Annotated in this window: 47 protein-coding genes and 1 pseudogene; 20 read left to right on the plus strand and 28 right to left on the minus strand. The window is 56.5% G+C overall.

Annotation, left to right across the window (positions count from 1 at the left end):
* Nucleotides 1-204: 204 nt before the first annotated feature.
* The 6 genes from ACB040_RS17320 to ACB040_RS17345 are packed head-to-tail and all read right to left on the minus strand — an operon-like array spanning nt 205 to nt 5,032.
* Nucleotides 205-1,383: a hypothetical protein gene (locus ACB040_RS17320; protein ID WP_259584450.1), complete on the minus strand. Its 1,179-nt coding sequence runs from the start codon at nt 1,381-1,383 to the stop codon at nt 205-207.
* A 2-nt stretch (nt 1,384-1,385) separates the two neighbouring features.
* Nucleotides 1,386-2,048 carry a TonB family protein gene (locus ACB040_RS17325; RefSeq protein ID WP_371155767.1) on the minus strand — a complete coding sequence of 221 codons (663 nt, stop codon included), beginning with the start codon at nt 2,046-2,048 and terminating at the stop codon, nt 1,386-1,388.
* Entirely contained in the window at nt 2,045-2,446 is a 402-nt protein-coding gene (locus ACB040_RS17330; RefSeq protein ID WP_338773176.1) for a biopolymer transporter ExbD, read from the minus strand. The genes ACB040_RS17325 and ACB040_RS17330 overlap by 4 nt, the downstream gene beginning before the upstream one ends.
* Nucleotides 2,443-2,973 carry a MotA/TolQ/ExbB proton channel family protein gene (locus tag ACB040_RS17335; RefSeq protein WP_005339367.1) on the minus strand — a complete coding sequence of 177 codons (531 nt, stop codon included), beginning with the start codon at nt 2,971-2,973 and terminating at the stop codon, nt 2,443-2,445. Before ACB040_RS17335 ends, ACB040_RS17330 begins: the two co-directional genes overlap by 4 nt.
* Nucleotides 2,970-4,274 carry a MotA/TolQ/ExbB proton channel family protein gene (locus ACB040_RS17340; RefSeq protein ID WP_338773177.1) on the minus strand — a complete coding sequence of 435 codons (1,305 nt, stop codon included), beginning with the start codon at nt 4,272-4,274 and terminating at the stop codon, nt 2,970-2,972. Before ACB040_RS17340 ends, ACB040_RS17335 begins: the two co-directional genes overlap by 4 nt.
* Nucleotides 4,271-5,032: a DUF3450 domain-containing protein gene (locus ACB040_RS17345; protein ID WP_338773179.1), complete on the minus strand. Its 762-nt coding sequence runs from the start codon at nt 5,030-5,032 to the stop codon at nt 4,271-4,273. The genes ACB040_RS17340 and ACB040_RS17345 overlap by 4 nt, the downstream gene beginning before the upstream one ends.
* A 210-nt stretch (nt 5,033-5,242) precedes the next feature.
* Here ACB040_RS17345 and ACB040_RS17350 point away from each other — a divergent pair, with 210 nt between their 5' ends.
* Nucleotides 5,243-6,019, plus strand: a complete 777-nt coding sequence (locus ACB040_RS17350; protein ID WP_005357256.1) for a LuxR family transcriptional regulator — start codon at nt 5,243-5,245, stop codon at nt 6,017-6,019.
* Nucleotides 6,020-6,078: 59 nt separating this feature from the next.
* Here the strand turns inward: ACB040_RS17350 and glmS are convergent, their stop codons facing one another.
* Entirely contained in the window at nt 6,079-7,911 is a 1,833-nt protein-coding gene (glmS, locus tag ACB040_RS17355; protein ID WP_338773180.1) for a glutamine--fructose-6-phosphate transaminase (isomerizing), read from the minus strand.
* 56 nt (nt 7,912-7,967) lie between these two features.
* Nucleotides 7,968-8,741: a DeoR/GlpR family DNA-binding transcription regulator gene (locus ACB040_RS17360; protein WP_005355851.1), complete on the minus strand. Its 774-nt coding sequence runs from the start codon at nt 8,739-8,741 to the stop codon at nt 7,968-7,970.
* Nucleotides 8,742-8,863: 122 nt separating this feature from the next.
* Between ACB040_RS17360 and blrA the strand changes: the two genes are divergently transcribed.
* The 5 genes from blrA (at nt 8,864) to creD (ending at nt 13,889) form a co-directional block, all read left to right on the plus strand.
* Nucleotides 8,864-9,538, plus strand: a complete 675-nt coding sequence (gene blrA / locus ACB040_RS17365) for a beta-lactam response regulator transcription factor BlrA (protein ID WP_013724228.1) — start codon at nt 8,864-8,866, stop codon at nt 9,536-9,538.
* The gene (gene blrB, locus ACB040_RS17370) at nt 9,535-10,956 is read left to right on the plus strand and encodes a beta-lactam sensor histidine kinase BlrB (protein WP_338773182.1); all 1,422 of its coding nucleotides are present in this window, start codon (nt 9,535-9,537) and stop codon (nt 10,954-10,956) included. Before blrA ends, blrB begins: the two co-directional genes overlap by 4 nt.
* 81 nt (nt 10,957-11,037) lie before the next feature.
* Entirely contained in the window at nt 11,038-11,832 is a 795-nt protein-coding gene (gene blaOXA, locus ACB040_RS17375; protein ID WP_005357248.1) for an OXA-12 family class D beta-lactamase, read from the plus strand.
* Between the two features lie 83 nt (nt 11,833-11,915).
* Nucleotides 11,916-12,395: a DUF1566 domain-containing protein gene (locus ACB040_RS17380; protein WP_338773185.1), complete on the plus strand. Its 480-nt coding sequence runs from the start codon at nt 11,916-11,918 to the stop codon at nt 12,393-12,395.
* Nucleotides 12,396-12,512: 117 nt separating this feature from the next.
* Nucleotides 12,513-13,889, plus strand: a complete 1,377-nt coding sequence (creD, locus tag ACB040_RS17385; protein ID WP_371155773.1) for a cell envelope integrity protein CreD — start codon at nt 12,513-12,515, stop codon at nt 13,887-13,889.
* A gap of 53 nt (nt 13,890-13,942) precedes the next feature.
* On the opposite strand, the gene glmU is transcribed toward creD, so the two are convergent.
* The 15 genes from glmU to mioC all read right to left on the minus strand — a co-directional run bounded on the left by glmU (nt 13,943) and on the right by mioC (nt 27,718).
* Nucleotides 13,943-15,304 carry a bifunctional UDP-N-acetylglucosamine diphosphorylase/glucosamine-1-phosphate N-acetyltransferase GlmU gene (gene glmU / locus ACB040_RS17390; RefSeq protein ID WP_371155775.1) on the minus strand — a complete coding sequence of 454 codons (1,362 nt, stop codon included), beginning with the start codon at nt 15,302-15,304 and terminating at the stop codon, nt 13,943-13,945.
* A gap of 95 nt (nt 15,305-15,399) precedes the next feature.
* Complete coding sequence (locus ACB040_RS17395) at nt 15,400-15,828, minus strand: F0F1 ATP synthase subunit epsilon (RefSeq protein WP_005339345.1); 429 nt, start codon at nt 15,826-15,828, stop codon at nt 15,400-15,402.
* An 18-nt stretch (nt 15,829-15,846) separates the two neighbouring features.
* Nucleotides 15,847-17,235 (minus strand): F0F1 ATP synthase subunit beta, encoded by a 1,389-nt coding sequence (atpD, locus tag ACB040_RS17400; RefSeq protein ID WP_005339344.1) that lies wholly within the window; start codon nt 17,233-17,235, stop codon nt 15,847-15,849.
* Nucleotides 17,236-17,268: 33 nt separating this feature from the next.
* Nucleotides 17,269-18,135 (minus strand): F0F1 ATP synthase subunit gamma, encoded by an 867-nt coding sequence (atpG, locus tag ACB040_RS17405; protein WP_005339343.1) that lies wholly within the window; start codon nt 18,133-18,135, stop codon nt 17,269-17,271.
* 43 nt (nt 18,136-18,178) lie between these two features.
* A complete protein-coding gene (gene atpA, locus ACB040_RS17410; protein ID WP_005339342.1) occupies nt 18,179-19,720 on the minus strand; it encodes a F0F1 ATP synthase subunit alpha in 1,542 nt (513 codons plus the stop codon).
* Nucleotides 19,721-19,735: 15 nt separating this feature from the next.
* Nucleotides 19,736-20,269 (minus strand): F0F1 ATP synthase subunit delta, encoded by a 534-nt coding sequence (gene atpH / locus ACB040_RS17415; RefSeq protein WP_005339341.1) that lies wholly within the window; start codon nt 20,267-20,269, stop codon nt 19,736-19,738.
* A 13-nt stretch (nt 20,270-20,282) separates the two neighbouring features.
* The gene (gene atpF, locus ACB040_RS17420; protein WP_005339336.1) at nt 20,283-20,753 is read right to left on the minus strand and encodes a F0F1 ATP synthase subunit B; all 471 of its coding nucleotides are present in this window, start codon (nt 20,751-20,753) and stop codon (nt 20,283-20,285) included.
* A gap of 54 nt (nt 20,754-20,807) precedes the next feature.
* Nucleotides 20,808-21,050 (minus strand): F0F1 ATP synthase subunit C, encoded by a 243-nt coding sequence (gene atpE, locus ACB040_RS17425; RefSeq protein ID WP_005307205.1) that lies wholly within the window; start codon nt 21,048-21,050, stop codon nt 20,808-20,810.
* A 58-nt stretch (nt 21,051-21,108) separates the two neighbouring features.
* On the minus strand, nt 21,109-21,891 hold the full coding sequence (atpB, locus tag ACB040_RS17430) for a F0F1 ATP synthase subunit A (protein WP_005339335.1): 783 nt from the start codon (nt 21,889-21,891) through the stop codon (nt 21,109-21,111).
* Nucleotides 21,892-21,899: 8 nt separating this feature from the next.
* Nucleotides 21,900-22,310 (minus strand): ATP synthase subunit I, encoded by a 411-nt coding sequence (locus ACB040_RS17435; RefSeq protein WP_047437761.1) that lies wholly within the window; start codon nt 22,308-22,310, stop codon nt 21,900-21,902.
* Between the two features lie 190 nt (nt 22,311-22,500).
* Nucleotides 22,501-23,409 (minus strand): ParB/RepB/Spo0J family partition protein, encoded by a 909-nt coding sequence (locus tag ACB040_RS17440; RefSeq protein WP_005342343.1) that lies wholly within the window; start codon nt 23,407-23,409, stop codon nt 22,501-22,503.
* Nucleotides 23,406-24,209, minus strand: coding sequence for a ParA family protein (locus tag ACB040_RS17445; RefSeq protein ID WP_005357226.1), 804 nt, complete (start codon nt 24,207-24,209; stop codon nt 23,406-23,408). The genes ACB040_RS17440 and ACB040_RS17445 overlap by 4 nt, the downstream gene beginning before the upstream one ends.
* A gap of 26 nt (nt 24,210-24,235) precedes the next feature.
* Nucleotides 24,236-24,862 (minus strand): 16S rRNA (guanine(527)-N(7))-methyltransferase RsmG, encoded by a 627-nt coding sequence (gene rsmG, locus ACB040_RS17450; protein ID WP_005339331.1) that lies wholly within the window; start codon nt 24,860-24,862, stop codon nt 24,236-24,238.
* Between the two features lie 8 nt (nt 24,863-24,870).
* Nucleotides 24,871-26,760: a tRNA uridine-5-carboxymethylaminomethyl(34) synthesis enzyme MnmG gene (gene mnmG / locus ACB040_RS17455; protein WP_005357220.1), complete on the minus strand. Its 1,890-nt coding sequence runs from the start codon at nt 26,758-26,760 to the stop codon at nt 24,871-24,873.
* A 508-nt stretch (nt 26,761-27,268) separates the two neighbouring features.
* Nucleotides 27,269-27,718: an FMN-binding protein MioC gene (mioC, locus tag ACB040_RS17460; protein WP_033138545.1), complete on the minus strand. Its 450-nt coding sequence runs from the start codon at nt 27,716-27,718 to the stop codon at nt 27,269-27,271.
* Between the two features lie 395 nt (nt 27,719-28,113).
* Here mioC and ACB040_RS17465 point away from each other — a divergent pair, with 395 nt between their 5' ends.
* The 5 genes from ACB040_RS17465 to fhuB all read left to right on the plus strand — a co-directional run bounded on the left by ACB040_RS17465 (nt 28,114) and on the right by fhuB (nt 35,672).
* Nucleotides 28,114-30,237 (plus strand): TonB-dependent siderophore receptor, encoded by a 2,124-nt coding sequence (locus ACB040_RS17465; RefSeq protein WP_263718282.1) that lies wholly within the window; start codon nt 28,114-28,116, stop codon nt 30,235-30,237.
* A gap of 79 nt (nt 30,238-30,316) precedes the next feature.
* Nucleotides 30,317-31,963: a multidrug ABC transporter permease/ATP-binding protein gene (locus ACB040_RS17470; protein WP_139741992.1), complete on the plus strand. Its 1,647-nt coding sequence runs from the start codon at nt 30,317-30,319 to the stop codon at nt 31,961-31,963.
* 46 nt (nt 31,964-32,009) lie between these two features.
* Nucleotides 32,010-32,774, plus strand: a complete 765-nt coding sequence (locus ACB040_RS17475; protein ID WP_113740549.1) for an ATP-binding cassette domain-containing protein — start codon at nt 32,010-32,012, stop codon at nt 32,772-32,774.
* 34 nt (nt 32,775-32,808) lie between these two features.
* On the plus strand, nt 32,809-33,693 hold the full coding sequence (locus ACB040_RS17480) for an ABC transporter substrate-binding protein (RefSeq protein ID WP_371155793.1): 885 nt from the start codon (nt 32,809-32,811) through the stop codon (nt 33,691-33,693).
* Entirely contained in the window at nt 33,690-35,672 is a 1,983-nt protein-coding gene (fhuB, locus tag ACB040_RS17485) for a Fe(3+)-hydroxamate ABC transporter permease FhuB (RefSeq protein ID WP_371155783.1), read from the plus strand. Before ACB040_RS17480 ends, fhuB begins: the two co-directional genes overlap by 4 nt.
* A gap of 418 nt (nt 35,673-36,090) precedes the next feature.
* Here the strand turns inward: fhuB and ACB040_RS17490 are convergent, their stop codons facing one another.
* Nucleotides 36,091-37,410: a type II toxin-antitoxin system HipA family toxin gene (locus ACB040_RS17490; RefSeq protein ID WP_371155785.1), complete on the minus strand. Its 1,320-nt coding sequence runs from the start codon at nt 37,408-37,410 to the stop codon at nt 36,091-36,093.
* Nucleotides 37,410-37,664 (minus strand): helix-turn-helix domain-containing protein, encoded by a 255-nt coding sequence (locus tag ACB040_RS17495; protein WP_042878568.1) that lies wholly within the window; start codon nt 37,662-37,664, stop codon nt 37,410-37,412. Before ACB040_RS17495 ends, ACB040_RS17490 begins: the two co-directional genes overlap by 1 nt.
* Before the next feature lie 319 nt (nt 37,665-37,983).
* On the opposite strand from ACB040_RS17495, the gene ACB040_RS17500 reads away from it, so the two are divergent.
* From ACB040_RS17500 to ACB040_RS17510, 3 genes are read left to right on the plus strand one after another with little or no spacing between them, the layout of a single operon-like run.
* Nucleotides 37,984-38,478, plus strand: a complete 495-nt coding sequence (locus tag ACB040_RS17500) for a permease (RefSeq protein WP_151286439.1) — start codon at nt 37,984-37,986, stop codon at nt 38,476-38,478.
* 39 nt (nt 38,479-38,517) lie between these two features.
* Complete coding sequence (locus ACB040_RS17505; RefSeq protein ID WP_151286438.1) at nt 38,518-39,642, plus strand: HlyD family secretion protein; 1,125 nt, start codon at nt 38,518-38,520, stop codon at nt 39,640-39,642.
* The gene (locus tag ACB040_RS17510) at nt 39,632-40,663 is read left to right on the plus strand and encodes a DUF2955 domain-containing protein (RefSeq protein WP_167565534.1); all 1,032 of its coding nucleotides are present in this window, start codon (nt 39,632-39,634) and stop codon (nt 40,661-40,663) included. Before ACB040_RS17505 ends, ACB040_RS17510 begins: the two co-directional genes overlap by 11 nt.
* Nucleotides 40,664-41,112: 449 nt before the next feature.
* On the opposite strand, the gene ACB040_RS17515 is transcribed toward ACB040_RS17510, so the two are convergent.
* Nucleotides 41,113-41,541, minus strand: coding sequence for a DUF86 domain-containing protein (locus ACB040_RS17515; protein WP_371155787.1), 429 nt, complete (start codon nt 41,539-41,541; stop codon nt 41,113-41,115).
* Between the two features lie 605 nt (nt 41,542-42,146).
* Here ACB040_RS17515 and ACB040_RS17520 point away from each other — a divergent pair.
* Nucleotides 42,147-42,764 carry a recombinase family protein gene (locus ACB040_RS17520; protein WP_058059818.1) on the plus strand — a complete coding sequence of 206 codons (618 nt, stop codon included), beginning with the start codon at nt 42,147-42,149 and terminating at the stop codon, nt 42,762-42,764.
* On the opposite strand, the gene ACB040_RS17525 is transcribed toward ACB040_RS17520, so the two are convergent.
* Entirely contained in the window at nt 42,761-43,084 is a 324-nt protein-coding gene (locus ACB040_RS17525) for a hypothetical protein (RefSeq protein ID WP_371155789.1), read from the minus strand. The genes ACB040_RS17520 and ACB040_RS17525 overlap by 4 nt on opposite strands.
* A 637-nt stretch (nt 43,085-43,721) precedes the next feature.
* Here ACB040_RS17525 and ACB040_RS17530 point away from each other — a divergent pair.
* From ACB040_RS17530 to ACB040_RS17550, 5 genes are read left to right on the plus strand one after another with little or no spacing between them, the layout of a single operon-like run.
* Nucleotides 43,722-45,626: a hypothetical protein gene (locus tag ACB040_RS17530; protein WP_106844457.1), complete on the plus strand. Its 1,905-nt coding sequence runs from the start codon at nt 43,722-43,724 to the stop codon at nt 45,624-45,626.
* Nucleotides 45,623-47,173: a hypothetical protein gene (locus tag ACB040_RS17535; protein WP_106844456.1), complete on the plus strand. Its 1,551-nt coding sequence runs from the start codon at nt 45,623-45,625 to the stop codon at nt 47,171-47,173. The genes ACB040_RS17530 and ACB040_RS17535 overlap by 4 nt, the downstream gene beginning before the upstream one ends.
* Nucleotides 47,167-52,584, plus strand: a complete 5,418-nt coding sequence (locus tag ACB040_RS17540) for an FtsK/SpoIIIE domain-containing protein (RefSeq protein WP_106844455.1) — start codon at nt 47,167-47,169, stop codon at nt 52,582-52,584. Before ACB040_RS17535 ends, ACB040_RS17540 begins: the two co-directional genes overlap by 7 nt.
* The gene (locus ACB040_RS17545; protein WP_106844454.1) at nt 52,574-53,266 is read left to right on the plus strand and encodes a hypothetical protein; all 693 of its coding nucleotides are present in this window, start codon (nt 52,574-52,576) and stop codon (nt 53,264-53,266) included. Before ACB040_RS17540 ends, ACB040_RS17545 begins: the two co-directional genes overlap by 11 nt.
* Complete coding sequence (locus ACB040_RS17550) at nt 53,250-53,639, plus strand: hypothetical protein (RefSeq protein WP_106844453.1); 390 nt, start codon at nt 53,250-53,252, stop codon at nt 53,637-53,639. The genes ACB040_RS17545 and ACB040_RS17550 overlap by 17 nt, the downstream gene beginning before the upstream one ends.
* 73 nt (nt 53,640-53,712) lie before the next feature.
* Here the strand turns inward: ACB040_RS17550 and ACB040_RS17555 are convergent.
* Nucleotides 53,713-54,615: pseudogene (locus ACB040_RS17555) on the minus strand (IS3 family transposase); the annotation flags it as partial.
* Between the last annotated feature and the right edge of the window lie 100 nt (nt 54,616-54,715).

A 54,715-nucleotide genomic window follows, 5' to 3' on the forward strand; every position in this document is an offset into this window, starting at 1 on the left:
CTTCGAAAGTCAAGCGATTGTTTTCGCTTTTCTTTCGGCGCCCACTTCGCTAGGAAGCTGGCTCATCAGTTCGGCGTGTTCCGCCGTGCTGGTAGGGGCGCATTATAGGGAACCGCGCCGGGATGACAAGGGCTTTTTGCAAAAATGAGTTCGTTTGCTGAAAAAGCGAACTGAACGCCCCAAAACAGCCCCTTGGCACCTCTTTTACGCCGCTTTTTTGCTCAACTCTTCGCTTTGTGCCCGGATATAGTTGACCCAGCTGGTTGCCTTCTGCTGCCAGTTATCCTGTTGCTGTAGCTCACGGGCCAGTTCCAGCGCCTGGGCATACTGCTCCTTATTAAGGTGTGCCTGCACCAGCAACGCTTTGGCACGATTGCCTTGCTCGCCTTTTACCGACTTGATGGCGGCGAGCTGGGTCATGGCAGCATCAGTCTTGCCCTGTTGCAGCAGCAGTTCGGCGGCGCGCATGGCGGCTTTGGGCTGACCGTGCTGGTTGGCGAGCTGCTGCCAGCTATCGACCGCTTGTGACCACTCCCGGGCACCTTCCCACAATTGGGCCAGCAGTTGGCGGTTTTCAGCACTTTGCTTCATCTGTCCCTTGGCCATGGCCGCTTCCAGCAGACGGGCACCACGATAAGGCAGCCCTTGCCAGGCATAGAGACGGATCAGCTGATTGCGGGCTGACGCATCATCCATCAGTTTTCTGTCGATAGCTGTTTGCAACAGAGCCAACGCCTGATCGCCACGTTTGGCGGAGAGGTTGAGCGACACCGACTGCTGCCACCATTTGCTCTCTGTCGGCTCGTGACGGATCAGCTCGGCCGCCTGATCGGCCGCTACGCCATAACGTTGCTGAGCGGTGAGGGCGGAGAGACGAATAATGGCGGCCTGCTTCTGCCAACCCTTCTTCAACAACTGTTCGCTCTGGCTGGCTGCGTCACCGTACTGCTTGTTGTGGTAATAGAGGCCGGCCAGACGCAGGCGCAGTGCATCGTCTTGCTTGAGTGCCAGTGCCGCCTTGTAGCTGGCGATGGCACCAGACCAGTTGGATTGCTGGGCCTGAATATCGCCGCGCAGTCGCAGCAGCTGGAGCTGTTGCTGCTCGGGCCACTCTTTATAGGCAAGGGCCTGTTCGACGTAGCGGCTCGCCTGGGCGGTCTGTTGCAGATTGGCCGCCAGCGAGGCTTGCAACTGCGCCAGCCAGGCACGCTCGGCATCGCTATTTGGCTTGAGGCCGGATGCCTTGCTCTGGGCTTGTTGCCACTGACCGGACTGATAGAGCTTCATCACGGGTTCAAGCTGACGGGAGAAGTGAGGGCTGACCTCCATCGCCAGACAGGCTTGGCCGACCAGGGCCAGCAGACAGATCCAGATCCGCAACATAGTTATGACTCCAGTTTGAATTTGAGCGTGATGACTTGCACCAGCTTGTCGGTAGCGCCCGGTCTCGGCTGATAGCGCCACTTGTTGATCGCCTGAATGGCCGCCCGCTCGAACTGACGCTTGGGCTTGGCCTCGACCACTTCCACATCCTGCACGCCACCTTCGGCATTCACGCTAAAGCGCAGGGTGACGAATCCTTCGATCCCTGACTGCTGGGCACGATAGGGGTAGACCGGCTCGATCCGTTGCAGCGGCATCAGCATGTCACCTGCGCCGATACCCGCTCCCTGCTGCTGGCCGTGGTAGTTGCCACTCAATACCGGTGCGGTACTGGTCGCCACGCCGGGGGCATAGACCTGCACCGCACTGAGGCTGGAGACCAGATCCAGACTCGGCTCAACGGCCGCCAAGGGGGCTGCAGCGGGCATCGGCAGCGGTGTCGAGGCCAATGCAGCGGGAGGCTCTGGCAGAGGCTCGGGCTCCTGCGGCACCGGACGCTCGCGCACCTGCACCTCGGTCACCTCGTTCTGCATATTGATGACGATGGGCTTCTGCTCTCTCGCCACCTTTTCGCCCCGGGGCGGTTCAACCAGCGTGGCCATGAACAGCAGGATACCCAGACTGAGGGCAATCCCCAGCCCCAGGCTCATCAGCTTGTATTTCATTTCGGCGCCACCGCCACGGCGATATTGGCGATACCCGCCGCCTTGGCCTCATCCATCACCCGCACCACCTTGCCGTGGGGCACACGCTCGTCGGCCTGGATCACCAGACTGGCATCTGGCTGCTCTGCCAGCAGACGGGCGATGGTGGCCTGTACCCGCTCCATATCGATCTGCTTGCGGTCGAGGAAGATCTGACCCTGAGCCCCGATCGCCAGCATGATGCTGGAAGATTTCTGCGCCTTGGCCTGACTGGCCTGGGGCCTATGCACCTCGAGCCCGGCTTCACGCACGAAGGAGGTGGTGACAATAAAGAAGATCAGCATGATGAACACGATATCCAGCATGGGGGTCATGTCGATCTGCACTTCGTCACGCTGGCGTTTGGATTGCCGTCTCATTGCATTACCTTCTCTTCTCGCAGGCCGTCCCGGGTCTTGGCCAGCGCACGCTTGGCCTGACTCTCGAGCCGACTGAGTAACAACACGCCGGAGAGCGCCACCACCATGCCTGCCATGGTGGGGATGGTGGCGCGGGAGATCCCGCCCGCCATGCTCTCCGGGTTAAAGCGGTTGGCCGCAGCCAACGCATCGAATACGCCGATCATGCCGGTCACTGTGCCCAGCAACCCCAGCATGGGGCAGAGCACCACCAGGGTGCGGATGAAGATCAGATGACGGTTAAGTTCCAGCTCCGCCTGCGCCAGCCAGCGGCTGCGGATTGCCCGGGCGTGCCAACTGTGGCGCTCGCTGCGGGCCTGCCAGCGGCCGAGCAGCTGTTGCTGCAAGGGGCCAAAACCCAGATTGAGGTAGAGCAGCCGCTCGATCATCAAAATCCACATCAGCACCAGCAGGGCCAGAATGACCCAGAGCACCGGGCCGCCACGGCCCATGAAGCTCTGCAGCTGTTGCCAGATGTCGAGCATCATGCTGCTCGCTCCATCCCGTTGTTATTGCTCTCGGCGCGCTCGGCCAGAATGCCGGCCACCTGCTGCTCCAGTACATTGGAAAGCTCGGTGAAGCGCGATTGCAGCAGGCTGTGGGCCAGGATCAGCGGAATGGCCGCCACCAGACCCTGTACCGTGGTAACCAGCGCCATGGAGATGCCGCCCGCCATGATCTTGGGATCGCCGGTACCAAACTGGGTGATGGCCTGGAAAGTGCCGATCATCCCGGTCACGGTACCGAGCAGACCCAGCATGGGGGCGATGGCCGCGATTACCTTGACCATGCCGATGCCGCGCTCCATGCGAGGAGTCTCCTGCAGGATCGCCTCATCAAGACGCAGCTCGAGGGTCTCCATGCTCAGCTCGGGGTGTTTGTCTGCCACCGTCAGCACCCGGCCGAGGGCGTTGTCGGCGTGATACTCGCCGCTCTTGAGCTGGCGACGAACCCGACCCAGCTCACGAGAGAGGCTCCACAGCCGTACCGCAGCAATTCCCAGACCGATGGCGGCCAGCAGCACGATAATGGCGCCAACCTGACCACCTTGCTGTACCTGCTGCCAGAAGGTGGGCGCCTGTGCCAGCATCGCCAGCAGAGTGCCATGCGAAGGATCCAGCGGCAGCGCTTCCCCTTCCTGACCCTGATAAGCCGCAACGGCAGAGAGCACGCTACCGGGCAGACCCAGTACCGGGCTCAAGCCTTCGGCGGTCGGTTGCAGGAAGCCTTCGCTCCCCAGCAGGGCAAAACTGCCAACCCGGGTCAGTGACTGCTCGCTGGCAGCCCCCTGGGCATCGAGCACCTTGCCGTTGAACCGGGCAATCCGGCCAGATTCACGGATCTCCTGCAGCAGCGTGGCGGGCAGCAAGGCGAGGGCGGCGCGATCCGGCACCTGTTTATCCTGTGCCATGGCTTTCAGCGGGGCGAGACGCTCCGGGTACTGGCCCTCGACGGCGGATTCGCTCAGCAGCTTGACTGCATCGCTGGCGCCCTGACGGGTGACCGCGAAGATCTCGTTCATATCGCCGGAGGCTTGCTCCCACTGGGCGTTAAGCTCGACCAGCTGCTTCTCGTTGCTGGCGAACTTGCCGGCCAGCTCCTTGCTCAAGCGCTGGGCCTCGGCCAGTCTGGCGCGGGCAGTGCCGAGCTCCTTGGCAACGGTCGCCAGATCTTGCTGAGCCTGCTGTTCACGAGCCTGTTCCTGCTGCTGCCACTCATCAGCGACAGCGGCGTTGGTACCGCAGGAGAGGGCAATAAGGAGGGGGAACCACTTCATGGTGACTCTCATGATTGGGCCTCCAGACTGCGGCTGACAGAGAGGGGGACATTGAGCAACTGGGGAACTTTCTTGTCGGCGGCCACATCCATCGCCTCGGCGATAGGGGAGAGCCACTGGCTATCGAGGGCTTGCCACTGCTTCGCCTCGGCAGACCAGCGCCATGCCTGACTGCGATCGGCCGTCATTGCCAGCAGGGAGACCCGACCCAGCGCCAGCACATCGACCCGACGCGGAGCACCATCCAGCTCCAGCTCGGCGGAATAGCTGTCCATCCGGCTGCCGTACTCGGCTTCGATCTGATAGGCCTGCAGCAGCTGACGGAATTTCTCTGCCTCGCTAACGTCTGCGCGGGCCAGGGTCGCTTTCAACTGTTCAACCCGCGCCAGCCGATCTTCCTTGCGCAGCGGGATGTCGTTTTGCACCAGCTGTTCCAGATCTGCCTGCATCTGCAACATCAGCGGGATCAAGCCCTGACGGGTCTCTTGCACCGCTTCCAGCTGCTGGCTCAATTTACCCAGCTCATTTTGCTGATCGGCCACCAGAGATTGCATGTAGCGGTTGTAGGCTTCGAGGTCACGCAGTTGCAGCTGGGCGTTTTGCAGCTCCAGTCGTGCGGCAACAGCGGCATCGGCGGCTTTTTCCACCCGCTGCTGGGAGGCTTTCCCGGCAGCTATGCTGTTCTTGAGGGCGGGAGCAACCAGCTCATCCCCGATGGCAGCAAAGTGGACTGACAGTGGCAGCAGGGCCACACCCCATAATTTGTTCATTGAAATACATCTTACTAATGATAACTATTATCATTATCTCAAATGCAGGGCGGACTGGCAACGAGAGGATTTTCTTGGCCTTTATGCACAAAAACAGGATAATTTTTAAGCACGCACGGAATAAGTGGCGCCAATAGCCACCGCACAAATATAAATAACGATAAAAAATCTTTTCGATCAGTGTGATAGAGATCGAAAAAGGAGAAAGTAATGCTCAACGATGCGATCTGGGAACATATCGACAAGTTCACCAAGGCAACAAAAACCAGCGATATCCAGCAACTGCTGGAGCGCTTCAGTCATCAAATGGGCTTTGATTACTTTCGGCTGCTGATTATTTTCCCCATCAGCATGCAAAAATCCCACGTGGCACTGTTCAACAACTGTCCGACCACCTGGTTTGACGCCTACAGTGAAAACCAGTATCTGACCCAGGATCCGGTGGTCTATCTGGGGCTGAAACAGACCCAGCCGATCTTCTGGAACAAGCTCGACTGCGACTCGCCCTGGCTGCCCAGCGCCAGCCGCGACGTGATGAACCTGGCCGCTGATTTCGGGGTACGCAATGGCGTCTCCTTTCCGCTGCACACCCCGCAGGGGGAGCACGGCATCCTCTCATTCATCACCAAGGAGAAATCCAACTCCGACCTGATGTTTGAAAATGTCCCGCTGCTGTCGTTCTGCGCCAGCTACATCTTCAACTCCGCACTGCAACTGATCAAAAGCAGACCGGATATGATGAAGTACCTGACCGAACTGTCGGATCGGGAGAAGGAGTGCCTGTTCTGGGCCAGCGAGGGCAAGACCTCCTGGGAGATCGCCACCATCCTCGGCATCAGTGAGCGGACGGTCAACTTTCACCTGACCCAGGTGACCAACAAGACCGACTCAAAGAACCGCAGTCAGGCCATCGCCAAAGGGATCACCAGCGGCATCATAGTGCCCTCCCTCGACGAGGTCACCATCACCAACCTGCGGCTGTCGTAACCCCTCAGCAGCAACAAAAAGAGCCGCAATTGCGGCTCTTTGTCATTTGAGAGAGTGACTTACTCGACGGTCACCGATTTTGCCAGGTTGCGCGGCTGGTCAACGTCAGTGCCCTTGATCAAGGCAACGTGGTAGGAGAGCAGCTGCAGCGGCACGGTATAGACGATGGGGGCGATCACCTCTTCCACATGGTTGAGGTTCATGACCCGCATGGTCTCGTCGCTCTTGAAGCCGGTATCGGCATCGGCGAACACGTAGAGGATACCGCCACGTGCGCGCACCTCTTCCACGTTGGACTTGAGCTTCTCCAGCAGATCGTTGTTCGGCGCCACCACAATGATGGGCATCTCGGCATCGATCAGCGCCAGCGGGCCGTGCTTCAGTTCGCCAGCGGCATAGGCTTCGGCGTGGATGTAGGAGATCTCTTTGAGCTTGAGCGCCCCCTCCATGGCGATGGGGTACTGGCTGCCACGGCCGAGGAACAGGCTGTGCTGCTTGTCGGCAAACTCTTCGGCCAGGGTTTCGATATCCTTGGCCAGCGCCAGGCTCTCTTTAATACGCAGCGGCAGGGCTTGCAGCGCCTTGACCAGTTCAGCCTCGGCGGCGGCGCTCAGGTGGCCACGGCAGTGACCGACCGAGGCCACCAGCATCAGCAGGCCAGCCAGCTGGGTGGTGAATGCCTTGGTGGAGGCCACACCAATTTCTGCCCCCGCGCGGGTCATAAAGGCCAGATCCGATTCACGCACCAGCGAGGAGCCCGGCACGTTGCAGATAGCCAGCGAGCTCATGTAGCCGGATTCCTTGGCCAGACGCAGCGCCGCCAGGGTATCGGCGGTCTCGCCGCTCTGGGAGAGGGTCACCAGCAGGCTGTTGGGGCGCACTACCGATTTGCGATAGCGGAACTCGGAGGCGATCTCCACATCGCAGGAGACGCCAGCGATCTCTTCGAACCAGTAGCGGGCCACCATGCCGGAGTGATAGGAGGTGCCGCAGGCAACGATCTGCACGTGCTCCACCTTGTCAAAGATGGCGCGTGCGCCGTTGCCGAACGATTCGACCACCACGTGATCGCTGCCCAGACGCCCTTCCAGGGTGTTGGTGATCGCTTTGGGTTGCTCGTGGATCTCCTTGAGCATGTAGTGACGGTATTCGCCCTTGTCACCGGCATCGTGGGAGAGTTCGGACTCCTGCTCTTCACGCACCACGGCGTTGCCGTTGGTATCGAAGATGTGCACGTCGCGGCGGGTCACTTCGGCCACATCACCCTCTTCCAGGAAGATGAAACGGCGGGTCACCGGCAGCAGCGCCATCTGGTCGGAGGCAATAAAGTTCTCGCCGATACCACGGCCGATCACCAGCGGTGAACCGGAGCGGGCCACCACCACGCGGCTGTCGTCGCGATTGTCCATCACCACGGTACCGTAGGCTCCGCGCAGCTGCTTCACCGCAGTCTGCATGGCGGCCAGCAGGCTACCGGCGCTCTTCAGCTCGTGATGGACCAGATGGGCAATCACTTCGGTATCGGTGTCGGAGCTGAACACATAGCCCAGCGCCTTCAACTCTTCCCGCAGCTCTTCGTGGTTCTCGATGATGCCGTTGTGCACCACCACGATATGCTCGGAGACGTGGGGGTGGGCGTTGCGTTCGGAGGGCTCGCCGTGAGTGGCCCAGCGGGTATGGGCGATGCCGGTACCGCCGTGGACGGACTGCTCGTCGAGCGCCTTGGCCAGCTCGGCCACCTTGCCCAGACGGCGAACCCGCTGCAACGGCTGGTTGGCGCTGAACACGGCCACACCGGCGGAGTCATAACCGCGGTACTCCAGACGGCGCAGGCCCTCTACCAGAATTTCAGCCACATCACGTTGGGCGACAGCCCCGACGATGCCACACATACACTTCTCCTTGAGATGCAAATCGTAAAGTCAGTTGGATGGTTCAGAGCTCGATGTCAGCAAGTGACCGGGGCGCAGATAAGCGTCACCCCCTGGGCTTGAATCTGTTCTCTGGCCTCGCTGGCCAGCCCCTCGTCGGTCACCAAGGTATGGATGCTCGACCAGGGAAGTTCGAGATTGGGGATCTTGCGGCCGATCTTTTCCGATTCGACCATCACAATGACCTCCCGCGATACCTCGGCCATGACCCGCGACAGGCCCACCAGCTCGTTGAAGGTGGTGGTGCCACGTTCCGGGTCGATACCGTCGGCACCGATAAAGAGCTGGTCGAAGTCGTAGGAGCGCAGCACCTGTTCCGCCACCTGCCCCTGGAAGGATTCGGAGTGAGGGTCCCAAGTGCCACCGGTCATTAACAGGGTAGGCTCATTTTCCAGCTCGCGCAGGGCTCCGGCCACATTGAGGGAGTTGGTCATCACGATGAGGCCGCGCTTGTTGCCCAGCATGGGGATCATGGCGCTGGTGGTGCTGCCGCTGTCGATGATGACGCGGTTGTGATCACGCAGCCGCTCGGCCGCCGCACGGGCAATGGCTAACTTTCGGTTCGAAACTTGTTCAGGGTTGACCTCGACCACCATCTCGCTCGGCAAAGGGACAGCACCACCGTAACGGCGCAGCAGCAGACCACCGGTCTCCAGTACCGCCAGATCTTTACGGATGGTCACTTCGGAGGTAGAAAAGTGTTTGGCGAGAGCGTCGACGCTCACTTCACCCTGCTCTTGTACCAGGGTCACTATGGTGTGACGGCGTTGTTGAGTATTACGTTTGGTCATTTTTAAGTTTCGATTCGAAAGAACATCGAAATATTAGCCCCTTTTTCGGAAAAATAAAACAGCAAATAGGATCCGATTTGGTTCGATGCCAGAATGGGGTGCCAATTTGCGACGAGGATGCCATGCAAAAGAGAGTCATCTGGCTGGTGGAGGATGAGGCCAGCATCGCCGACACCCTGATTTACGCCCTGCAGACCGACGGGTTCGAGGTGGAGTGGTTCATGCTGGGCCAACAGTTGCTGACACGACTGGAACAGACTCGACCCGACTTCCTGATCCTCGATGTGGGGCTGCCCGACATCAGCGGCTTCGAACTCTGCAAGCAGGTGAGGGCGCTGACCGATATCCCCCTGATGTTCCTCACCGCCCGCAGCGAGGAGATAGACCGGCTGATCGGGCTGGAGATCGGTGCCGACGACTATGTGGCCAAACCCTTCTCGCCACGGGAAGTGTGTGCCCGGGTGCGGGTCATCCTGCGCCGCAGCCAGCCCGTCGCCCCCCAGCCCAGCGCCCTGCTGGTACTGGATGAGGAGCGGGCCCGCATTCACTTTCGCGGCCAGCCGCTGGCCCTCACCCGCTACGAATATCTGCTGCTCAAGACCCTGATGCTGGCGCCGGGGCGGGTCTACTCCCGCCAGCAGCTGATGGATCTGGTGTGGCAGGATGCGGAGGAGAGCCTGGATCGCACCGTCGATACCCACATCAAGACCATCCGCGCCAAGCTGCGCGAACATGATCCAGAAGCCAACCTGATCCTCACCCATCGCGGGCTGGGCTACAGCCTGGAGCTGGCATGAGACTCGGGTTGCAACTGCTGTGCGGCCTGCTGCTGATCTTCGCCCTGGCCGCCTGGTTCGTGCTGGAGATCTTCGTCGAGGAGATAAAACCGGGGGTGCGCAGCGCCACCGAGGATACTCTGGTAGACATGACCCAGCTGCTGGCACCGCTGGCGCTCGATGATCTGAAAGAGGGCAATATGATGAACGGGCGGTTGGCCAGCGCCTTCGCCCGCCTCAACCAGAATCCCATCAATGCGATGATCGATGGCCACCTCAAGCAGCAGGCGGAGTACCGCATCTATGTCACTGACCAGAAGGGTATGGTGATTTACGACTCCGACGGCACGGATCTGGGCAAGGATTATTCCCGCTGGAACGATGTCTACCGCACTCTGCGCGGCCAGTATGGCGCCCGCAGCACCCGCACCGATCCCGACGATGCCGCCAGTTCGACCATGTATGTGGCGGCGCCGCTGCGGGAAGGGGCCGAGATCATCGGCTCCCTCACCGTCGCCAAACCCAATCGCACCCTGATGCCCGCCATCGAGCGGGGGGAACAGGAGCTGCTGCGGGCCGGCGGCCAGATGCTGCTCATCTCGCTGCTGATCGGCAGCCTGCTGGTGTGGTGGCTCAACCGCGCCATCGGCAAGCTGGTGCACTACGCCGACTCGGTCAGCAAGGGGGAGGCGGCACCGCTGCCAAAGCTGCACACCGTCGAGCTGGATCGGCTCGGCCGCTCGCTGGAAACCATGCGCCACCAGCTCGATGGCAAAAGCTACATCGAGGACTACGTCCACAGCCTGACCCACGAGCTGAAGAGCCCGCTGGCCGCCATTCGCGGGGCAGGGGAGATTTTGGCCGAAACGCCGCCCCCCGAAGTTGCCAAACGGTTTATCGGCAACATCAATCTGGAAACCGCACGCATGCAGCAGCTGATCGAGCGAATGCTGCAACTGGCACGGCTGGAGTCAGGGCAGGGGCTGGATCGCCAGTCGGTGGAACCGGCAAAACTGGGCAAGCGCACCCTCGATGCCCGCCAGATCATCGCCCAGCGCCGTCAGGTCGAGTTGGTGGCCGAGCTGGCCAGCGCGCCGAAACAGAAGTGGGATCCGCTGCTGGTGGAGCAGGCCATCGGCAACCTGCTGGACAACGCCATCGACTTCTCTCCCGCCAACGGGCAGGTCACCCTGAGCGGCAGCCAGCAGGAGGAGGGCTACTGTTTTCGGGTCACCGACAGCGGCCCCGGCATTCCCGACTACGCCCTGCCGCGCATCTTCGAGCGCTTCTACTCCTTGCCGCGCCCGGACAAGGGCAAAAGCAGCGGTCTGGGGCTCAGCTTCGCCCATGAGGTGGCCCACCAGCATGGCGGCTGTCTGACCCTGAGCAACCGGCCGGAAGGAGGCGCGCTGGCGGAACTCTGGCTGCCGTTCGCCTAGTCACCCCCGCAACTTCACATTCCCCACACAAAGCGGCATTAGACTGCCGCTTTCTCTCATCCATTTGCTCAAGGAAATGCTATGTCCCGCCTGCTTCTCTCCAGCCTACTGGCTGCCGGTCTGCTCGCAGCCCTGCCTGCCTCAGCCGCCAGCGGCTGCTTTCTCTATGCCGACGGCAACGGCCAGACCCTCTCCAGCGAAGGGGACTGCTCCAGCCAGCTACCGCCCGCGTCCACCTTCAAGATCCCGCTGGCGCTGATGGGTTACGACAGTGGCTATCTGGTGGATGAAGAGCATCCGGCACTGCCTTACAAACCGAGCTATGACGGCTGGCTGCCCGCCTGGCGTGAAACCACCACCCCGCGCCGCTGGGAAACCTACTCGGTGGTCTGGTTCTCCCAGCAGATCACCGAATGGCTGGGGATGGAGCGCTTCCAGCAATATGTCGACCGCTTCGACTACGGCAACCGGGATCTCTCCGGCAATCCGGGCAAACATGACGGCCTGACCCAGGCCTGGCTCAGCTCCAGCCTTGCCATCAGTCCGGAGGAGCAGGCCCGCTTCCTCGGCAAGATGGTGAGCGGCAAGCTGCCGGTCTCGGCGCAGACCCTGCAGTACACCGCCAATATCCTCAAGGTGAGCGAGATCGACGGCTGGCAGATCCACGGCAAGACCGGCATGGGCTACCCGAAAAAGCTGGATGGCAGCCTCAACCGCGATCAGCAGATCGGCTGGTTCGTCGGCTGGGCCAGCAAACCGGGCAAGCAACTGATCTTCGTCCATACCGTGGTGCAAAAGCCCGGCAAGCAGTTCGCCTCTATCAAGGCTAAAGAAGAGGTGCTGGCCGCCCTGCCTGCACAACTTAAAAAGCAGTGATCTCGCTTCCCCCCAGATAAACCCCGATAACCACGGTCAGCCCACCAGCGACGGGCTGACCGCCATTCGTAAACGAGACAAACATGAAATTATTTCTATTGCTGCTCTGGCTTCCGGCCAGCATGGCGCTGGCTGCCTGTGATCTCTCCGACCGCCTGACACGGCAGGGAGAAGTCATCCATGATCGGCTAAACCACCTCGAATGGCAGGCGTGCAGCCTGGGCAGCGAGTGGCAGAAAGGGAAAGGTTGCGTGGGCACACCTGCCCTGCTGACGCTGCTTGAAGCCAAGGATGAAGCTGCCCGCCTTGGCGATGGGTGGCGACTCCCCAGCATCGAGGAGCTCTTCACCCTGCTCGACGAAAATTGCCGGATGCCAATGACAGACCCGCGCTTCTTCTCCGATATCCATGACAACGGGGAAAATTCAGCCCCCTACTGGACCTCCAGCTCCATTGAGGAGATGCCGGAACTGGTCTATTACATCGATTTTATGCACGGACTCATCGACGGCCACACCGATCGTTTCGCACAAGCCGCTCGGTTGGTGCGCTCCCGCCCCTGAACAATCCCACGGCGTCTGATGGCGCCATTTTTCAACAGTTCACAGCCACTTCACACAAGCCCATCACCACTTCACGCCGGACTGACAGACTCACTCCATCCAACAAGGAGACGTGTCATGGTCAAACAGATATTCACCCACAAGATATTTCTGCTGCTGTTGCTCAGCCTGTTGTTGATGGTGCCGGTGCAATCCATCATGGAGCTCAACCGGGAGCGTCAGGCTTACCACAGTCAGGCCATTCACAGCATCATGGCCAGCAGCAGCGGCCCGCAACGGCTGATGGGGCCTATTATCGTGCAGCCCTATACCCGTTCGGTGACGGTCGAGCAGGAGGGCAAGCGCTTCGTCCGTCAGGAGCAGATCTACCGCTACCTGCTGCCGGAGCAACTGGATATCAGGGCCAACATGGAGGTGACCCCGCGCAAGCTGGGCATCTATCAGGCGCAGGTCTATCAGACCCGGCTCTCCCTCTCGGGCCGCCTGCCAACCCGGCAGAGTCTGCTGAATGACGCGACCTCACCGCTCGGTGAAACGGCCGAGCTGGTGGCGGGCAAACCCTACCTGAGCCTGGTGCTCTCCGATGCCCGCGGTATCAACAGCGTTCCCGAACTGCAACTCGACACACAGCGGATCCCGTTTGCCCCCGGCGCCCGCCTCGGTGACGCACTGGCGGGTATCCATGCCCCACTCGACAGCCTGCAGCAGCAGGATGGCACCTTCCATCTGGAGCTCAATCTACAGGGGATGAACGCCCTCGACATAGTCCCGCTGGGCAAGGAGAGCACCCTGCAGCTGGCGGGAAACTGGCCCCATCCCAACTTTATCGGTGACTTTCTGCCGGGTAGTCGCACCCTGAGCCCACAAGGGTTTGAGGCCAACTGGCAAACCAGTTGGTTCGCCAGCGACATGGAGACCCGCTTCAACCGGATGATGAACGGGGGCGATAGCCATCTCTCCACCTTCAGCGTCAGTCTGGTGCAGCCGGTGGATCACTATCAGCTCAACGAACGGGCGGCCAAATATGCCCTGCTCTTCATCGGCCTCACCTTTATCAGCTTCTTTATGTTCGAGCTGCTCAAGGGGCTGCGGGTTCACCCGATCCAGTACGCGCTGGTGGGCATGGGGCTGGCCATCTTCTATCTGGTGCTGCTGGCGCTGACCGAACACCTCGGTTTTGGCTGGGCCTATCTGGTGGCCGCGCCGGCCAGCGTGCTGCTCAACGGCTTCTATCTAAGCCATGTGCTGGGCGGCCCGAAGCAGGGGATCGGCTTCGCGGCGCTGCTAGGGCTGGTCTATGCCATCCTCTACAGCCTGCTGCAGGCCGAAGAGATCGCCCTGCTGCTCGGCGCCCTGCTCTTGTTCGCCACCCTGACGCTGATCATGATGCTGACCCGCAAGCTCGACTGGTATCAGGTGATGGACTACAGCGCACCCGCGACCACATGGGCGGCCCCCCAGTCATCGACCAGTGACACCAACCATCAGTCATAAGCCAAAAAAAAACCGGCGCCATCAGGCGCCGGTTCTATTTTATTGATCGGGCATCACTTCTTCTTGACCGGACGAGCCCAGTTTTTGATGTGACGCTGGGGCACCCGGGTGATCACCAACTCGTTCTCGGCCACATCCTTGGTGATGGTAGAACCCGCCCCCAGAGTCGCCCCCTTGCCGATGCGCACTGGCGCCACCAGCTGGGTATCGGAACCGACAAACACATCATCCTCGATGATGGTCTGGAATTTGTTCACCCCGTCGTAGTTGCAGGTGATGGTACCGGCACCAATATTCACCTTGGCACCCACCTCGGCATCACCCAGATAGGTCAGATGACCGCACTTGGAACCAACCCCCAGACGGGCCTTCTTCATCTCGACGAAGTTGCCAACGTGGGCATCCTGCTCCAGCACGGCACCCGGGCGCAGACGGGCAAACGGGCCGACCGAGCACTGATCCGCCACCTGAGCCCCTTCAACGATGGAGTAGGGCTTCACTTCGGTGTGATCGCCAATGACGCAATCCTTCAGCACGGCACCGGCACCGATACGGACGTGGTTGCCGAGGATTACCTTGCCTTCGATGATCACGTTGACGTCGATCACCACCTCTTCACCGATCTCGAGGGTTCCGCGCAGATCGAAGCGGGCCGGGTCGATCAGGGTGGCACCGGCGATCATCAGTTTCTCGGCCTGCATCTGCTGATAGCTGCGCTCAAGAGCAGCCAGCTGTACCCGATTGTTGGCCCCTTCCACTTCAGCGGCACGCTCCGGATGGACCGCAGCAATCGGGCAGCCATCGGCGTGCGCCATGGCGATCACGTCGGTCAGGTAGAACTCACCCTGGGCGTTCTTGTTGTCGAGACGAGACAACCATTGACGCAACTGGCCCCCATTGGCCACCAGCACGCCGGTATTCACCTCACGGATCGCCAGCTGTTCGGCATTGGCATCCTTCTGCTCGACGATGCCGACTACCTGACCGTTTTCACGGACGATACGGCCATAACCGGTGGGGTTGTCCAGTACCACAGTCAGCAGTGCCATCCCGTTTTCAGCCTTGGCAGCCAGCAGTCGCAGCAGGGTCTCGGGCTGGATCAGCGGGGTATCGCCGTATAGCACCAGCACGTCGTCTTCATCCTTCCAGAACGGGATGGCTTGGGCGACGGCGTGACCGGTCCCCAGCTGTTGCGCCTGCAGCACCCAGTTCACATCGGCCGCCACGATCCGCTCTTTCAGCAGCTCGGCACCGTGGCCATAAACCAGATGCAACTGCTCGGCACCGACCTGACGGGCGGTATCGATCACATGGGAGACCATGGGTTTGTTGGCTACCGGGTGCAGTACCTTGGGCAGGGAAGAGCGCATACGGGTACCTTTACCCGCAGCCAGGATCACGACGTTGAGAGACATGACTTCGACCTTGAACTTGTGTGGAAATACTCGGCGGAGTCTATCGAACGGGTAAAAAAAAAGCGACCCGAAGGTCGCTTTTTACATCACCGTTATTAGCGGTAATTCTTTTTGACGATATCGATGACTCGCAGTTGAGCCATCGCCTTGGCCAGCTCGGTGGCGGCCTGGGCGTAGTCGATATCACCATGGGAGCTGTGGATCCGCTCTTCGGCTGCACGCTTGGCTTCCTGGGCTTTCGCCTCATCCAAGTCGTCAGCACGAATCGCGGTGTCCGCCAGCACGGTCACGGATTCAGGTTGTACTTCCAGCATACCGCCGGAGATGTACAGCACCTCTTCAGTTCCGTTCTGCTTCACCAAGCGGACCAGGCCCGGCTTGATGGCAGTCAGCAACGGAGCATGACCGTGGCGGAGACCCAACTCACCTTCGGAGCCTGATACCTGAGCGGATTGCACGCGACCGGAAAACAGTTTTCCTTCGGCGCTCACCACGTCCAGGTGAAAGGAGATCATCTCTGCCATGGGCCCTCCTGTCGAGGCTTACAGTTTCTTGGATTTCTCGACGACTTCGTCGATACCGCCAACCATGTAGAACGCCTGCTCGGGCAGATCGTCATACTCGCCTTTCAGGATGCCCTGGAAACCACGGATGGTCTCTTTCAGCGGCACGTATTTACCCGGAGAACCGGTAAACACTTCTGCTACGAAGAACGGCTGGGACAAGAAACGCTCGATCTTACGGGCACGGGCTACGGTCAGTTTGTCTTCTTCTGACAGTTCATCCATACCCAGGATGGCGATGATGTCCTTCAGCTCTTTGTAGCGCTGCAGTACGGTCTGAACGCCACGAGCGGTCTCGTAGTGCTCTTTGCCAACCACCAGCGGATCCAGCTGACGAGAGGTAGAGTCCAGCGGGTCAACGGCCGGGTAGATACCCAGTGCCGCGATTTGACGGGACAGTACGACGGTCGCATCCAGGTGGGCGAAGGTGGTCGCCGGAGACGGGTCAGTCAAGTCATCCGCAGGAACGTAAACGGCCTGTACGGAGGTGATGGAACCGGTCTTGGTGGAGGTGATACGTTCTTGCAGAACACCCATCTCCTCGGCCAGAGTCGGCTGGTAACCTACTGCAGAAGGCATACGGCCCAGCAGTGCGGATACTTCGGTACCGGCCAGGGTGTAACGGTAGATGTTATCTACAAAGAACAGTACGTCACGACCCTCGTCACGGAACTTCTCGGCCATGGTCAGGCCGGTCAGCGCAACGCGCAGACGGTTTCCGGGCGGCTCGTTCATCTGACCGTAAACCAGAGATACTTTGTCCAGTACGTTGGACTCCATCATCTCGTGGTAGAAGTCGTTACCCTCACGGGTACGCTCACCAACACCGGCGAACACAGAGTAACCACTGTGCTCGATCGCGATGTTACGGATCAGCTCCATCATGTTTACGGTTTTGCCTACACCGGCACCACCGAACAGACCAACCTTACCACCCTTGGCGAACGGGCATACCAGGTCGATAACCTTGATGCCGGTCTCCAGCAGATCGTTGCTGTTGGACTGATCTTCGTAGCTGGGGGCAGCGCGGTGGATAGACCAGCACTCTTCTTCACCGATCGGACCTTTTTCGTCGATTGGCTCGCCCAGTACGTTCATGATCCGACCCAGAGTCGCAGTACCGACCGGAACCTGGATGGATTTACCGCTATTCACTACTTCCAACCCACGACGCAGACCGTCGGAGGAGCCCATGGTGATGCAACGAACGACGCCGCCACCGATCTGTTGCTGAACTTCCAGCACCAGACCCTGGCCTTGACCTTCGCTAACGACCTTCAGTGCATCGTACACCTGGGGCACGGCATTCTGCGGGAACTCGATGTCCACCACAGCGCCGATGATTTGGACGATGAAACCGTTACTCATGTCAAATCCTCTAAACCTTTGATAACCCTTGCCTTACACCGCAGCAGCACCGGATACGATCTCTGTCAGCTCCTGGGTAATACTGGCCTGACGGGCCTTGTTGTATACCAGTTGCAGATCGTTAATCAGGTTACCGGCGTTGTCAGTCGCGGCTTGCATGGCAACCATTCGGGCTGCCTGTTCACTTGCCAAGTTTTCCACTACCCCCTGGTAAACCTGAGATTCGACATAGCGAACCAGCAGGGTATCCAGCAGCTTCTTGGGATCCGGCTCATAGAGGTAATCCCAGTGGTGTTTCTTGGCGAGCTTGCTGTCTTCAGTTACGGGCAAAGGCAGCAGTTGATCGACCCGTGGTTGCTGCACCATGGTGTTGACGAACTTGTTGTACACCAGATACAGCTTGTCAATCTCACCGTTGTCGTAAGCCTTCAGCATGACCTTGACTGAACCAATCAGGTCATTGACGCTCGGACTATCGCCCAGTCCTGCGACATGAGCTTTAACCTTGGCGCCGTGCCGTTCAAAGAAGTTGGAGGCCTTGTTACCGATCAGTGCCAGGTCAACCTTGGCACCTTTCGCGCTCCATTGCTTCATATCATTGAGGGCAGCCTTGAACAGGTTGATGTTCAGACCACCACACAGGCCACGGTCGGTGGAGACGACGATGTAACCCACTCGCTTGACCTCACGTTCGATGAGGTAGGGGTGCTTGTATTCCAAGTTCCCCTGAGCGATATGGCCGATCACCTTGCGCATGGTTTCAGCGTACGGACGGCTGGCAGACATGCGTTCCTGCGCACGGCGCATTTTGCTTGCTGCCACCATTTCCATAGCGCCGGTGATCTTCTGAGTGTTTTTCACACTCCCGATCTTGTTACGTATCTCTTTTGCGCCGGCCATCTCTTACTCTCCATCAAGTGGCAGCTCACGCTGCCACACACGCTTACCAGGTCTGGGTTGCTTTGAAGCTATCCAGCAACGCAGTCAGCTTGCCAACGATCGCGTCGTTGTAGTCGGCTTTGGCATTGATTTCAGCCATCAGCTCGGCATGCTGGGTATTGGCGTAAGAGAGCAGAGCGGCTTCGAAGTCGACGATCTTGTTCAGCTCGACATCGGAGAGATAGCCTTTCTCGGCGGCGAACAACACCAGAGACTGGTGAGCCACGCTCAGCGGAGAGTACTGCTTCTGCTTCATCAGCTCGGTCACTTTCACACCGTGATCCAGCTGCTTGCGAGTCGCCTCGTCCAGATCGGAAGAGAACTGGGCGAATGCCGCCAGTTCGCGATACTGGGCCAGCGCGGTACGGATACCACCGGACAGCTTCTTGACGATCTTGGTCTGAGCAGCACCACCTACACGGGATACGGAGATACCCGGGTCAACCGCCGGACGAATACCGGAGTTGAACAGCTGTGAAGTCAGGAAGATCTGACCATCGGTGATGGAGATCACGTTGGTCGGAACGAACGCAGATACGTCACCCGCCTGGGTTTCGATGATTGGCAGCGCAGTCAAAGAACCGGTTTTGCCTTTCACTTCACCCTTGGTGAACTTCTCTACGTACTCGGCGTTAACGCGAGCAGCACGCTCCAGCAGACGGGAGTGCAGATAGAAAACGTCACCCGGGTAAGCTTCACGTCCTGGCGGACGGCGCAGCAGCAGGGAGATCTGGCGATAAGCTACGGCCTGCTTGGACAGGTCATCATAGATGATCAGCGCGTCTTCACCGCGGTCACGGAAGTACTCACCCATGGAGCAACCGGCATACGGAGCCAGGTACTGCAGAGCAGCCGCTTCGGAGGCAGAGGCAACCACCACGATGGTGTTGGCCAGGGCGCCGTGCTCTTCCAGCTTGCGCACCACGTTGGCGATGGTGGAGGCCTTCTGGCCAATCGCAACGTAGACACACTTAATGCCGGAATCTTTCTGGTTGATGATGGTGTCGATCGCGATGGCGGTCTTACCAACCTGACGGTCACCGATGATCAGCTCACGCTGGCCACGACCGATTGGGATCATGGCATCGATGGCTTTCAGACCGGTCTGGACCGGCTGGTCAACAGACTTACGCTCGATAACGCCCGGTGCGATCACTTCGATCGGCGAGAAGCCGTCGTTGTCGATCGGACCTTTACCGTCGATCGGCTGACCCAGGGTGTTCAACACCCGGCCCAACAGACCACGACCTACCGGCACTTCCAGAATGCGGCCAGTACCTTTTACTTTCATTCCTTCTGACAGACCGTCATAGGAACCCATAATCACCGCACCGACGGAGTCACGCTCCAGGTTCAATGCCAGAGCGTAGCGGTTGCCCGGCAGCTCGATCATCTCACCCTGCATGGCATCAGCCAGGCCGTGAATACGAATGATACCGTCGCTCACAGAGACGATAGTACCTTCGTTACGCGCTTCGCTCTTTACATCAAACTGCGCAATGCGCTGCTTGATCAGCTCGGCGATTTCAGTGGAATTCAGTTGCATGCTCTAATACCCCAATCAAGATTGCAGCGCGTCAGCCATGCGATCCAGCTTACCGCGGACTGTGCCGTCGATTACCAGATCACCGGCCTTGATGAGCACCCCGGCCATCAAGGACGCATCGATGCTGCAATTCAGCTTCACTTTGCGCGCGAGACGTTGTTCCAGAGAAGCCTGAATATTGGCTTTCTGCTGGTCGGTCAGTTCGATCGCCGAAATCACGTCAGCCTGAACTTCTTTATCCAGTTCAGCTTTGAACGCTACAAATTCAGCAACGACCGCCGGCAGCACACCCAAGCGACCATTCTCGGCCATCACCCGGATCAGGTTCTGGCCATGCACGTCGAGTTGCTCACCGCAGACACCGACAAACAGCGTTGCCAGCTCTTCGGCGGCCACAGAGCCGTTTACCAGGTTGTGCATGGTCTCGTTTTCCACTACTTGCGCAGCAAAACCGAGCATACCCAGCCACTGGTCAACCGCCTTGTGCTCAACGGCAAACTCGAAAGCAGCCTTGGCGTAGGGGCGAGCGATTGTAGTCAGTTCAGACATAGCCCCGTTCCCGTTACAGTTCTGCTACCAGTTTGTCGACGATGTCGCTGTTGGCAGCCTGGTCGATTTGACGCGCCAGGATCTTCTCTGCACCAGCAATGGCAAGAGCAGCAACCTGCTTACGCAGTTCTTCTTTGGCACGATGACGTTCAGCTTCGATCTCGGCACGGCCCTGAGCCAGGATTTTTTCCCGCTCAGACTGGGCACCAGCGGCAGCTTCATCAATGATCTGGGCTTTACGTTTGTTAGCCTGTTCAATGATTTCAGCAGCCTGCAGCTTGGCTTCTTTCAGCTGATCGGTGGCGTTGGCCTTGGCCAAATCCAGATCTTTCTTGGCACGCTCGGCAGAAGAGAGACCGTCAGCAATAGCTTTCTGACGGGCTTCGATGGCAGCAATCAGCGGCGGCCATACGTACTTCATGCAAAACACTACGAAGAAGAAAAAAGCAATTGCTTGGCCGAGGAGGGTGGCATTGATATTCACAGCCGATGTCCTCTTAAGTTAGTTAATGGGTTATGCCTGGAGAGTCGTAACGACTTAGCCAGCAACCGCAAACATCACGTACAGACCCAGACCAACGGCGATCATCGGGATCGCATCCACCAGACCCATTACGATGAAGAACTGGGTACGCAGAACAGGGATCAGATCCGGTTGACGAGCAGCACCTTCCAGGAACTTGCCACCCAGGATACCGATACCGATGGAAGCGCCGATAGCAGCCAGACCCATCATCATTGCAGCAGCGATGTACAGCAGGTCCATGTTCAAGTTTTCCATGAGGATCTCCAGTTATTTAGATGTAATTGATTGTATAAAAAGGATTATTTGAGTTGCATCAACCATGGTCTTCCTGCGCCATCGACAGATAGACGATGGTCAGAACCATGAAAATGAATGCCTGCAAAGTGATGATCAGGATGTGGAAAATTGCCCAAGGCACGGACAGGATCCACTGTGACCACCAGGGTAACAAACCAGCAATCAGGATAAAGATCAGTTCGCCAGCATACATGTTGCCGAACAGTCGAAGACCCAGAGAAACAGGTTTGGAAATCAGCGTAACAGTTTCCAGGATGAGGTTAACCGGGATGGCCGCCGGGTGGTTGAAAGGCTGAAGCGTCAGCTCCTTCACAAACCCGCCGATACCCTTGACCTTGATGCTGTAATACAGGATCAAGAAGAACACGCCCAAAGCCATGGACATGGTGATGTTAACGTCAGCAGAGGGAACCACACGCAGATAGGGAATACCCATCAATTGTGCAGCGTGAGGGATAAAGTCAACGGGGATCAGATCCATGAAGTTCATCAGGAAGATCCACACAAACACCGTCAGCCCCAAAGGTGCGATGACCTTGTTGCGACCGTGAAAGATGTCTTTGACGTTACCATTCACAAACTCGACCAGCATCTCCACAAAGCACTGCAGCTTACCCGGCACCCCGCTGGTAGCGTTAACGGCTACTTTGCGGAACAGCAGGATAAACAGGGCGCCTAGCACGACGGAAAATACCATTGAGTCGATATTGACCGTCCAGAACCCGGACCCGACTTGAAGGTGGGTCAGGTGGTGGGAGATATATCCCTGAGGAGTCAGGACTTCTCCGGTTGCAGACATGAGTTTTCCTAATAGTGGTTGTTAAGCGTGAATGAAACCATCCACTGTACAACGAGGGCGAGGATATAAGTGGCGAAAAACGAGACGGTAACGACCTCGACTCCCGCACCAAACATCAGGGCGAATAGACCTGTTGTAGAAATGAGCTTAATCCCTGCCCCACCATAAAAGTCCCGCAAAACCAGGCCCACACTCTCGGTTGTCACCTTGCGGCGCAGCACCCAGACAGTAAACAAGGCTTGAGGAACCCAGTACATCCCCCCTCCGTAGAGGGCGGAATAACCGGCGCTGGCACCAGTCAGGTAAAACCAGACGGCACTCATCGCCAGGATCAGGATGAGCTGACAAACGAGCATAACCCAGGCCAGTGTCAAACCTTCCAAGGCTATTTTCTGCTTCACCAACCTACCCCTGAACATTACAGAACTGTAAAAAATCGGGATCCGAAGACCCCATGTTAACAGCTCTTAAAGCCGGTCAAATTATACCCTTGAGGGCAGCTATTGCAATATGACAAAAATCCTTAATTTTTGAGGCTTTCCGCGGCAAATCAGGGTTATGGTCATATCAAAAGGAATGGATGTTTTATTACTACAAAAAGCGTAAAAATCACGATTCCGACACGCCAAAATAGCCCAATATACGGTCCAAATCGGACAAATTCTCGTAACTTATTACTAACTTCCCGCTATCCCGCTTGCCAGGCTGAAGTTGCACCTGATTGCCAATTTTTTCTGCCAGTTGGCGCTCCAGGTAGCCGATCTGCGGATCACGGGCCGGTTCGACCCTGGCTTTTGCCGGTTCGAGCGCTTTTTGCACCAGCTTCTCGGTATCGCGTACGGTCAGCCCTTTCTGGGCAACCAGCTTGGCCAGTTCAGACTGGGCCTGGCCGCTCAGTGCCAGCAGGGCACGGGCATGGCCCATGTCGAGGTCGCCATGCTCGACGAAACGCTTCACGTCGTCGTTGAGCTGGTTGAGACGCAGCAGGTTGGTCACCGTGGTGCGGGACTTGCCCACCGCCTCGGCCACCTGCTGGTGGGTGAGTTCGAATTCGGTCAGCAGTCTTTGTAAAGCGACCGCCTCTTCGATGGCATTAAGGTCTTCCCGCTGAATATTCTCAATCAGCGCGATGGCGACGGCAGCCTCGTCGGGTACATCCTTGACGATGCAGGGCACCACCTCGAGCCGCGCCAGCTGGGACGCGCGCCAACGCCGCTCACCGGCGATGATTTCGAAGGATTGTTCGCCGAGAGGGCGTACCACGATGGGCTGGATCACCCCCTGGGCGCGGATGGAGTTGGCAAGTTCTTCCAGTGCATCCTGGGACATATCCTTGCGGGGCTGGTACTTGCCGGACTGTAACCACTCCACCGGCAGCTTACGCAGCTCGCCCTGATTGGTGGGGGCCATGGCCTCTTCAGTACGTTGATCGCTCATCACCTGTTTCTGGCGGGCAGCCGTGCTGGTACTGAGCAGGGCATCCAGCCCCTTGCCCAGTCCACGTTTTTTCGGAGTCATATGCTCTCTCGGTCTGCGATGGTCGCCTGACGTTCCTGCTCCTGGCGGCGCAGGATCTCGCCAGCCAGTGCCAGGTAGGCCTTGGCGCCCACCGATGATTTGTCATAGTGCATGGCCGGGGCACCGAAACTCGGGGCCTCAGCCAGTCTAACGTTGCGGGGAATGATGGTGCGGTAGACTTTGTCGCCAAAGTGCTGTTTTAGCTGATCGGACACATCATTGGCCAGCCGGTTGCGGTGATCGAACATGGTGCGCAGCACCCCTTCGATCTTGAGCTCCGGATTGACCACAGCGGCCAGTTTGCTGATGGTGTCGACTAGGGCGGTGAGCCCCTCCAGCGCGTAATATTCGCACTGCATGGGCACCAGCACAGAGTCGGCGGCGGCCATGGCGTTCACGGTCAGCATGTTGAGAGAGGGCGGGCAGTCGATGAAGACGTAGTCGTATTTGTCCCGCACCGAAGCCAGCGCATTGCGCAGGCGGATTTCGCGGGCGAAAAATTCCATCAGACGGATTTCGGCCGCGGTCACGTCGGCGTTGGCGGCAATCAGGTGATAGCCCCCGGTGGTTTCGGGGATGATCACTTCGCTGATGGGGGCATCCTCGATCAGCAACTCATAGGCGGTGCGCTCGACATCATACTTGTCGACACCACTGCCCATGGTGGCATTGCCCTGCGGATCCAGATCGATCACCAGCACCTTGCGCCGGGTGGCAGCCATGGAGGCGGCCAGATTCACACAGGTGGTGGTTTTACCCACCCCACCCTTCTGGTTGGCTATGGCGATGACTTTTCCCACACGATCCCCTAAATGAAACTGCGACCCTATTCGGGCTGGATATGTTTGAATTCCAGCAGATGCCGTTCGCCTTCCAGCTCCGGCACCCGCAACTCATGACAGGCTACCAGACGGATATTGGCAGGCAACTGGGCCAGCTCCTGCTCGGGATATTGTCCCTTGAGCGCCAGGAAGCAACCCTGTTCTGACGGCAGGTGGTGACACCAGCTCAGCATGTCCTCCAGCGAGGCAAATGCCCGACTCAGTACACCATCAAACCCCACCTCGGGTTGATACTCTTCAACCCGGGATTTGACCGGCGTCACATTGGTCAGACCCAGCTCCTGGATCACCTGACGGATGAAGTTGATCCGCTTGCCCAGACTGTCGAGCAGGACGAACTGCTTGTCCGGATTGATGATCGCCAGCGGCAATCCCGGCAGGCCGGGACCTGTCCCCACGTCGATGAAGCGCTCACCGTGCAAGTGGGGGCTTACCACCAGGCTATCGAGGATATGCTTGACCAGCATTGCGTCCGGATCTCGCACCGAGGTGAGATTGTAAGCCTTGTTCCACTTGTGCAGCAACTCGACCAACTGCACCAGTTGGCTCTTTTGGGTATCGGTGATAACAATTTCGGCCTGCTTGAGCAGGCCGTTCAATCTTTCCAACATGGGATTCCTCAGGCGGTTTTACGCAGCAGGCCGTGTTTTTTCAGGTGAACCAGCAGGATGGAGATGGCCGCCGGGGTGATGCCGGAGATGCGGGAAGCCTGACCAATGGTCTGCGGCTTGGCATCGTTCAGCTTGGCTTTCACCTCGTTGGAGAGGCCGTTCACCTCGCGATAATCCAGATCCAGCGGCAACAAGGTGTTCTCGTTGCGCAGCTGCTTTTCCACTTCATCGTGCTGACGCTCGATGTAACCGGCGTACTTGATCTGGATCTCAACCTGTTCGGCCGCGGCAGGATCGGTCACGGAAGGACCGACACCTTCGATGGCCATCAGCGCATCATAGGTCACCTCGGGGCGACGCAGCAGCTCTTCCAGACTCTGCTCGCGGGTCAGCGGGGTATTGACCAGGGCGTTGACTGCCTCCAGTGACGGATGTTGCGGGTGGATCCAGGTTGAACGCATGCGCTGACGCTCCAGCTCGACCTGTTCCATCTTGGCGTTGAACTTGCTCCAGCGCTCGTCATCCACCAGACCCAGTTCGCGACCGATGGCAGTCAGGCGGATATCAGCGTTATCTTCCCGCAGCAGCAGGCGATATTCGGCGCGACTGGTGAACATGCGGTAAGGCTCGCGGGTCCCCAGGGTGGAGAGATCATCCATCATCACGCCCATGTAGGCCTGATCCCGACGCGGGTTCCAGGGATCCTTGTCCTGGGCACGCAAGGCCGCGTTCAGACCGGCCATCAGGCCTTGTGCCGCCGCCTCTTCGTAACCGGTCGTGCCGTTGATCTGGCCGGCGAAGAACAGGTTTGGAATGCACTTGCTCTCCATGTTGGCCTTGAGATCCCGCGGATCGAAGAAATCATATTCGATGGCATAGCCGGGGCGGGTGATGTGGGCGTTCTCGAAGCCGCGCACGGAACGGACGATCTGCACCTGCACGTCAAACGGCAGGCTGGTGGAGATCCCGTTCGGATAGAGTTCGTGGGTGGTCAGGCCTTCCGGTTCGACGAAGATCTGGTGCGCAGTCTTGTCGGCGAAACGGGTGATCTTGTCTTCGATCGACGGGCAGTAGCGCGGGCCGATCCCCTCGATCACCCCGGCGTACATGGGGCTGCGATCCAGGTTATTGCGGATCACTTCGTGGGTACGCTCGTTGGTGTGAGTGACGTAGCAGGGCACCTGACGGGGATGCTGGCTGGCATTGCCGATAAACGAGAAGACCGGACGCGGATCGTCGCCATGCTGTTCCTGCATGACGGAGAAATCGACACTGCGGGCATCGATGCGCGGAGGGGTGCCCGTCTTGAGACGATCGATGCGCAGCGGCAGTTCGCGCAGGCGCTGAGCCAATGCGATCGAGGGAGGATCCCCGGCACGGCCGCCCTTGTAGTTTTCCATTCCGATGTGGATCAAACCGTTCAGGAAGGTACCGACCGTCAGCACCACAGTCTTGCCACTGATGCGGATCCCGCTCTGGGTGACCACACCGGCAACACGATCCCCGTCCATGATCAGATCGTCACAGGCCTGCTGGAAGATCTTCAGGTTCGGGTAGTTCTCCAGCATCTGGCGAACGACGGCCTTGTAGAGCAGGCGATCCGCCTGGGCACGAGTGGCTCGCACCGCCGGGCCCTTGGAGGAGTTGAGGGTGCGGAACTGGATCCCGCCAAGATCGATGGCACGCGCCATGATCCCGCCGAGTGCGTCAACTTCCCTGACCAGGTGTCCCTTGCCGATCCCGCCGATCGCCGGATTACAGGACATGTGTCCCAGCGTATCGATATTGTGGGTCAGCAACAGGGTGTTCATGCCCATGCGGGCTGCCGCTGTTGCTGCTTCGGTTCCGGCATGACCGCCACCGACGACGATCACATCAAATTGTTCATGGTATTGCATTGGGATCACCTTGATCTGCACGCCTGAAGATCTTTATTTGCCTGGGCTAAAGGGCGGAACATTCTATCTGTTTCGCGTCCTGAGGGGAACGTCTACTTAACGTTCAGTATGAAGGGAGGATCCACTAATTAGATCTTAAGGATCTTTAGATCGATCTTTTACTGGATCTCTTATTAGGATCCGCCCTTTCTGTTGATAAGCACTTTTTGATCATAAAGATCATTAATTTAAGGACGATCCTAGCTTGTGGAAAAGCTTGGATCCTGGCCCGGTGAACGAGGGGATAACCAGGACTTTTATACACAGAGGTCTGTCAGTCTGGATCTAATACATGGATAACTATAGGTTTTGCAGAGCTTTACACCGTAGTTATGCACATTACCCCTGGGCCTTGTGGGTAACCGTGTAGAACAACTCCCCCGGATCAATCTGTTAATAACATGGTGGATAGTCGATCTGGGGATAAGTGGGGAGATCAAGCCTTTTTTCAGGATCTCCCGCACGCTGATCAGGCGATCATCGTCATCCAGTCGCGGATCCACACTTCTGCGGCATCTTCGGGGATCTCGTGTTGGGTCACATCGATGTCGAGCCGCTCGCCGATCCGGCTGGCACCGCACTCGGCCAGCAGCCGATCCAGCGTCTTGCCACCCTGGCAAAAGGTGTCATAACTGCTGTCACCAAGGGCGATCACGCCATATTTCAATGAATTAAGATCCGGATGCTGCTCGGCAAGATCCTTGGCGAAGGGTTGCAGGTTGTCGGGCACATCCCCGGCACCATGGGTGGAAGTGACCACCAGCAGGATGGATCCCGCATCATCCAGCACCTCTGCCAGCTTGGCCGGGTTGTGGATCCGGGTCTGGTGGCCAGCCTGTTCCAGCAGGTTGGCGACGTGGTCTGCGACATATTCGGCGGCGCCCAGCATGGAGCCGACGACGAGATTGAGTTTGGCCATGGAATGGATCCTGATTTCAGACAAAGAAACGGAAAGCCGGATTCTACCGCCAAAGGGTGTGGATAAATATGGATAAAGCTTGGGGATAATGGATCCAGTCAGATAATGTCACCGGATCCATCCTGCCGATCTTTTTTCTGCTTCTTTATATTCCTCTCCATTTTCTTCTCCGCTAATGGCTCTCCTGATGACGCCCATCCCCGCGAAATCCTGCCAACGATGCAGCTAGATAACAATGTAGATGCAAATGATTAGCAATTATTGAATCGATTCGATCACGGCTCCTGTAGTAGGATTGCGCTGCTTTATTCGCCCATGGAACAGGGTAATGTCGTGACAAACGACCACAAATAACAATTAAAACAACATAACTCATTGATAAACGAGACTTTAATATGATTGCGCAAAAATACACTACAGGACCCGGCAAGAAGGGCGCCTTCGGCGTGCTTTCGCTCTCCGGTTTGCTCGTCTCCCTGCCGCTTATGGCCGAACAAACCACCGCTGAGCTGCCCAAAGCCAGCGAAACCATGGTGGTGACCGGTACGGCCATGAAGGTGGAAGTGCCGATGGCCGAGACCCCTCGCGCCGTCTCAGTGGTTAATCGCGAGGAGCTGGATCAGCACGCCGTGTTGCAGCTGGATGAGGCGCTTCGCTATCGTTCCGGCGTATTGACCGGCCTCTATGGTTCCGACAACAACACCGACTGGTTCAAGGTGCGTGGCTTCGATGCTGCTTCCTATCTCGATGGAAGCATCCTGTTTGGCTCTGGTTACTATCTTTGGACGCCGGAACCGTTCGGCCTGGAGAGTCTGGAAGTGCTGAAGGGGCCCGCTTCAATGCTCTACGGCGTAGCGCCTCCGGGCGGGGTGATCAATGCCATCAGCAAGCGACCGACCACCACGCCGCAAGGGCTGGTGGATCTGCAGCTTGGCAGCCGGGATCATCGTCAGGTCGGGGTGGACGTCTCTGATGCGCTCTCCGACAACAGCCGCTACCGCATGGTTGCTCTCTATAAAGAGCGTGATGGGGTGCTTACCGGTACTTACAACGATCGGGTTTATCTGGCGCCGAGCGTCGCCTTCGATCTTTCGGATCGTACCAGCCTGACCCTGCTGGCCAGTTTCCTGCACGACGAAGGAGTCCCGACCAACGGCTTCTTCCCGGTCTATGGCACCCTGAATACGTCAGGTGGCCAGATTGATCCCTCCACCAACCTGAGCCAGCCGGATTACGATCGCAACCGCAATACCCAGCTCTCCACCGGTTATGAGTTGGCCCACCAGCTCAACCAGAGCTGGGAGTTCAAGCAGAAGGTTCGGTTCAACTATAACGATCTGCTGCTGCGCCAGACCTATATCTATCCTTGGGCTGCCTGGCCCGCGACTCCCGATGAAAATATGCCGGTTCGTGGCCGTGGCATGATCTATCGGGATGGCAATACCAAGAGTGCCACTATGGATAATCAGATGGTGGGCTACTGGAACACCGACAGCACCGAGCAGACCCTGCTGCTTGGGGTGGATCTGCAGCGTCATGTCAACAAGGGGATGGAAGCGGATTCATGGATGGGGACCATAGATACCCAGAATCCGGATTACAGCGGCTTCCCTGGATTTGATGAGTCAACGGCCACTTATCAGAAAACAACCATGGCCCAAGAGGGGATTTATGCCCAGCATCAGATCCGTTGGGACGATCGCTGGTTGCTGACAGGAGGTGGTCGCTTTGACTATGTCGAGACCCATAACATCAGCAAAACATATGATAGAGATGAAAAGCAGTACGATCATGCGCTATCCCTTTCCGGCAGCTTGATGTATCTGGCCGACAACGGCATCTCGCCATATCTTGCTTATTCTGAGTCGTTCTTGATGTTGCCCGGGATCGATCCGAATACCAAAACTTCATATAAATCCCGTGAGGGAAAATTGTATGAAGCAGGCGTCAAATATGCGCCTGCCTTCCTCGACGGTTACATCAATCTGGCGCTGTTCGATCTGGAGCAAAGTAACGCTCTGGTTTCCAGTGGCTCAGGCCAGCAGACCCAAGCTGGCGAGATGACCTCTCAGGGGGTTGAGCTGGAAGGGAGCGTGCAGGTGACAGATGCGCTGCGTCTGACCGCTGCTTATACCTACACCGATGCCAAAACCAACGACACCGGCAGTGGCGATCGCCGTGCCAGCCTGATCCCGCGCCACCAGGCCTCATTCTGGGGTAACTACAAGGTGCTGCAAGGGGTGGCTTCGGGTCTGGAGCTGGGGACCGGTGTGCGTTATATCGGTTCCAGCGTGGGTATTGGCGCCGTGAATGCGGACTACACCCCCATCTACGGCTCTGCCGAGGTGCCGGCCCATACCGTCTGGGATGCGATGATCGGGTATGACTTTGCCAAGAACTGGCGCGCCCAGCTCAACGTCAACAACCTGCTGGGTGAAACCTACGTGGCCAGTTGTGACTACTACTGCTACTACGGCGAGCCGCGCAGCGTAGTGGGCAGCATCAACTACCGCTGGTAATCGAAGTCGGGCGGGAACCGGATTCCCGCCCTTCTTTTCACCCGCAGTTGTTCAGATCTCTCTGGAATACCGGTCCGTTATGGAACTCTTGTCTCTGGTTTATCGCCAATATCGTTGGCCTTTTATCGCCATTACCCTGCTCAGTCTGCTCAGTGCCGTCAGCGGGATTGGCGTTATTGCCTTTATCAATCAGTCTCTTATCGAATCTATAGGTGATCCGCTGCCGATCCTCGGTCAGCTGGTCGGCCTCATTGTGTTGCTGCTGGTGATCACTCTCGGATCTCAGCTGGCCCTGACCACTCTCGGTCACCATTTTGTCTACCGGTTGCGCGGCCGTCTGCTCAAGCAACTGCTGGATACCGATGTCGCCCGCATCCGCCAGATTGGTCAGGGGCCGCTGCTGGCCTCCCTCTCCAGCGATATCGGCCAGATCACCATCGCCTTCGTGCGCCTGCCTGAGCTGGTGCAGGGGCTGGTGCTCACGCTGGGCTCTGCCCTCTATCTTGGCTGGCTCTCTCCTGCATTACTCGGGGTGACCGCGCTCTGGGTCACGATTACCATGGTGGTGGGCTGGTTGTTGGTGAACCGTGTTTATCGCCATCTCTCCCACATGCGTCAGGCCGAAGATCGGCTCTATCAGAACTATCAGGCCATCATCGCCGGCAGCAAGGAGCTGGCGCTCAACCGCGAGCGGGCTCACTTCGTTTACCACCAGCTCTATGAGCAGAATGCCCGTGACTACCGCCAGCAGATCATTCGCGCCGACACCTATCACCTGAGCGCGGTGAACTGGTCGAATATCATGATGCTGGGGGCCATCGGTCTGGTCTTTTTTCTGGCCAACGGCCTTGGCTGGGCCAACACCAATGTGGCCGCCACCTTCGCCCTGACCCTGCTGTTCCTGCGCACCCCGCTGTTGCAGGGGATTGGCGCCCTGCCGACCCTGCTTGCCGCTCAGGTGGCGTTCGACAAGATCGCCGCCCTCAATCTGGCCGAGCCGGATGCGGACTTCCCGCTGCCGCCCGCCATCCGCCCCTGGCAGCGTATCGAGCTGGAGCAGGTGAGCTTTCACTATCAGGGGGAGGGCGGCTTTGCCGTTGGCCCCATCGATCTGGTCATCGAAAAGGGGGAGCAGATCTTCATCATCGGCGGCAATGGCTCCGGCAAGTCGACCCTGGCCATGCTGCTGACCGGACTTTACCAGCCGGTATCGGGCCGGATCCTGCTGGATGGTGAGCCGGTCACAGATCGCAATGGCTATCTGGCGCTCTTCTCCGCCATCTTTACCGACTATCACCTGTTCCAGCACCTGCTGGGGCCGGAACCCAAGGATGAGTTGGTGGCCGAGTGGCTGGAGCGGTTGCAGATGGGCAGCAAGCTCACCATCGAGGATGGCTTTATCGCCGATATCGAACTCTCTCAGGGGCAGCGCAAGCGGGTCGCCCTGCTGCTGGCGCTGGCCGAGCAGCGCGAGGTGATGCTGTTTGACGAGTGGGCTGCGGATCAGGATCCCCAGTTCCGCCGCATCTTCTATCAGGTGCTGTTGCCGCGCCTCAAGGAGATGGGCAAGACGGTGATTGCCATCAGTCACGACGATCACTACTTCCCGCTGGCCGATCGCCTGCTGGAGATGCGCCAGGGCCAGCTCACTGAGCTGACCGGGGCGCGCCGCGCCGAAGTGAGCCGCGATGCGATCGCCCATCTGGATTGCGAGGTGCCGGCTTGATACCGGCACCGATGAGACTGGCGGCAAGCCAGCACAGGAATTGCTTATGTTCGAGATGAAATCAGCCAGCTTCACGGTCAATGACCGCACGCTGCTGCACCCCACAGACCTGCGTTTCGAGCAGGGACAGGTCTATGGCCTCATCGGCCACAATGGGTCGGGTAAATCGACCCTGCTCAAGCTGCTGGCACGCCAGCAACCTCTCAGCGACGGCGAGATCCTGTTCGATGGCAAGCCGCTGCCCGACTGGGGCAATCGGGAGTTTGCCCGTCAGGTGGCCTATCTGCCCCAGCATCTGCCGAGCGCCGAGAATCTGCTCGGGCGGGAGCTGGTGGAGATGGGCCGCTACCCCTGGCGCGGCCTGCTGGGCCGGATGGGGGCGGAGGATCACCGTCAGGTCGAGCGGGCCATCGCCCTTACCCATACCGAACGCTTTGCCGATCGGCTGGTGGATACCCTTTCCGGCGGCGAGCGGGGGCGGGTCTGGCTGGCGATGCTGCTGGCCCAGGAGAGCCGTTTTATCCTGCTGGACGAGCCGCTGGCCGCGCTGGATGTGGCCCATCAGGTGGAGGTGCTGACGCTGGTCAAGCAGTTGAGTCGTCAGCTTAACCTTGGGGTCATCATCGTCATTCACGACATCAATATGGCCTCCCGCTTCTGTGATCGGCTGGTGGCGCTCCACTCCGGCCGCCTGCTTACCCACGGCGAACCTGAGGGGCTCATGACCAGCGAGACCCTGCACGCCATCTATGGCATCCCGATGGAGGTCATTCGCCACCCGGCCCATGCTCATCCCATCGCCATCGTCTGACTGGGGGGCTCTCTTGAACCGTTTATTGAAGAAGATGGCACCCTGCCTTATTAGCCTGCTGCTGCCACTTGCGGTGCAGGCCGACACATCCCCGATCGCTTCTGCGCCGCAACCCCGTATCGCCACCGTCGACTGGACCATAGCCGAGACCCTGCTGGCACTCGGGGTGACACCGCTGGCGGTGGGGGATGTTGGCCCCTATCAGGCATGGGTCGGCGAGCCACGGCTACCCGCCGGAGTGGTGGATATCGGCCTGCGCACCCAGCCCAACCGCGAGCTGCTGGCGGAGCTCAAACCCGATCGCATCCTCATCTCGCCGCTGGCGGCCCCGCTGGCGCCAACTCTTTCCCGCATTGCACCGGTGAGCACCATCGCCCTCTATGATGAGCAAACCGATCTGTGGCAGAGACTGCACGAGGTGACCCTGACCCTCGCCCGTATGGTGGGCAAAACCGCCGAGGGCGAACGGCTGCTGGCCGGGCTGGATCGGGATCTTGCCAGTATGCAGGCCGGATTGCCTGCGGATCTGCCGCCCCTGCTGGTGGTGCAGTTTATCGATGAGCGCCATGTGCGGGTGTTTGGTCGCCACAGCCTGTTCGATGCGGTGATGACGCGGCTTGGGCTGCGTAATGGCTGGCAGGAGCAGACTAATGACTGGGGTTTCTCGGTGGTCAGCATCGAGCAGTTTATGACCTTGCCAACCGCGTGGCTGGTGGTGGTCGATCCCATCCCGGTAGGGGTGAGCGAACGGCTGCAGGAGCCTGGGCTGTGGCAGCATCTGCCGCTGGTACGTCAAGCCCCCGTGTTGCATCTGCCTGCGGTCTGGAGTTTTGGTGGCGTATTGGCAGCCCGCCGTTTCGCCGGTCTGCTCAGCGATGCATTGCTGCAAGATGCCGAGCGTATGGAGGCGAGCCGATGAAGCGACTGCTCACATCGCCGCTGCTGCGGCCGGTCTCGATCCTGCTGGGGTTGACCCTCTCGCTCGCGTATTGGGAGCTGGCTCGCCAGCTGCCCGGTGCGCTCTGGTGGCAGAGCCTCTTCGCCCCCAATCTGAATGACGTCAGCCAAGCAGTGGTGCATTTCAGCTGGCTGCCCCGCTTGGCTGTCACCCTGCTGGCCGGGGCGGCGCTCGGGCTGGCGGGCATCCTGATGCAGCAGGTGCTGCGCAACCCGCTTGCGTCACCGACCACCTTGGGGGTGGCCTCCGGTGCCCAACTGGCGTTGATGATGGTGACCCTGTTTGCCCCCTCCTGGTTGCTGTTGGGGCGGGAGTGGATCGCCATGGCCGGTGGCAGCCTCGCGATGGCACTGGTGTTTGCCCTGGCCTGGCGTCGTCAGCTCAATCCGGTGGTCATCGTCTTTGCCGGGCTGGTGATCAACCTCTATCTGGCGGCCATCAGCATGGGGCTCTTGCTGTTCTTTCAGGAGGAGCTGAAGGGCTTGCTGGTGTGGGGCAGTGGCTCGCTAGTGCAGAACAGCTGGAGCGGGGTGAGTTACCTGTTGCCCCGCCTGCTGGCAGCCGCTGCGCTGGCCGCGGTACTGGTGCGCCCGCTGGCGGTGCTGGAGTTGGATGATGCCAGCGCCCGCAGTCTGGGGGTCTCCCTGCAGCATCTGCGTTTTGCCGGACTGGGGCTGGCGGTGTTTGTCACCGCTTGCGTGGTGAGCGTGGTTGGGCTGATCGGCTTTATCGGGTTGGCAGCGCCCGCTATGGTGCGGCTGCTCGGGATCCGCCAGCTCGGCCAGCGGTTGTTGTGGGCTCCCATACTGGGAGCCTTGCTGCTGGCGGCGACCGATCTGCTGCTGCAGAGCCTGAGCCGCTTCTGGCCAGTTTTGATCCCTACCGGCGCAATGACCGCCCTGTTGGGGGCGCCGCTGCTGCTCTGGTTGATCCCGCGCCTTGGCATCAAGTCGGGTACGCCGAAGGCAAACGCCGGCCTGCTGGTGGCTCGCCATCCGGCTCCGGCTCGCCTTATTGGCCTGTTGCTGGTCGGGCTGCTGCTGGCCGTGGTCGCCTCCTTGCTGTTTGGGCAGGGAATTACGGGTTGGAGCTGGCCAAGCTGGCTCCGCTGGCAGGCCCAGCTGGAGTGGCGGCTGCCGCGCACTCTGGCTGCGGGGGCGGCTGGCGTGCTGCTGGCGCTGGCGGGCACCCTGTTGCAGCGGGTCAGCAACAACCCGATGGCGAGCCCGGAGCTGCTGGGGGTGAGCGGCGGCACCTTTATGGGGGTGATTGCGACGGCCTTACTGCTGCCAGCTTTGCCGTTGCCCATAATGCTGCTGGGCGGCCTGATCGGGGCCTTCGCTTGTCTCTTGCTGCTGGTGCTGGTCAATCGCAAGCACGGCTTCCAGCCGGAGCGGATCCTGCTCTCAGGTATTGCCATCACGGCACTGTTCGAGCCGCTGCAGGCCATCGCGCTGGCCAACGGCGACATGCGGGTGCAGCAACTGCTTTCCTGGATGTCCGGTTCTACCTATTACGTCACCCTGCCGGTGGCCTATGGGCTGGTGGGGCTGGCGCTGTTGATGCTGGCCGCCTGCCTGCTGGTGAGCCGCTGGCTCGATCTGCTGCCGATGGGGGCGGCGGTAGCCACCGCACTCGGTATTCGCCTCAACCGTGCCCAGCTTGCCATCCTGCTGCTGGTGGCCGTGCTCACCGCCAGTGCCACCCTGGTGGTGGGGCCGCTCTCGTTCGTCGGTCTGTTGGCGCCACATATGGCCAAGATGATGGGGCTGGTGCGGGCTCGCTGGCACCTGCGTGGGGCCGCCGCTTCCGGCGCCCTGTTGATGGTATCGGCGGACTGGGTCGGCCAGCAGATCCTCTTCCCGCAGGAGGTGCCGGTCGGTCTGGTCTCCACCCTGTTAGGGGGCGCTTACTTCATGTGGTGCCTGCGCCGCCTCTAGGTTTGCGGATAAAAAACATACAAAAAGCCCGGGATGAACCCGGGCTTTTTATTGTTTGCCGAACCGGCTTACTTGCCGATGCAGAATGTAAATAATCTATTATCTTCAATATGTTAGTGACTTTTCGGGGGCCACTTGGGGTAAAAGTAACTAAAACAGCATATTGAGAGGCCGCTCACGGGTTTCTGCCATCGTGCAGCGTTCCCACATAGTCCATTCTCGATCGTGCAGCCTTCCCATATGAATCAACGCGATGCCACCACACGCAGTCAAAGCCGCTTTTTAGGTGAGTTTTGAACATATTTTGAACCGACTATAGCATCGTCCGGTGCCTAGAAAGCCGCTTTTACTCTTCGAACCGTGCAAACTTCACATAGGTGGTTTGGCTAACCGTGCAATCATCCCACATACCGCCAATTTAATCCCAGCCCTTTATCAGCCTGGCTGAGCGGGCTTTTAGGCCCTCTAGAATGGTGCTGCTGATGGCATCGGGGAAGCCCGCTGGCAATTGCTGGGTAACACGCTCAATAACATCATCAACGGAGTTGGCCAGTTCTGTCAGGATCTCTTCCATAGCAGAACGCTCAAATCCCACAGCTTTCGCCGTTTGGAAGAAATGACGCGGGAATACCTGCTCAATGGCGTATTTCTTTCCCTTGCTGCTTGCTAGGCCCATAGCGAGCTTGGCGTCCCTTCGGTTGAGGCCTCGGCCGCCAAACACTGGATAGACAGATAGGATGTCGTAAAAAGGGGTCAGGCGAAAACGCCCTTCCGGTCCAATAAAGACCGAGAAGTTCTTTGCATGGCCATCGGTGGCCGCCAGCAGCCAGAACAGGACCTGAGATTTCATGAACAGGTAGCGATCCTGTTCTGGTGTCACAGAGCCCAGCAAGGTTTTCATGATGTCAGTGATCCCTGGTCCTCCATGGCTCTCGTATTTCCGTGCTGACGGAACATTCAATACCTGACAGAAATCTTCTTGGGGAAGGCGCATGATCCAACTGCGATCGGCAGCGTAACGTCTGTCGAAGCGTTCCACAGCCAGTGCTTTGACCTGGCCAACCTGCATCATGAAGCAGTTAGGTACGGGTAGACCAAACTCCTTGGCAATCAGAGTGCAGAGATATTCGTTTTCTACGCTCTGGGAGAGGTCTATCGAGTAGGAGTGGCTTTCAATCTTGCCGATAGGGAGTTTGATTATGTGGGTTGTCGGCGTTGCATTGAGTGGCAAGTACCAACGGCCATCGAGATAGAGCAGTGCAGTCTTTTCTTGCGCCCCGGCGATAGAGAGCCGGAACTCCTCTTGCTCCCTGACCATCCCCAAAGGGATTCCTGATTTGTAGCTGGTCAGGATCTGCTCGAGCTCGTCATCGGAAAGTGCCTTGTAGTCGATTCGCCTGACATCTGGAACATCGTGCCCTTCGGTAACCAGCTGTAATGCCCCTACGCTATCCTGGCCAATGCAACTGAGCAGATCGAAGGGCTGGGTTGATACCGCTTGATAGCGTGCTACAACCCTATTCCTCACCTCTGTATTATCTGGCAGCAGGTTGTCAAAGAAGTTATAGGCTTCATCGCCCCGGTAGGCCTGATGGCGCAATGGCATGGAGAGTGAGATGGGACGGCTGCCCGGTTGTGCTAGCCATGACTCATGGTACTGAAACTGATGGGCGCCGCTGGTAGTTTTGGTGAATGTGCCTACCCGATAGCCGTTCATGTAGACAGCCAGATTGGCCATTACCACTCCTCCTTCCAGCCCGATGCCGGACTCTCGGATGACTCATTGCGGGGTTTGATGTCCAGTGACAATTCGAGTGCCGCGAGGATCTTGAACAGGGTCTCCAGCTTGGTGGACTCAGGATTGAGCTCGAAGCTGGAGACTGTGTCTTGCCTAATCCCTACTTTCTCGGCCACTTTGCCTTGAGAGAGCTTTTGAGAAAGCCTGGCATCCTTGATACAGGCGCTCAGCTGCTTGGCGCTGGTTACTTTCATGATTCGACAACCTGGTAGCGTGCCTTCTTCCAATTTACACGCTATGGCAGGTACATCAAGTTTTACCTGCTGTGGCGGGTAAAGGTTGTTTACACGCTATAGGCAGTATTTAAGATTTATCCTATATAGCGGGTAAGCAGGAGGTTAGCAGGGGAGAAACTTGAGCCATCCGAGTTAATGTAGGCTGTGTACTGACATAACAGGATCCGAAAGAAACGAGTATTATCAACAGTCAGTTCGAGCGGCTGTGAGATGATAGTTCTAGCCGGTTCTTCGCATTTGTAGCCATTTTTATATTCAGTGATGAGGAAGTTAATTAATGTCAAAACCAGATATCCGGCTTCAGGACTCTCTTGTCGCAGGCTTGATTAACGGTGTGATCAACGGCTTGATTGCACACTGGCATTTCAAGGGGGTCGATTTTGTACCCTTGTCGGTCAATGCCATTGCCCACGAGCAGACATCGGTGTGGGGGGAGGCGGTATCCCTGACCTTCGGTCTGGGGATCATACTGTCGCTGATCACCGCCAAGCTGTTCGTCAACCATCTGCACAAGGCTCGTCCTGCGCTGCAAAGCAGCTTCAATCCCTCGTTTTTGCGCACCATGCTGCCTATAGCGATTACCCAGTGTGCTGCCCTGTTCGGCTGGTTTGTGGCGCTGGCGGTGATCTGGACCAAATACATGGGTGAAATGGCCGTCTCCAGCTTCTGGGCCGCCATTCTGGTCGGTGGATTTGCTTTTGTTATCACCCTGTTTATTGAATATCGCACCAAACAGAATCTGATCTTTAAGAAAGTTAGCCTTCTGGATTGATTCTGCCTCCCCATTTATTTCAGAAAAGGAATAACCCTCATGAGTGATCCGAAGAGCGCGGCAACCGAGAAAACGGCCGCTACCGTGCCTGCTGCACAGGACAAGACCAAGCAGGCCCGTTCGCTGACTTATGGTATTTTCCTGGCGGTTTTTATTCTCTGGATTTACAGCCTGTGGGCCGATCGGGTGACCCCCATGACCGATATGGGAAGAGTCAATGGCGAGGTGATCCGTCTTGCGCCGCAGGTATCCGGCCCGGTGGCCAGCATCCATGCCGCCAATAACGATGAGGTGTCGAAAGGGCAGTTGCTGGTCACCATCGAGAAAGCGCCGTTTGAGCTGGAGGAGAAGGCGGCCGAGCTCGCTTTGCAACAGGCTGCCCAGTCATACCATGCCGATTCTGCCTCCATCAAGGTTGCGAAAGCCAATGAGGCTTCCGCCCGCGCTGCTGCTAACAACGCCAGATTGCAGGTGGAGCGATATCGGGCCCTGCTGAAAAAGGGCACCATCAGCCGTGCAGCCATGGATGACAGCCTGACCCAGCTGCAAACCGCCGAGGCCAATCTGGCGCAAACCGTCTCTGCGCTGGAAAAGGCCCGTTTTGAGATTGGCCCGCGCGGTGAAGAGAACCCCGAGATTCAGGCCGTGCTCAACAAGCGAGCCCAGGCCCGCCTCAATCTCGAACACACCGAGCTGAAGGCACCCGCCAATGGTGTCATTACCAATCTGGCGCTGGCCAAAGGCAACTATGCCAGCGCAGGCCAGCCGCTGCTGACGTTTATCAATACCGATAAGCTCTGGCTGACCGCCATGGTGCGGGAGAACTCGCTGGCCTATTTGAAGCGGGATGATGCCGTCAAGCTGGTGTTTGATGCTTATCCGGGCCAGGTTTTCACCGGCAAGATCACTTCCATCGGTTTTGGCAGCAGTGGCAATGGCAGCCTGCAGGTCAATACCGGCACTGGGTTGCTGGATTCCCCTACCTCCCAGCCAAGCGCCCAGCGCTTCCCGGTCAATATCCAGTTTGATGACCTTCCGCCCGGCGTGAACCCGCGCTTCGGCGGTCGTGCTGTCGTCGCCTTCTACCCGGGAGAGTCCTATCTGGGTGAGCGGTTGGCAGATATCTGGATATGGGCATGGAGCTACATAAGCTATGTTTCATAGTCCAGCCAATGCCTTGCTGCGGGTAGCGCTGTTTCCGGTGCTGCTGCTGTTTTGGCAATTTGTCTTTGGTACGGATTTACCGCTGCTGGCCCCGGCCATGTGCGCGGTATTTCTCACCACCACCCATAACCCGCCACCGCTCATCATGGTGTTTCTGATGGCCGGGGTCTTGTATCTGACCTCCTGGATACAGGCATGGCTGGCAACCTTGTTGCTGGATTACCCCCATGTCTATTACCTCGCGCTGCTGGGCGTCTTCTACTGGTGCATGGATCGCACCCGAAAAAACGCGCAGGACCTGATAGCAATCCTGCTCATCGTGGCGACGGCCATGATTGCGGTGTTCGTCAAACAGAAGGGGATTTCGGTCGACCAGATACCGCTGGCGTTGCTTAAGAACATCTTCGTGGCAGGGTTTACCGCGTATCTGGCCTATTTCATCTTCCCGGGTGGTGAGCCGTTAACGGATGCCTCTGCAGCAGCCAGCAGTGCAGGCAAGACGCCTCATCAGGATTGGCACACTCTGTTCAAGGCGGTGCTGGTGCTGGCTACTCTCTGTGTCGGCATCACCCTGGATCTGGAGCAGAGCACCATCATTGCCATCGTGGTCGCGCTGATCATCAAGGATCCCAATCCGGCGCTGGGGCACAACTACGGTATCCGGCGGTTGCTGACCACCTATGCCAGCGTGCTCTATGCCGTGCCGCCCCTGATCATGTGCGTGTTTCAAACCAACCTGATTGGGCAACTGGGGGTCACTCTGGTGTGCGCCCTGTTTATGGGGATCCACGCCGTCGAGAGAAAGGCCAGTTACAACTCGATTCAGCTGCTCTATTCAAGCTATGTCGTGCTGGTGTTCTACTCGATTACCTCGACCAGCATCGATGCGCTGAGCGATGGCATGATCCGCTTCGGCTCGGTGATGCTGGCGGTGATCCTCGGGGTAATGGCACTGATTATCATGCAGCCCAGATCGCCTGCCGAGGTGGCAGTGCAGCGAGCCGACCACCACCCTGGCTGAGAACCTGCCTCTACTGCTTCAGCCGTAGTCATAAAAAAAGAGCCCTTGAGAAATCAGGGGCTCTTTTTATTGGCAAGCGAGGGTTAATCGATCAATCGATGTGATAGATCTGATTGTATGACTGTAAATGGCTATAAAAATCATAGGAATGATGTAATTTTTCTTATTTTTTTAAGAAACACTACCCAGGCAATGATGACTGCCCCGGTTTATGGTTAACCATCCCCAAAGGGATTCCTGATTTGTAGCTGGTCAGGATCTGCTCGAGCTCGTCATCGGAAATGGCCTTGTAGTCGATTCGCCTGACATCTGGAACATCGTGCCCTTCGGTAACCAGCTGTAATGCCCCTACGCTATCCTGGCCAATGCAACTGAGCAAATCGAATGGCTGGGTTGATGCCGCTTGATAACGTGCTACAACAGGCAAACAGAAAGATGATGTCGAAGTTTCAATCAATATGGGCAGCCAACCAGTCGAGACCTTGCTTTGCAAACGTAAACAGTTGGTCGCTATAGCCAGGAGCAATCACACTGAGAATTATCTCGGGGTCAATATTCAGATAGTCTTGCACCAGCGTATTGCGAAGGCCAATGAGCTTGCTCCAACAGATCAAAGTGTCGGGGCATAGCTCACCACGTAGGACAAGGAACTCGAATGCCTGATTGGCATCCTGTGGGGTATGGCCTGCCAGTGTTTTGGCCCAGTGTTTTGCCACGCCAATACTCGTTTCGATAGAAACCTGCAGGATTCGCTCGGCGGCGCGGTACTCCAGATTGGAAAGGGTACGCTGCGCCAGAATTGCCCGGATCTCTGACAGCTCCGCCTGGTAGCGCGACAAGCTGGTGCGCAAAGCGCCGATATAAGCGTTATCGCTCATCTCTACTTCTCTACTTAAATCGATAACCGAGAGTTTCCCCCAGAACTCATTGCACTACAGCGCCAGCAGTTCTTCAGTGCTGTATCCAGTAGTCCACTCTGTTTAGTCGGAGCAAAGGCCACCGCCAGATCCCAGTTGGTGCTCGGGCAAGCTGTCCCCTTGGTACGGTCATTTGGTAGTTTGAGACAGAATACTTGTCAGTATGGTGTCACATGGTTGGGATTTTGTACGTAACGTTCAATAGCCTGCCGCGCTGCGCTTGGCTGCTGGCTTGTTCGGTGAGTCGAAAAGATGACTCACCGAACAAGCCCAGCTTCTGTAGATTTCCTCCTTTGGCATCCCATTCAGCAGATCAGGAATGGTGAGCAACGTCGCTTAAATACCCAAATACAACTCAAAAGCGACTTTGTGATGACGGATCACACTTAAAGTTTGTGCTGTCAGATCAAAAGGCTATCGAAAGGTTGTGTTTCGATCGTCATGTGGTGGTTCTAAAAAGGTATACCCCATTAAAACCACTTAATACCCTCTCGAAAATCATATTGAAACCACTTATATTGAACCAATAATTGGGAACCAGTTTAAACAGACCGATGGGGGTTTCAATGTTCATACGGGCGTATTTACGTGCATCGACAGTGGAACAGGATGCTGAGCGGGCACGAGAGCTGCTGATTGGTTTTGCTGCTGAGCATGGCCATCAGATTGCCAGTTTCTATGTGGAGAATGAGTCTGGAGCGACGCTGGACAGGCCTGAGCTTATGAGGCTGATCCGCGACGCTGCAGATCGTGACATTGTGCTGGTAGAGCAGATTGATCGTCTGGCCCGTCTCAATCAGACGGATTGGCAAACACTGAAGCAGCTTTTGGCACAGAAACAGCTCTCCATCGTTTCTCCTGAGCTTCCGACTTCCTGGGTGGCATTACAGGGGGGCAGCCGCTCCGAGTTCACCAGCGCCATCTTGCAGGCTGTAAATGGCATGCTGTTGGATATGCTCGCAGCCGTTGCTCGTAAAGACTATGAAGATCGCCGTCGCAGGCAGCAGCAGGGTATTGCCAAGGCCAGGGATGAAGGGAAATACCGTGGTAGGCAGAAGGATGAGAAGAAGCGTCAGCACATCGCCAGGCTGTTGGTGACAGGCCACAGTTATTCCGCGATTCAGGAGATGCTTGGTTGCTCAAGGTACCTTATCGCCAGTGTGGCCAAGGAGACACGCAGTTAACTCCAGAAGTAGTAATTTTTGATGACCGGCCCACCCTTGCGCTTTGGGCGTGGGGTTGTCTTGAGGTTTTTCGCTGTCCAGATGAGTGCGATGCTCAGCGCAGTGAACAGCCCGGCGGGCCAGTGCCAGCAGGTGAGTGCGGCAAGAGCCATTAACTGCAACCTGGCCGTGATGGGGCGCCTGGTGGCCCAGGCCAGTATTGGCCAGCACCAGTAAACCGGTGGTAGGCAGATCAGCAGCCATGCTAACAGCGTGTCGCCAAGTGCCATCAAGCCCAGCGCAACCACCGCCATGAGGGCTATATCAGCGATCGGTTTCATGGTGTCTCTCTTTTGCTTGCGCCTTGTAGCTATACAGACTCCACACGAAGACAACCGTGAAGAAGGCCAGCAAGCCTACCATTCCCCAACTGAACGCATCCATCGTGTTACTCCACCAATGAACATGATTTCAGCATGGCACCGAAGGTATTGGTGTTCAATCAACTTATTGAAAATGTTGATTTTGTTCGTTCGTGACAAAGTTGGAATACTGGAATCCAGTGGCTTATTGACCAGTGGAATCAGCGCCTTTATCCCCAGCCAATCTCTGTCCAATTCCTTTCCACATAACTATCTATCTGGAATCTTGGTGCGGATATTCCAGATAGTGGAATGTCGCTTCAGGGCATGCTTCTTGGAATCTTGGTAGATGTTCTCCTATCTATCTGGAATTTAAGTATGGAGTGACCTGAGTCCACTTTAGCAGTGCATGGGCTTTCATTGCGCTAGAAAATACCTGTACCATCAGCATATTGTGGTGTTCTATCCAGTAGCATCTACAGAGTTAGTTCTGTCCGATCAAAAACACATGAATGAATAAATACTCATTTATAGTAAATAATTTTGTTGATTGTGTGCTTTTATAACCCGCAAACAAGAAAGCGGATGTAGTAGATGATTGTTATTAGGGATAAATATGGCCACCGTACGACATTCAGATGAAAGCGACGGGACTTTACCTGCTAGTGCTTGGGTTCGTTTTTTGCGCAGCTATGGTCCGACATCGAACAACCTGACGATGTTCGACGAGTATGTTTCGCGAGCTCTGGGGCGGGCAAAAGTGAAGCCTATTCGTTTGTCCACACCACTGTTAGAGGAGATGGTTCGGCACATAGAATCCCAAACTCCGGGATCTATTCTGATCGCCGGAACTGCTGGCGATGGCAAGACGTATCACTGTCGTGCTTTGTGGGAACGCATCGGGGGTGAACCAAATACTTGGGCTGCCAAGGGCAACGTTAAAGAACTTCGTCTAGCTGATGGGCGTTTAGTGGTCTTCATCAAGGACCTCTCCGAGTTTAATGGTGAGGAGAGTGATTGGCCTTTGCTGCGGCTCGAAAGATCGGTATTAGAAGGCGATGACTCAGAAGTCGTTATCCTTGCTGCAAATCATGGTCAGGTTCTTGATCGACTCCGCGACTTAGGTAAACGGCAAGACCGTATACACCCACTTCGCAAACCTCTTCAAGAGCGCTTTTTACAGGCTGGTTCGGCTCCTACTCGCTTGGCGGTATTCGACCTCAGTCGCTCGACCAGCCGCCAGACGCTAGATGAGGTAGCCAGAGTAGTAGCAGGCCATCCCGAGTGGGACAGGTGTCAGTGCTGTGCGCTCAAGGCAGAGGGAAAAGTCTGTCCCATCGACGAGAACCGCCGCAGGTTGTTGGGGGCGTTGGACGGTGGCCAGCTTTCTCGTCGCTTGGGAGACTTGGTTGAAATTGCTAGGCTCAACGGGCTGCATCTACCTATGCGCGACTTGCTAGCACTTTGCTCTAACATGGTCCTCGGCTGCTCTGATGCCAAGCTGGCAAAGGAAAACCTTATGACCTGCGAAGATGTTGCGAAGATCCAGGAGAGTGGTGATTTTGGTAAAACTAGCATCTATGTCAATGCGTTCGGCGCCAACTTGCCCAAGCGCAGGGCTTTTTACCGCCCTATTTTCAAGGCCATGTCCAGTTTTGGTGTGGGTAATGAGTCCACTAACACTGCAGAGGGACTGCTGGTTTATGGCAAGGACGATTTACGTCTAAAAGACGACTTCGAGCGCCTTGTCGCGAGCGATCCCATTTACGGTGCTACGCCCGCCTTTAAGGCGGCCCAAGACGCCTATTTAGAGGGGGATGAGGGTAGCCGTTTAGAAGGGGGATGCTCAGAGTTCCTCGCGATGCTTGAAGACCAGCGGCGCAGGCTCTTCTTTACACTTCCGGATGGTGAAGCTGGCTATCCAAATTGGTCGATGAGCGCCTTCCGCTTTGCTGGCGACTACTTAGTTCTTATAGAAGCACTGAAGGCGAAGAGATCTGTCAGCGATACTGTTCGTGGACGTATCGTAAAGGGTTTAAACAGGGTGTTGACGGGTCTCCTTATTGAAAATGTGGACCGTATTTTCATCGCCAGCTCTGGTGGCTTTACTCAAAGTCGGGTGAGTGTTTTGTGTGACCATGAGACGCTCTCCCGCAGGCAAGGCGGTATCGGTATGGCCATTAGGCTTGCTGAAGAAACGGGTTGTCCTCGACTCGACGTTTCGCTCGCTGTAGGTGCCGGCAATTCAGTTGTCTTTGACTTGACCCCCATCCGCCATGAGTTCCTCTCACGTGTAGCTGAAGGCGCTTTACCTGCGAGCTTTTCTAACGAATGCCTTGAAGACCTGTTGGCTTTCAAAGCGAAGCTTATACGCAAGGCAGAAATCGTTAGGAAGGCTGGTATGGTCGGCGATGATGACGAGATCGTCGATGAGTCCTCTGCGCTGACGCTTAACTTTATCGAGATTGAGAGCGGCGGTAGCGGCTTTTCTCGCACTGTGACTGTGAGGGCTCCGGAATGAACGCAATTATTAAGCGGCCAGAGATCAAAAGTGTTGATTTTTGTGTCGATGAAAACATTTGGGGGCATCGTCTTTATGATGAGCAGCTTCCTCACCTGACCGTTCTTGAGTTCCTTGGGGTACTCGGCTCTAACTTGGATCGGCCGCTCAGGCCCCATAAGGAGCTGATTGGGTTTGTCATGTTCAAGCCGCAGCGGCAAATTCGTTTGCGCGGGCTGTTGTTCAACAATCCCTACGTTGCATCAATTGCGGAAAGTGCAGTTTCAGACGAGGAGAAGTGGAAACAATGGCTTGAGCGTTTTCAACTAGGCGCAACAGGCAATGGCGATGAGGACATGACCTACTTACGTCAGTCATTCACCAGTTTTGATGACTTTGCCAAGGCTATCGAACTTCTGCGCTCTTCTTCGTTCGAATCACGGAGTAACAAGCGCTGGAGTTCTAAATTCGTCTTCCCTTTCGGCCCCGATGCCCTATACGAAGACCTAAATATCAGTGTTCGTGGAATGAGTAATGATCGCCGTTTCTTTGCCCGGACAGGCGAGCTGCTCTACCTCATGCTCACGCGAGCCAAGCGAGGAGCTGAACTTGGCGACATCCTGGTCAAAGGTCTATTCGATCATGAGGCGCCGATGAATCGGTTAGCCAAGGCTCTGCAGGGTGCACCGCAGCACGCCGATGAGCCTCGGCAATCTGGTTATCTTCCAGAGATCACAAATGCTCGTTTCGACCAAATCTGCGAGGATTGGCTGTCCATCCTGGCTAAAGAGATGCCGATCTATGATGCATTGGAGCACCTAATCGCGATCACCGGCCTGAACATGCTGCTCTACTTCTTGGAGCGAGCTAAGTGTGTCGCTGGCGATGACGAACCGGTGGAGTTTGTCTGTGAAATTATATCCAAGGAGCGCACCAAGATTCGAGCTCTCTCTGGCGATAGCTATCAGTTTAATCAAGGGTTGCCAGCAAAGGCAGTGAGAGCTCATGTTGAATCGATCCGGACTGAAGCTCGATGGGTTGCTGCTGATGATGCGGAGTTCCCGGAGTCCGAGCGTATAAAGCTCATGCGCGAACGCTTCCAATGGCCACCGACGGAAGGGGGAGATGATGAAGACTACACAAGCTGTAGCCCGGATGAATTGATCACAAACTTGGCCGATAACGCCTTGGCTCGCCATGCACAGCATATCGGAAAGATTCATGCGTCATGGTCACGTGCTATCGGGCTCAGTTCCCGTAGGCTTTCGAGGCGCACCCGCTACGCGCCTAACGATAAGTTACTTAAGTCGCTCGTAGTTTCCATCGTGAATGACAGGATGCAGTTCGACGAGTTTTTAGCTGAAGCAAAGCGCAGGTATGGCTTAGTGATTGGCGATGCTGAAGGCTCACGCTTGGTCGAAGCAAAGTTAGTAGACCAAGAAGAGCTCAGCAATAACCAAGATAATTTAGAAGCTCGACTGGTCGGTTTAGGCTTGGTTCGCAGGTTATCCGATTCTTGCTCGTTTGTAGAAAACCCATTTGCGTTTCAGGGAGAGGCAGAATGCTGACGGATCGCATTATTGGTCGCGTCGGCGCGAACATCCTCGCGCAACGCATATCTAACCCTGGTCAGCCTGGCGAACTGGCTGCTTTATTCAGGCTCGACAAGCTTGCAGCCAACCAAATTGCGGCGGTAGCGCAAGCTATCATTGCTAACCCAGACCTGCGCGCCAAAGTTGATCTTATGATCCCAGAGGTCTTGGTAGAAGGCCAAGGGCTACCCCCAGAAATTCTAATTGCTCACAACGCGGGTTACGTCCGCAACAATGCTTCGACCACCAAGGCGGCGATTCTTACAGCCAATGGCAACGAGCACAACCTGGCTGACACCCTGGGCCACGTAATGGCTCTAGGCGCCAAAGAGATGCGTGCTAACCCTGAATCGTGGGTTGAGGCAACACTCCACTCAGGTGGCATTGCCCCGGTGCCTGATGACAGAGCAGTTTTTCAGGCGGCTCTTGACGGATTATTTGCTACCTCTGAACTCTCGTTAGTGCAGCTTGGTGAGTTTTGTGCCGCCATTGTCGAGGCATCTACTTTACGTGGGTTACCTATCCGAGATGCTATTGGTTTTGCTTTGCCTTATGTGGGATTACCCAGAGACAGCTCCTATTTCTCGAATGCCAAGACTTTCGTTGCGTCACGTAAGCCGTGGCACAAGGCTTTCACCAATCTCTTTGCTCAGCGCGCGCCGTTGCTCAAAAAGCTTCGCCAAAATGGCCAGCCTCTAGACCCGGAAGAGATCTCCGAGCGTATAGAGGCTAACGCAGCAGAAATTACGGACGCGGCCCGACAAGCGCTCGAAGCCTTCGTCGCCTCTCCTCCCGGAGATCAAGAGGCTGCCAATGTTCTCGCCCAATTTGAGTGGGAGAGTGACGGCGTATATCTAGCTTTTGACAAACCCAAGGAAAAGCAGTTGGGTTTAGCGAAGTCGACAATTTACTTCTTCGACCATGAGTGTGACCAAGAAAGCTCGCTCGATGATGAGGATCGCAAGCATCTGGAAGATCTAGATAGTCGTGAACGGCGATCCGAGTTTACTGAGGAAGACGAAGTTTTTTTCGTCAAGCAGCGAAGGCTCTTGGAGCAAGACCCTAAACTTTGCTCGCGCTGGGAGAAAGCTCTCTACGGTAAGCCTATTGAATGCAATGATTTCTTCGAAGGTTTTGCTAGGGTAATCAACAGCCTGCACGCAGGCCTTCGAGATCCACAAGGAGAGCGAATCCTACGTTTTACTGTGACCAAGGGCCGCAAGGAATGGCGCGAGCGATTTAACTATGATGCCGGCAGCTACTTCTCAGCAATGTATCGTGGCTTAAAGGAGCTTATGGGTTCCAAGGTGCAGTGGAAGGTAGAGCGGCTGGGTAATGCAAATCTGCCAGATCCTCTTTTCGATTATGAAGCCTTTTTCGCCATGGAGAAGGAACTCCGCAACGATAAAAAGAGCAAGGTTCGTCCTAACTCGTCTTTATCTCGCCAAGCCTTGCAGATCAAGTTTGATGTTGCCTTGATCCAAGTCGCTAAAGGCAAAGAGACCGTACTGGCAAAGACTCAGCTCCTTTGGAGTTACAAACCCACGTCTATTGGTTTGTCGATGGTTGCTGACATGAAACGTCTCTTGGATAAGGGCGCAGTAGGTTGCACGGAGGTACCTCGCCGCCTTGTTAGCAAAAAAGGGGGGGTACAAAGTGTTTCGTTACTCGATACAGGCACTTTGGAAGCGACATATTCGACTGATGCAGGCTCGTTGGTTCCAGCGACGAGCAGGCTGCGGAGCTTTCGCCAGGAGATAAAAAATCGGATCAAAGATCTTGCTCAGGAAGGTCGGTTGACTCAAGACCAGTATAAAGAAGTAAAAACTGCGTGGGATACGTTCGAGCAAGACTATATCAGCGCGATGGAGTGCTTCATCAATACAGGGTTGCAGGGCGATGCGATTATGCGTCAGGCCGAGTCTTTTGCCACTCTGTTGAATACCCTGATGGCACATGCTCGTGGTGACGTTTGCCGTTCACGGCTCGTTTCCGAAATACTCTCTGTGGGAATGGCCCGCATTGTTGGCGACAATCCAGCAATGATCATCCCTCCGTGGCAGCCAGAGCGCATGAAGGCCTTGGCTGTGAAGACGCGGCGCATTGCCGGTTTCGCCGGCCATTTGCTATCGAGCAGCCGCATACTTTATGGCGACCGCGAGATCTTCATGCGAGAGCTTTCTGACGAAATAGCTCATCCGTTCTATCCGGAGATCGCGGTTCTCAATCTGGATGGTGCTATGGCGCTGGTTTCCGTGAGCAGCACAGTCAACGGCTATAGCTTACTGGAGTCGCCCACTCATGGCGCGAAGGAAGCCATGACCGATGTCGATCCGACAGCCGCGGCCAAACAAGCGCGCGAGCTTTTGGAACGTTATGTTGGACTGCAGCCCCATGAGGCAAACAACCTTAGCGTTGTACTCTATAATGCAGATGCAGCCGAGCTACCTCTCGCCACTGTCCGAGAACTTTCATCTATCCAAGAAGATGGCAAGCTTCAGTGTAGCGTTTCAGTGCGCCACTCAGATCCAAGTAAGCTACGAAGGATTTATGGTGAACTCGTCAATAAGGCAGGAGACGATCCCGATCTGCCAGTGGTGAGTGAAACTAGCGATAATTTCATATCGAAGCTGCGGATTTCAGTGACGCCCCTTTCGGCTACCCCACGTGAGAGTGCGCAAGGTTTCAAGGCCTTCGATGTCGCCTTCCTGCATGACGTAGTTGCGCGAGCAGCACAGACCGAGTGGCTCCCTGTTGCCTGGTCTAACGATCGGTCCAACGTGGATCATGCCCCTTCGCGCTGGTCTTATCGAAGCGTGTCTGGTGAGAACGAGTTGAAGTCAACTACATTCCTGACCTGCCCATGGCAAACAGCATCTGGCTGGGCATATGTGTCGGCTGTGGCTGCTGTTTGTCGCCAGACGGACGTATTGCAAGGAGAGCGATTCCTGCCTGCTCGTCGTATTTCTTTGCAAAGCCCAGAGCTAGCCTCAATGGTCAAGGATGCACATGAGCTGGCTGAATGGGTGGCTACCTACGATGAGCTTCTCGATAAGCGTCAGCTCCAACACAACGACATTACTGTGGTGCGTTACCGCCGGGGCTCGACCAATGGCCGTAATATGATTGTCAGTTCCACCTCGGAACTCCGGCTGCTGGATGTGCTCGTTCGCAGGCGCCTGCAAGAGTTGAACCTCCAACTTCAGCCTGATGAAGTCCAGGTTGCTGCGGACAAAGCGAAGCGTGATGCGCTTTCAATCTCCGGCGATATTGTGCTTCGTGCGGCTAAACGAGGTGTTTCCGCTGGAGAGATGATCGGCCTTGTGCTTAGCCGCTACCTGCTTACTGAGGAGTTCAAAGCCGCAGGAAAGCACAGCCTGACCGCCTATTTCTTACTTGACGATTATGCAAGCTGGCTATCACAGCCTGAGAGCCGCATAGCGGATATTTTGGCGCTCAACGTCGAAGAACACGATGATAACGTCCGAGTCGTCATAGCTATTGTTGAGTCAAAATATGTCGGGGTTGATGGACTTGCCAATGCGCGTCGTGGTTCCAAAGACCAACTCCTAGCAACCTTAGGTATGTTTCGAGAGGCCCTTTTTGGTGACCCAGGCCGCCTTGATCGGGATGTCTGGTTGGCACGTTTGGCAGATATGCTTATCGATGCGGACATTCCGCCCGGTATGACAGGATTGATGGAGCGTGCCCGCGTTAAGTTGCGAGAGGGGAATGTAGAGATCTCTTTAAGAGGTTACTCGCACGTCTATATCCACAATTCGGATGCAGGTTCAGTTTCGGCATCAGATCAAGATTTGTTGGATGACACCGAGGGCGTAAGGGCTTGGCAAGAAGTCTTCGACAGGCCGGATGTGCGAAAACTCATCGAAAATTATGCCAAAGGCCTAGGGGCTCACGACGCCCGGGCGGGTCTTGGTGCTCAACAGCCTTGGTGTGGGCACTCTTTCAAAAAGCCCGCACCAAGAGTGCAATGGTTGGCCACAATTGATCAATTAAGCAGTAGTCAAGCTGACTCCTCTTATGAGCCACTTTCGGGTTGTGTCGTTTCGACGGCTGAGCCGAACAGTCTTGTGCAAAAGCCTTCGGCTATCAAAGATGAGTTGGCCCCAGTCTCCCCATCCGATACTGCTTCTGTTAAGAGCCAGGTTACTGCCACTCTCACCGGGTTGGGGGAGACGTTTTCCAAGCTGGTTGCATCGAAGTTTGCCGGTAGTGCGCAAGCTGATGCCGAGAGGGAGGTGTGGGCCGAAAATGTAACCAAGAAGCTAAAAGCCGCGCTTAATAGTTACGGCCATCAGGCTGCTATCTTGGGCACACGCTTGACTCCTAACGGTTGCCTAGTCCGTTTGGCGGGCTCAGATAAACTTCGTGTCGAAGACATCGAGAACAAGCGTACTCAGCTTTTGACCACCCATGCGATCAGCCTTGTCACAGTCCAACCCAAACCGGGAGAGATTGTGGTGACGGTCGCGGGCGCAAAAAGGCAGGCTGTCTCTCTTTGGGAGCTTTGGTCGCGTCGAGAGCTAAACAGAAATGTTGCGGGTATCAACACTTCATTCTTGCTAGGGCTCCAAGAAATCAACGGTGCGCTCCTGTATCTGAATTTGGGCTCTGAGTTCGGCGGGCTATCATCTCATGAACCCCACTCGTTGGTGGCTGGGGCTACAGGTAGCGGCAAATCAGTACTCATACAGGCGCTGCTATTAGATATTGCCGCGACTAACCCAAAGGAACTCGCCCAAATCATTTTGATTGACCCGAAGATGGGAGTGGATTACGCACCTCTGGCCGACTTGCCTCATATGCGCGATGAGATTGTAACTACCAAGGAAAAAGCCGCCGAAGTGCTCGAGGCTTTGGTACAAGAGATGGAGGATCGATACCGCGCCTTCGCAAGAGTCAGAGCGCGGGACTTACCCTCCTACAATTCAAAGGCTTCGGTCGAAGAGCGGCTTCCAATGATCTTCTTGGTTCACGACGAGTTTGCCGACTGGATGCTTGATGACGCCTACAAATCGGCTGTCGGAGCGGCAGTCCAACGATTGGGAGTGAAGGCCCGAGCTGCAGGTATTCACTTAATCTTCGCAGCTCAGCGCCCTGACAAGGATGTGATGCCGATGCAACTTCGTGAAAACTTAGGCAATCGCTTGATTTTAAAGGTATCCAGCGAGGCAACATCAAAGATCGCGCTTGATAGAGCTGGAGCCGAGTTATTACTGGGCAGAGGCCATTTGGCTGCCAAGCTCAATGGCGAACAGGGCCTTGTCTTTGCTCAAGCACCTTTTCTTTCTGATCTGGATATCGATTTAGCTGTTACTGCGATCCAAACTGACAACGATCTGCGAGGAGATAAAGTTGAAGGTTGATGATGCGGTTGAGACCATCGCGAAATTTTTTAACGATCTGATCAGTGCTTGTGTGCCTGGTTTGGTGCTAGCTATCGGATTATTAGTGATGCACCTTGGACCCGCTTTCGTTCAGTCACTACTTATATTAACGGAAGGAGTTGGTGGTGGGTTAACAATGATCGGCTTACTCTTTGCTCTCGGGCATACACTTCTGGCTGCAAATCAAATAGCTTTAAAACCACTATTTACTAGCACAAAAATCTTAAAATCCTTTAATGAGGATGCAGCAAAAAAGCGGCAATCGTATAAATGGTTTTTGGAGATAGTAGAGTCCCAACAAGGCACTGGACAAGCTGCTTGGGATTTCCATGATCTTAGAGCGGTTGCCTTGTCGGTTTCAGCAGAAGCCGCAATGCTAGGAAGAAAGTTCATGTTTATCTCATTGCTCTGCAGTGGAGTCGGAACAGCTTTGTTGATAATTTGTGTTGACTACCTATTGTGCTCAATTTTTATGCCTAACTTAATTTATAGCTATGTGCTGGCCGCGCCTTGGTATGCACAAGCTACTTTGCTCTTTGGTACAGCAATATTACTATTTCAACAAGGTACTAATTTTTATAGTAGGGCAATGACAACACCATTCTCTGTAGCTGTTGCAGAAATAAAGATGAAGCAAACTACCAATGAATCAAATTCGTAAGAAGATATATCTCGCGGGTGGATTTCGCTCTGGTTGGCAAGAGACTGCAAAATCTAAGCTTGATGGGTTTGAGCTTCTAGACCCAGGAGCTCATTGTATCAAGGATCCTCTCGAATATACCCGTTGGGATTTGGCTGCGATCCGTGATTCAAATATCGTGTTAGCCAACATGGAGGCTTCTAATCCTGGTGGTTACGCACTAGCTTTGGAGGTGGGTTTCGCAAAGGCTCTTGGGAAGTCAATTTATCTAGTAGACCAAATAGAAGACCCTTCGATCAGTCATTACTTTGAAATGGTAAGGCAATGTTCTGATAGAGTATTCAAAACACTGGAGGAGGCTATCTTGCACATTAAGACAATTGAGAGTAGATAGGTTAGTCGGATTGACGCGTATGATTTTATTTGTATAGCTGTCTTCCAGACACACACCTGAAAAACTGTAGTGGTCAACTAAATCCGGACACTTGCTTAGGCCGAACCTCGGCTTTTGCTGGCGGTATCCCGTCATTGTATTGATGTGGACGCCGCCAGTTGTAGTAATCCATCAGGTAATAACTGATATCCCGCTTTGCCTCCCGCACGCTCATGTATCCCATAGCCGGGAGCCACTCTGACTTCAGGCTTCTGAACAGCCGTTCCATCGGGGTATTATCCCAGCAGTTGCCACGCCGACTCATACTCTGGGTCATGCGATAGCGCCACAGTCGTTGTCGAAATGCCCGGCTACCATATTGGCTGCCCTGGTCAGAGTGAAATAGCACACCTGATGGGCAACCCCGCTGCTGATAGGCCATCTCTAGTGCTTTGATGGCCAATTCTGCATCAGGTTTATCAGACATCGCCCATCCCACGACCCGCCGGGTATGCAGGTCAAGAACCGCTGCCAGGTAATGCCAACGACCACCTGCCCAGACGTAGGTGATATCGCCACACCACACCTGATTGGGTTGCTGGACATCATATTCGCGGGCCAGCAGATTGGGAATATCCGGTCGTTCAGACTGTGCCACCTTATAGCGGTGTGCGCCCGGCTGTTTGGATGCCAGCCCGGCTTCCTTCATCAGGTTACGTACTTTGAATCGGCCAATCTGATACCCCAACTCTCGCATCATCGACATCAAGGCGCGGCTGCCCGCTGAGCTCCGGCTTTCTTTGAACAACCGGCGCAACTCGCTGCGCTGCTGCATACGTTCACGGTTAATCGTCCGCCTGCGAGCCAGATAGTCGTAAAAACAGGATGTTGGAACATCGAAAGCGCAGCAGACCAAGGTGATGGGGGCTTGCTCCCTTAATCGGTCTATCAGCGCGTACGTGTGAACTCGTCCGCCATCAAGAGAGCAGTAGCCTTCCTAAGAAACACCCTCGATTGCCTGTAGGATAAAACCAAATTCGGCGGCCCGACGGTGCAATCCCTTGACCACCCGATCGCGGTACTGCTGCTCGTAGTGA

Origin of the sequence: Aeromonas sp. S11(2024), assembly GCF_041402345.1 — a bacterium.
Taxonomy (GTDB): Bacteria; Pseudomonadota; Gammaproteobacteria; order Enterobacterales; family Aeromonadaceae; genus Aeromonas; species Aeromonas veronii.

Bases quoted from the DNA above. Each gene is read 5' to 3' on its own strand.
- ACB040_RS17320 (WP_259584450.1), bottom strand. From the start codon at position 1,383: ATGTTGCGGATCTGGATCTGTCTGCTGGCCCTGGTCGGCCAAGCCTGT.
- ACB040_RS17325 (WP_371155767.1), bottom strand. From the start codon at position 2,048: ATGAAATACAAGCTGATGAGCCTGGGGCTGGGGATTGCCCTCAGTCTG.
- ACB040_RS17330 (WP_338773176.1), bottom strand. From the start codon at position 2,446: ATGAGACGGCAATCCAAACGCCAGCGTGACGAAGTGCAGATCGACATG.
- ACB040_RS17335 (WP_005339367.1), bottom strand. From the start codon at position 2,973: ATGATGCTCGACATCTGGCAACAGCTGCAGAGCTTCATGGGCCGTGGC.
- ACB040_RS17340 (WP_338773177.1), bottom strand. From the start codon at position 4,274: ATGAGAGTCACCATGAAGTGGTTCCCCCTCCTTATTGCCCTCTCCTGC.
- ACB040_RS17345 (WP_338773179.1), bottom strand. From the start codon at position 5,032: ATGAACAAATTATGGGGTGTGGCCCTGCTGCCACTGTCAGTCCACTTT.
- ACB040_RS17350 (WP_005357256.1), top strand. From the start codon at position 5,243: ATGCTCAACGATGCGATCTGGGAACATATCGACAAGTTCACCAAGGCA.
- glmS (WP_338773180.1), bottom strand. From the start codon at position 7,911: ATGTGTGGCATCGTCGGGGCTGTCGCCCAACGTGATGTGGCTGAAATT.
- ACB040_RS17360 (WP_005355851.1), bottom strand. From the start codon at position 8,741: ATGACCAAACGTAATACTCAACAACGCCGTCACACCATAGTGACCCTG.
- blrA (WP_013724228.1), top strand. From the start codon at position 8,864: ATGCAAAAGAGAGTCATCTGGCTGGTGGAGGATGAGGCCAGCATCGCC.
- blrB (WP_338773182.1), top strand. From the start codon at position 9,535: ATGAGACTCGGGTTGCAACTGCTGTGCGGCCTGCTGCTGATCTTCGCC.
- blaOXA (WP_005357248.1), top strand. From the start codon at position 11,038: ATGTCCCGCCTGCTTCTCTCCAGCCTACTGGCTGCCGGTCTGCTCGCA.
- ACB040_RS17380 (WP_338773185.1), top strand. From the start codon at position 11,916: ATGAAATTATTTCTATTGCTGCTCTGGCTTCCGGCCAGCATGGCGCTG.
- creD (WP_371155773.1), top strand. From the start codon at position 12,513: ATGGTCAAACAGATATTCACCCACAAGATATTTCTGCTGCTGTTGCTC.
- glmU (WP_371155775.1), bottom strand. From the start codon at position 15,304: ATGTCTCTCAACGTCGTGATCCTGGCTGCGGGTAAAGGTACCCGTATG.
- ACB040_RS17395 (WP_005339345.1), bottom strand. From the start codon at position 15,828: ATGGCAGAGATGATCTCCTTTCACCTGGACGTGGTGAGCGCCGAAGGA.
- atpD (WP_005339344.1), bottom strand. From the start codon at position 17,235: ATGAGTAACGGTTTCATCGTCCAAATCATCGGCGCTGTGGTGGACATC.
- atpG (WP_005339343.1), bottom strand. From the start codon at position 18,135: ATGGCCGGCGCAAAAGAGATACGTAACAAGATCGGGAGTGTGAAAAAC.
- atpA (WP_005339342.1), bottom strand. From the start codon at position 19,720: ATGCAACTGAATTCCACTGAAATCGCCGAGCTGATCAAGCAGCGCATT.
- atpH (WP_005339341.1), bottom strand. From the start codon at position 20,269: ATGTCTGAACTGACTACAATCGCTCGCCCCTACGCCAAGGCTGCTTTC.
- atpE (WP_005307205.1), bottom strand. From the start codon at position 21,050: ATGGAAAACTTGAACATGGACCTGCTGTACATCGCTGCTGCAATGATG.
- atpB (WP_005339335.1), bottom strand. From the start codon at position 21,891: ATGTCTGCAACCGGAGAAGTCCTGACTCCTCAGGGATATATCTCCCAC.
- ACB040_RS17435 (WP_047437761.1), bottom strand. From the start codon at position 22,310: ATGTTCAGGGGTAGGTTGGTGAAGCAGAAAATAGCCTTGGAAGGTTTG.
- ACB040_RS17440 (WP_005342343.1), bottom strand. From the start codon at position 23,409: ATGACTCCGAAAAAACGTGGACTGGGCAAGGGGCTGGATGCCCTGCTC.
- rsmG (WP_005339331.1), bottom strand. From the start codon at position 24,862: ATGTTGGAAAGATTGAACGGCCTGCTCAAGCAGGCCGAAATTGTTATC.
- mnmG (WP_005357220.1), bottom strand. From the start codon at position 26,760: ATGCAATACCATGAACAATTTGATGTGATCGTCGTCGGTGGCGGTCAT.
- mioC (WP_033138545.1), bottom strand. From the start codon at position 27,718: ATGGCCAAACTCAATCTCGTCGTCGGCTCCATGCTGGGCGCCGCCGAA.
- ACB040_RS17465 (WP_263718282.1), top strand. From the start codon at position 28,114: ATGATTGCGCAAAAATACACTACAGGACCCGGCAAGAAGGGCGCCTTC.
- ACB040_RS17470 (WP_139741992.1), top strand. From the start codon at position 30,317: ATGGAACTCTTGTCTCTGGTTTATCGCCAATATCGTTGGCCTTTTATC.
- ACB040_RS17475 (WP_113740549.1), top strand. From the start codon at position 32,010: ATGTTCGAGATGAAATCAGCCAGCTTCACGGTCAATGACCGCACGCTG.
- ACB040_RS17480 (WP_371155793.1), top strand. From the start codon at position 32,809: ATGGCACCCTGCCTTATTAGCCTGCTGCTGCCACTTGCGGTGCAGGCC.
- fhuB (WP_371155783.1), top strand. From the start codon at position 33,690: ATGAAGCGACTGCTCACATCGCCGCTGCTGCGGCCGGTCTCGATCCTG.
- ACB040_RS17490 (WP_371155785.1), bottom strand. From the start codon at position 37,410: ATGGCCAATCTGGCTGTCTACATGAACGGCTATCGGGTAGGCACATTC.
- ACB040_RS17495 (WP_042878568.1), bottom strand. From the start codon at position 37,664: ATGAAAGTAACCAGCGCCAAGCAGCTGAGCGCCTGTATCAAGGATGCC.
- ACB040_RS17500 (WP_151286439.1), top strand. From the start codon at position 37,984: ATGTCAAAACCAGATATCCGGCTTCAGGACTCTCTTGTCGCAGGCTTG.
- ACB040_RS17505 (WP_151286438.1), top strand. From the start codon at position 38,518: ATGAGTGATCCGAAGAGCGCGGCAACCGAGAAAACGGCCGCTACCGTG.
- ACB040_RS17510 (WP_167565534.1), top strand. From the start codon at position 39,632: ATGTTTCATAGTCCAGCCAATGCCTTGCTGCGGGTAGCGCTGTTTCCG.
- ACB040_RS17515 (WP_371155787.1), bottom strand. From the start codon at position 41,541: ATGAGCGATAACGCTTATATCGGCGCTTTGCGCACCAGCTTGTCGCGC.
- ACB040_RS17520 (WP_058059818.1), top strand. From the start codon at position 42,147: ATGTTCATACGGGCGTATTTACGTGCATCGACAGTGGAACAGGATGCT.
- ACB040_RS17525 (WP_371155789.1), bottom strand. From the start codon at position 43,084: ATGAAACCGATCGCTGATATAGCCCTCATGGCGGTGGTTGCGCTGGGC.
- ACB040_RS17530 (WP_106844457.1), top strand. From the start codon at position 43,722: ATGGCCACCGTACGACATTCAGATGAAAGCGACGGGACTTTACCTGCT.
- ACB040_RS17535 (WP_106844456.1), top strand. From the start codon at position 45,623: ATGAACGCAATTATTAAGCGGCCAGAGATCAAAAGTGTTGATTTTTGT.
- ACB040_RS17540 (WP_106844455.1), top strand. From the start codon at position 47,167: ATGCTGACGGATCGCATTATTGGTCGCGTCGGCGCGAACATCCTCGCG.
- ACB040_RS17550 (WP_106844453.1), top strand. From the start codon at position 53,250: ATGAATCAAATTCGTAAGAAGATATATCTCGCGGGTGGATTTCGCTCT.